Annotated in this window: 48 protein-coding genes, 4 tRNA genes and 1 pseudogene (1 of these 53 cut by a window edge); 27 read left to right on the top strand and 26 right to left on the bottom strand. The window is 70.9% G+C overall.

Annotation, left to right across the window (positions count from 1 at the left end; all coding sequences use genetic code 11):
* The first annotated feature begins 775 nt into the window (after window positions 1-775).
* Both ABZ374_RS18050 and dnaE read left to right on the top strand, forming a co-directional pair.
* Window positions 776-1,072 (top strand): DUF2277 domain-containing protein, encoded by a 297-nt coding sequence (locus ABZ374_RS18050; RefSeq protein WP_360312028.1) that lies wholly within the window; start codon window positions 776-778, stop codon window positions 1,070-1,072.
* Between the two features lie 277 nt (window positions 1,073-1,349).
* Complete coding sequence (dnaE, locus tag ABZ374_RS18055) at window positions 1,350-4,898, top strand: DNA polymerase III subunit alpha (protein ID WP_360312030.1); 3,549 nt, start codon at window positions 1,350-1,352, stop codon at window positions 4,896-4,898.
* 132 nt (window positions 4,899-5,030) lie between these two features.
* Here dnaE and ABZ374_RS18060 read toward each other — a convergent pair whose 3' ends face one another.
* Window positions 5,031-5,432, bottom strand: a complete 402-nt coding sequence (locus tag ABZ374_RS18060) for a helix-turn-helix domain-containing protein (RefSeq protein WP_360312032.1) — start codon at window positions 5,430-5,432, stop codon at window positions 5,031-5,033.
* Window positions 5,433-5,626: 194 nt separating this feature from the next.
* Between ABZ374_RS18060 and ABZ374_RS18065 the strand changes: the two genes are divergently transcribed.
* Window positions 5,627-6,487 (top strand): SDR family oxidoreductase, encoded by an 861-nt coding sequence (locus tag ABZ374_RS18065; RefSeq protein WP_360312034.1) that lies wholly within the window; start codon window positions 5,627-5,629, stop codon window positions 6,485-6,487.
* Window positions 6,488-6,610: 123 nt separating this feature from the next.
* Here ABZ374_RS18065 and ABZ374_RS18070 read toward each other — a convergent pair whose 3' ends face one another.
* A complete protein-coding gene (locus ABZ374_RS18070) occupies window positions 6,611-7,447 on the bottom strand; it encodes a helix-turn-helix domain-containing protein (RefSeq protein WP_360312036.1) in 837 nt (278 codons plus the stop codon).
* A gap of 189 nt (window positions 7,448-7,636) precedes the next feature.
* On the opposite strand from ABZ374_RS18070, the gene ABZ374_RS18075 reads away from it, so the two are divergent.
* Window positions 7,637-8,065: an SRPBCC family protein gene (locus tag ABZ374_RS18075; protein WP_360312038.1), complete on the top strand. Its 429-nt coding sequence runs from the start codon at window positions 7,637-7,639 to the stop codon at window positions 8,063-8,065.
* A gap of 21 nt (window positions 8,066-8,086) precedes the next feature.
* Here the strand turns inward: ABZ374_RS18075 and ABZ374_RS18080 are convergent, their stop codons facing one another.
* On the bottom strand, window positions 8,087-9,265 hold the full coding sequence (locus ABZ374_RS18080) for a macrolide family glycosyltransferase (protein WP_360312040.1): 1,179 nt from the start codon (window positions 9,263-9,265) through the stop codon (window positions 8,087-8,089).
* Between the two features lie 225 nt (window positions 9,266-9,490).
* Window positions 9,491-9,988 (bottom strand): NUDIX domain-containing protein, encoded by a 498-nt coding sequence (locus tag ABZ374_RS18085; protein WP_360312042.1) that lies wholly within the window; start codon window positions 9,986-9,988, stop codon window positions 9,491-9,493.
* Between the two features lie 609 nt (window positions 9,989-10,597).
* Here ABZ374_RS18085 and ABZ374_RS18090 point away from each other — a divergent pair.
* Window positions 10,598-11,977 carry a UDP-glucose/GDP-mannose dehydrogenase family protein gene (locus ABZ374_RS18090; RefSeq protein WP_360312044.1) on the top strand — a complete coding sequence of 460 codons (1,380 nt, stop codon included), beginning with the start codon at window positions 10,598-10,600 and terminating at the stop codon, window positions 11,975-11,977.
* A gap of 221 nt (window positions 11,978-12,198) precedes the next feature.
* A complete protein-coding gene (locus ABZ374_RS18095; protein ID WP_360312046.1) occupies window positions 12,199-13,365 on the top strand; it encodes a damage-control phosphatase ARMT1 family protein in 1,167 nt (388 codons plus the stop codon).
* Window positions 13,366-13,515: 150 nt separating this feature from the next.
* Here ABZ374_RS18095 and ABZ374_RS18100 read toward each other — a convergent pair.
* Window positions 13,516-14,146 (bottom strand): annotated as a pseudogene (locus ABZ374_RS18100) (class IV adenylate cyclase).
* Between the two features lie 284 nt (window positions 14,147-14,430).
* Here ABZ374_RS18100 and ABZ374_RS18105 point away from each other — a divergent pair.
* Window positions 14,431-15,936, top strand: coding sequence for an ATP-binding protein (locus ABZ374_RS18105; RefSeq protein ID WP_360312195.1), 1,506 nt, complete (start codon window positions 14,431-14,433; stop codon window positions 15,934-15,936).
* 531 nt (window positions 15,937-16,467) lie between these two features.
* Here the strand turns inward: ABZ374_RS18105 and ABZ374_RS18110 are convergent.
* From ABZ374_RS18110 to ABZ374_RS18135, 6 genes are all read right to left on the bottom strand, one after another.
* A complete protein-coding gene (locus ABZ374_RS18110; RefSeq protein ID WP_360312048.1) occupies window positions 16,468-17,319 on the bottom strand; it encodes an NAD(P)H-binding protein in 852 nt (283 codons plus the stop codon).
* Between the two features lie 668 nt (window positions 17,320-17,987).
* Window positions 17,988-18,060, bottom strand: a tRNA-Lys gene (locus ABZ374_RS18115).
* Window positions 18,061-18,693: 633 nt separating this feature from the next.
* On the bottom strand, window positions 18,694-19,896 hold the full coding sequence (locus tag ABZ374_RS18120) for an ABC transporter permease (RefSeq protein WP_360312050.1): 1,203 nt from the start codon (window positions 19,894-19,896) through the stop codon (window positions 18,694-18,696).
* Window positions 19,893-20,657, bottom strand: coding sequence for an ABC transporter ATP-binding protein (locus ABZ374_RS18125; RefSeq protein WP_360312052.1), 765 nt, complete (start codon window positions 20,655-20,657; stop codon window positions 19,893-19,895). The genes ABZ374_RS18120 and ABZ374_RS18125 overlap by 4 nt, the downstream gene beginning before the upstream one ends.
* Window positions 20,654-21,739 carry a peptidoglycan-binding protein gene (locus ABZ374_RS18130; protein ID WP_360312054.1) on the bottom strand — a complete coding sequence of 362 codons (1,086 nt, stop codon included), beginning with the start codon at window positions 21,737-21,739 and terminating at the stop codon, window positions 20,654-20,656. Before ABZ374_RS18130 ends, ABZ374_RS18125 begins: the two co-directional genes overlap by 4 nt.
* Window positions 21,739-22,302: a hypothetical protein gene (locus ABZ374_RS18135; protein WP_360312056.1), complete on the bottom strand. Its 564-nt coding sequence runs from the start codon at window positions 22,300-22,302 to the stop codon at window positions 21,739-21,741. The genes ABZ374_RS18130 and ABZ374_RS18135 overlap by 1 nt, the downstream gene beginning before the upstream one ends.
* A gap of 117 nt (window positions 22,303-22,419) precedes the next feature.
* On the opposite strand from ABZ374_RS18135, the gene ABZ374_RS18140 reads away from it, so the two are divergent.
* Both ABZ374_RS18140 and ABZ374_RS18145 read left to right on the top strand, forming a co-directional pair.
* Window positions 22,420-23,094 (top strand): response regulator transcription factor, encoded by a 675-nt coding sequence (locus ABZ374_RS18140; RefSeq protein WP_360312058.1) that lies wholly within the window; start codon window positions 22,420-22,422, stop codon window positions 23,092-23,094.
* Window positions 23,091-24,299, top strand: coding sequence for an ATP-binding protein (locus ABZ374_RS18145; RefSeq protein ID WP_360312060.1), 1,209 nt, complete (start codon window positions 23,091-23,093; stop codon window positions 24,297-24,299). The genes ABZ374_RS18140 and ABZ374_RS18145 overlap by 4 nt, the downstream gene beginning before the upstream one ends.
* A 200-nt stretch (window positions 24,300-24,499) precedes the next feature.
* On the opposite strand, the gene ABZ374_RS18150 is transcribed toward ABZ374_RS18145, so the two are convergent.
* Both ABZ374_RS18150 and ABZ374_RS18155 read right to left on the bottom strand, forming a co-directional pair.
* The gene (locus tag ABZ374_RS18150) at window positions 24,500-24,928 is read right to left on the bottom strand and encodes a hypothetical protein (RefSeq protein ID WP_360312062.1); all 429 of its coding nucleotides are present in this window, start codon (window positions 24,926-24,928) and stop codon (window positions 24,500-24,502) included.
* Between the two features lie 357 nt (window positions 24,929-25,285).
* On the bottom strand, window positions 25,286-25,462 hold the full coding sequence (locus ABZ374_RS18155; protein WP_360312064.1) for a hypothetical protein: 177 nt from the start codon (window positions 25,460-25,462) through the stop codon (window positions 25,286-25,288).
* Between the two features lie 322 nt (window positions 25,463-25,784).
* Here ABZ374_RS18155 and ABZ374_RS18160 point away from each other — a divergent pair, with 322 nt between their 5' ends.
* Both ABZ374_RS18160 and ABZ374_RS18165 read left to right on the top strand, forming a co-directional pair.
* The gene (locus tag ABZ374_RS18160) at window positions 25,785-27,374 is read left to right on the top strand and encodes an MFS transporter (protein WP_360312066.1); all 1,590 of its coding nucleotides are present in this window, start codon (window positions 25,785-25,787) and stop codon (window positions 27,372-27,374) included.
* Window positions 27,371-27,997, top strand: coding sequence for a TetR family transcriptional regulator (locus ABZ374_RS18165; RefSeq protein ID WP_360312068.1), 627 nt, complete (start codon window positions 27,371-27,373; stop codon window positions 27,995-27,997). Before ABZ374_RS18160 ends, ABZ374_RS18165 begins: the two co-directional genes overlap by 4 nt.
* Window positions 27,998-28,251: 254 nt before the next feature.
* Here ABZ374_RS18165 and ABZ374_RS18170 read toward each other — a convergent pair whose 3' ends face one another.
* Complete coding sequence (locus tag ABZ374_RS18170; protein WP_360312070.1) at window positions 28,252-28,695, bottom strand: helix-turn-helix domain-containing protein; 444 nt, start codon at window positions 28,693-28,695, stop codon at window positions 28,252-28,254.
* 238 nt (window positions 28,696-28,933) lie between these two features.
* On the opposite strand from ABZ374_RS18170, the gene ABZ374_RS18175 reads away from it, so the two are divergent.
* Window positions 28,934-30,301 (top strand): MFS transporter, encoded by a 1,368-nt coding sequence (locus tag ABZ374_RS18175; RefSeq protein ID WP_360312197.1) that lies wholly within the window; start codon window positions 28,934-28,936, stop codon window positions 30,299-30,301.
* Window positions 30,302-30,371: 70 nt separating this feature from the next.
* Here ABZ374_RS18175 and ABZ374_RS18180 read toward each other — a convergent pair whose 3' ends face one another.
* Window positions 30,372-32,015 carry an MFS transporter gene (locus ABZ374_RS18180; RefSeq protein WP_360312072.1) on the bottom strand — a complete coding sequence of 548 codons (1,644 nt, stop codon included), beginning with the start codon at window positions 32,013-32,015 and terminating at the stop codon, window positions 30,372-30,374.
* A 193-nt stretch (window positions 32,016-32,208) separates the two neighbouring features.
* Here ABZ374_RS18180 and ABZ374_RS18185 point away from each other — a divergent pair, with 193 nt between their 5' ends.
* Window positions 32,209-32,700 (top strand): MarR family transcriptional regulator, encoded by a 492-nt coding sequence (locus ABZ374_RS18185; RefSeq protein ID WP_360312074.1) that lies wholly within the window; start codon window positions 32,209-32,211, stop codon window positions 32,698-32,700.
* A gap of 7 nt (window positions 32,701-32,707) precedes the next feature.
* Here ABZ374_RS18185 and ABZ374_RS18190 read toward each other — a convergent pair whose 3' ends face one another.
* Window positions 32,708-34,009, bottom strand: a complete 1,302-nt coding sequence (locus ABZ374_RS18190) for an MFS transporter (protein WP_360312076.1) — start codon at window positions 34,007-34,009, stop codon at window positions 32,708-32,710.
* 184 nt (window positions 34,010-34,193) lie between these two features.
* Between ABZ374_RS18190 and ABZ374_RS18195 the strand changes: the two genes are divergently transcribed.
* Entirely contained in the window at window positions 34,194-34,787 is a 594-nt protein-coding gene (locus ABZ374_RS18195; protein WP_360312078.1) for a CGNR zinc finger domain-containing protein, read from the top strand.
* A 106-nt stretch (window positions 34,788-34,893) separates the two neighbouring features.
* On the opposite strand, the gene ABZ374_RS18200 is transcribed toward ABZ374_RS18195, so the two are convergent.
* The gene (locus tag ABZ374_RS18200) at window positions 34,894-36,423 is read right to left on the bottom strand and encodes an MFS transporter (protein WP_360312080.1); all 1,530 of its coding nucleotides are present in this window, start codon (window positions 36,421-36,423) and stop codon (window positions 34,894-34,896) included.
* A 169-nt stretch (window positions 36,424-36,592) separates the two neighbouring features.
* Window positions 36,593-36,970: a nuclear transport factor 2 family protein gene (locus ABZ374_RS18205; RefSeq protein WP_360312082.1), complete on the bottom strand. Its 378-nt coding sequence runs from the start codon at window positions 36,968-36,970 to the stop codon at window positions 36,593-36,595.
* A 263-nt stretch (window positions 36,971-37,233) separates the two neighbouring features.
* On the opposite strand from ABZ374_RS18205, the gene ABZ374_RS18210 reads away from it, so the two are divergent.
* Window positions 37,234-39,996 carry an AAA family ATPase gene (locus ABZ374_RS18210; protein ID WP_360312084.1) on the top strand — a complete coding sequence of 921 codons (2,763 nt, stop codon included), beginning with the start codon at window positions 37,234-37,236 and terminating at the stop codon, window positions 39,994-39,996.
* A gap of 60 nt (window positions 39,997-40,056) precedes the next feature.
* Here ABZ374_RS18210 and ABZ374_RS18215 read toward each other — a convergent pair whose 3' ends face one another.
* Both ABZ374_RS18215 and ABZ374_RS18220 read right to left on the bottom strand, forming a co-directional pair.
* On the bottom strand, window positions 40,057-40,842 hold the full coding sequence (locus ABZ374_RS18215; protein ID WP_360312086.1) for a hypothetical protein: 786 nt from the start codon (window positions 40,840-40,842) through the stop codon (window positions 40,057-40,059).
* Window positions 40,843-40,914: 72 nt separating this feature from the next.
* Window positions 40,915-41,493 (bottom strand): TIGR03086 family metal-binding protein, encoded by a 579-nt coding sequence (locus ABZ374_RS18220; RefSeq protein WP_360312088.1) that lies wholly within the window; start codon window positions 41,491-41,493, stop codon window positions 40,915-40,917.
* 115 nt (window positions 41,494-41,608) lie between these two features.
* Here ABZ374_RS18220 and ABZ374_RS18225 point away from each other — a divergent pair, with 115 nt between their 5' ends.
* A complete protein-coding gene (locus tag ABZ374_RS18225) occupies window positions 41,609-42,421 on the top strand; it encodes a helix-turn-helix domain-containing protein (protein ID WP_360312090.1) in 813 nt (270 codons plus the stop codon).
* A 65-nt stretch (window positions 42,422-42,486) separates the two neighbouring features.
* Complete coding sequence (locus tag ABZ374_RS18230; protein WP_360312092.1) at window positions 42,487-43,713, top strand: DUF2786 domain-containing protein; 1,227 nt, start codon at window positions 42,487-42,489, stop codon at window positions 43,711-43,713.
* Between the two features lie 26 nt (window positions 43,714-43,739).
* Here ABZ374_RS18230 and ABZ374_RS18235 read toward each other — a convergent pair whose 3' ends face one another.
* The 3 genes from ABZ374_RS18235 to ABZ374_RS18245 all read right to left on the bottom strand — a co-directional run bounded on the left by ABZ374_RS18235 (window position 43,740) and on the right by ABZ374_RS18245 (window position 48,399).
* Entirely contained in the window at window positions 43,740-44,288 is a 549-nt protein-coding gene (locus ABZ374_RS18235; RefSeq protein WP_360312094.1) for a helix-turn-helix domain-containing protein, read from the bottom strand.
* Window positions 44,289-44,387: 99 nt separating this feature from the next.
* A complete protein-coding gene (locus ABZ374_RS18240; protein ID WP_360312096.1) occupies window positions 44,388-46,712 on the bottom strand; it encodes a DEAD/DEAH box helicase in 2,325 nt (774 codons plus the stop codon).
* A 208-nt stretch (window positions 46,713-46,920) separates the two neighbouring features.
* Entirely contained in the window at window positions 46,921-48,399 is a 1,479-nt protein-coding gene (locus tag ABZ374_RS18245) for a hypothetical protein (protein WP_360312098.1), read from the bottom strand.
* A gap of 135 nt (window positions 48,400-48,534) precedes the next feature.
* Here ABZ374_RS18245 and ABZ374_RS18250 point away from each other — a divergent pair, with 135 nt between their 5' ends.
* Both ABZ374_RS18250 and crcB read left to right on the top strand, forming a co-directional pair.
* On the top strand, window positions 48,535-48,918 hold the full coding sequence (locus tag ABZ374_RS18250; RefSeq protein WP_360312100.1) for a CrcB family protein: 384 nt from the start codon (window positions 48,535-48,537) through the stop codon (window positions 48,916-48,918).
* A complete protein-coding gene (crcB, locus tag ABZ374_RS18255; RefSeq protein WP_360312102.1) occupies window positions 48,915-49,265 on the top strand; it encodes a fluoride efflux transporter CrcB in 351 nt (116 codons plus the stop codon). Before ABZ374_RS18250 ends, crcB begins: the two co-directional genes overlap by 4 nt.
* 4 nt (window positions 49,266-49,269) lie before the next feature.
* Here crcB and ABZ374_RS18260 read toward each other — a convergent pair whose 3' ends face one another.
* Complete coding sequence (locus ABZ374_RS18260; RefSeq protein ID WP_360312104.1) at window positions 49,270-49,629, bottom strand: metallopeptidase family protein; 360 nt, start codon at window positions 49,627-49,629, stop codon at window positions 49,270-49,272.
* 149 nt (window positions 49,630-49,778) lie between these two features.
* Here ABZ374_RS18260 and ABZ374_RS18265 point away from each other — a divergent pair.
* The 6 genes from ABZ374_RS18265 (at window position 49,779) to ABZ374_RS18290 (ending at window position 52,985) form a co-directional block, all read left to right on the top strand.
* Window positions 49,779-49,851: transfer RNA gene (locus ABZ374_RS18265), tRNA-Glu, on the top strand.
* A gap of 90 nt (window positions 49,852-49,941) precedes the next feature.
* Window positions 49,942-50,016: transfer RNA gene (locus ABZ374_RS18270), tRNA-Asp, on the top strand.
* Between the two features lie 46 nt (window positions 50,017-50,062).
* Window positions 50,063-50,136: transfer RNA gene (locus ABZ374_RS18275), tRNA-Phe, on the top strand.
* Window positions 50,137-50,297: 161 nt separating this feature from the next.
* Window positions 50,298-51,026: a VIT family protein gene (locus tag ABZ374_RS18280; RefSeq protein WP_360312106.1), complete on the top strand. Its 729-nt coding sequence runs from the start codon at window positions 50,298-50,300 to the stop codon at window positions 51,024-51,026.
* A 347-nt stretch (window positions 51,027-51,373) separates the two neighbouring features.
* Window positions 51,374-51,742: a hypothetical protein gene (locus tag ABZ374_RS18285; RefSeq protein ID WP_360312108.1), complete on the top strand. Its 369-nt coding sequence runs from the start codon at window positions 51,374-51,376 to the stop codon at window positions 51,740-51,742.
* A 31-nt stretch (window positions 51,743-51,773) separates the two neighbouring features.
* A complete protein-coding gene (locus tag ABZ374_RS18290) occupies window positions 51,774-52,985 on the top strand; it encodes a glutathionylspermidine synthase family protein (RefSeq protein ID WP_360312110.1) in 1,212 nt (403 codons plus the stop codon).
* 752 nt (window positions 52,986-53,737) lie between these two features.
* On the opposite strand, the gene bldC is transcribed toward ABZ374_RS18290, so the two are convergent.
* Window positions 53,738-53,944, bottom strand: a complete 207-nt coding sequence (gene bldC / locus ABZ374_RS18295; RefSeq protein WP_020555617.1) for a developmental transcriptional regulator BldC — start codon at window positions 53,942-53,944, stop codon at window positions 53,738-53,740.
* 534 nt (window positions 53,945-54,478) lie between these two features.
* Complete coding sequence (locus ABZ374_RS18300; RefSeq protein ID WP_360312113.1) at window positions 54,479-55,360, bottom strand: hypothetical protein; 882 nt, start codon at window positions 55,358-55,360, stop codon at window positions 54,479-54,481.
* A 147-nt stretch (window positions 55,361-55,507) separates the two neighbouring features.
* Between ABZ374_RS18300 and ABZ374_RS18305 the strand changes: the two genes are divergently transcribed.
* Complete coding sequence (locus tag ABZ374_RS18305) at window positions 55,508-56,608, top strand: Glu/Leu/Phe/Val dehydrogenase dimerization domain-containing protein (protein ID WP_360312199.1); 1,101 nt, start codon at window positions 55,508-55,510, stop codon at window positions 56,606-56,608.
* Between the two features lie 239 nt (window positions 56,609-56,847).
* Window positions 56,848-56,937 carry the 5' portion of a DUF3073 domain-containing protein gene (locus tag ABZ374_RS18310; RefSeq protein ID WP_020555620.1) on the top strand. Its footprint extends 162 nt past the window's final position, so the window shows 90 of its 252 coding nt (coding positions 1-90); it begins with the start codon at window positions 56,848-56,850; its stop codon lies off the right edge, out of view.

Here is a 56,937-nt window from a genome sequence, read left to right on the forward strand (position 1 = left end):
CAAGGCAACGGCCACTACGCCGAACACCCACCCACCACACCCCGAACCGCCGACTCCACCCCGCCCGACACCAAAAACCAGCACCCCAACCAAGCCCCGTCCACCAACCGCAACCCAACCCACCAGCCCACCCACCTCCAGCCCGTCCGGCGCTTGAGGACAAGCAGGCCGCAGACCGGCCAACCCCGACGGACCGACCCGACACCCCACCCACCCCAACCCGCCGGCCCACCTCCAGCCCGTCCGGCGCTTGAGGACAAGCAGGCCGCAGGCCGGCCAACCCCCGACGGGCCCGACCCAGCAACCCACCACAACCCGAACCGCCAAAGCAGCCACCTCCAGCCCGTCCGGCGCTTGAGGACAAACAGGCCGCAGACCGGCCAACCCCCGACGGGCCCGACCCAGCAACCCACCACAACCCGAACCGCCAAAGCAGCCACCTCCAGCCCGTCCGGCGCTTGAGGACAAGCGGGCCACAGGCCGGCCTCCCGACGGGCCCGACCCGGCAACTCACCCCAACCCAACCCGCGAACCCACCCAAACCCAGCCCGTCCGGCGCTTGAGGACAGGCAGGCCGGCCAACCCCCGACGGGCCCGCACGGCAACCCACCGCAACCCAACCCACCAACCCGAATCCAGCCCGTCCGGCGTTTGAGGACAAGCGCCGCAGGCCAGGCCATCCACTCGGCCCGTCCGGCGCGAGGACCGGCAGGGCGGCCAACCCCGCCACCGCCGCCCCCGGCGAATGTCACCGGCCCCGCCTAGCCTGAAAGGTATGTGCCGCAACATCACGACGCTCCGCGGACTCGACCCCGCCGCCACCGACGTGGAGATCGAAGCCGCCGCCCGCCAATACGTCCGCAAAGTAGGTGGCGTGCAGACCACGTCACCCCGCACCGAGGAGGCCGTCGAACGCGCCGTGGCCGCCATCGCCGAGGCCACGAAAACCCTGCTCGCCGAACTCCCCGAGCGCCGCCAACCACCCCCCACCCTCCCCCCGCTGCGCCGCCGCGAAGCCGCCGCCCGAGCCGCCGCCGAGACCCCTGCCGAGGCCCCCGCCCACACGCACTGACGGCCCCGCGACCGGCCCGACGCGACGCCCCGCCCCGCACCCCTCACAACCCGCGCGGCGCTCCGCAAAAGCCGCGCAACAGCCCCACCAAACCCTGCCGAACCCCCACGAAAACCCCGTCGCAGGCCACTGTGGGGCCACTCGGATACAGCTCGGAAACGACTCGGAAAAGCCTTCGCCGGCGGCTGCGGACACCTGCCTCGGACACCCGGTTGCCGGCCTCCGCCGCGTTATGGTGGATGGTCCCCGCCGCCCCCTCCGAGGAGCCTCACACACCGTGTCTGACTCGTTCGTTCACCTGCATGTCCACACCGAATACTCGATGCTGGACGGAGCGGCGAAGAACGACAAGCTGTTCGCCGAGGTGGCCCGTCAGGGCATGCCCGCGGTGGCGATGAGCGACCACGGCAACATGTTCGGCGCCTACGAGTTCCAGGGCACGTCCAAGAAACACGGCGTCAAGCCGATCATCGGCATCGAGGCGTACGTCGCCCCCAGCACCCGGCACGCCCGCCGCCCCGAGTTCTGGGCCCCCGGCGGCAAGCGCGCGCCGAGCGAGGACGGCGAGGGCGGCAAGGACGTCTCCGGTGGCGGCCGGTACACCCACATGACGATGTGGGCGGAGAACGCGCAGGGCCTGCGCAACCTGTTCCGCCTCTCCAGCCTCGCGTCCATCGAGGGCTACTACATGAAGCCCCGGATGGACCGTGAGCTGATCGCCCTGCACCACGAGGGCATCATCGCCACCACCGGCTGCCCCTCCGGCGAGGTGCAGACCCGGCTGCGCCTGGGTCAGTACGACGAGGCGATCAAGGCCGCCTCCGCGTACCAGGACATCTTCGGCAAGGAGAACTACTTCCTGGAACTGATGGACCACGGCCTCGACATCGAGCGCACGGTGCGTCAGGACCTGCTGCGGATCGCCAAGGAGCTGAGCATCCCGCTCCTGGCCACCAACGACTCGCACTACGTCACCGAGGACCAGGCCGACGCGCACGACTCGCTGCTGTGCGTGGGCGTGGGCAAGAACAAGGCCGACCCGAACCGGTTCAAGTTCGCCGGCACCGGCTACTACATCAAGACCTCGGACGAGATGCGCCGGCTGTTCGGCGAACTGCCCGAGTCGTGCGACAACACCCTCGCGATCGCCGAACGCATCCAGCCCTACGACGAGGTGTTCGCCGAGGTCAACCGGATGCCGCAGTTCGACGTCCCGGAAGGCGAGACGCAGGCGACGTACCTGCGCAAGAAGATCGCCACGGGCCTGAAGCACCGCTTCGGCGACGACCCGAGCCAGGAGGTACTGGACCGGATCGAGTTGGAGATGGGCGTGATCACGCCCATGGGCTTCGACTCCTACTTCCTCGTGGTCGCCGACATCTGCCAGTACGCCCGGGACAACGGCATCCCGGTCGGACCCGGTCGAGGCTCGGCGGCCGGTTCGATGGTGGCCTACCTCACCGGCATCACCGGCCTGAATCCGCTCGACTACGACCTGCTGTTCGAGCGCTTCCTCAACCCCGAGCGGATCAACCCGCCGGACGTCGACATCGACTTCGACGACCGCCAGCGCGACCAGATGGTGCGCTACGTCACCGAGAAGTACGGCTCGGCCTACACCGCCCAGGTCAACACCTTCGGCACGATCAAGGCCAAGGCCGCGATCAAGGACTCCAGCCGGATCCTGGGCTTCCCGTTCGCCACCGGCGACCGGATCACCAAGGCGTACCCGCCGGACATCATGGGCAAGTCGATGCCGCTGGCGGGCATGTTCGACAAGGATCACGCGCGCTACACCGAGGCCGGCGAGATCCGCGCGCTGTACGAGTCCGACCCCGAAGTGAAGATGGTGATCGACACCGCGCGCGGTATCGAGGGCCTGACCCGCGGCACCGGCGTGCACGCCGCCGCGGTGATCCTGTCCTCGACCCCGCTGATCGACCTGATCCCGCTGCACCGGCGGGACAAGGACGGCGTGATCATCACCGGCTTCGACTACCCGTCGTGTGAATCGATGGGCCTGGTCAAGATGGACTTCCTGGGTCTGCGAAACCTGGGCATCATCGATCACGCCATCAAGATCATCAAGGCCAACCGCGGCGTCGACGTCGACATCGAGAAGATTCCGCTCGACGACCCGACCACGTTCGAACTGCTCTCCCGCGGCGACACGTTGGGCGTGTTCCAGCTCGATGGCGGCCCGATGCGCGCACTGCTCAAGCTGATGAAGCCGACCGAGTTCGAGGACATCTCCGCCGTCTCCGCGCTGTACCGGCCCGGCCCGATGGGCATGAACTCGCACATCAACTACGCGCTCCGCAAGAACGGCCAGCAGGAGATCACGCCGATCCACCCGGAGTTGGAGAAGCCGCTCACCGAAGTCCTGGGCCCCACCTACGGCCTGATCGTGTATCAGGAGCAGGTGCAGCGTGCCGCGCAGGTGTTGGCCGGCTACAGCCTGGGCCAGGCCGACCTGCTCCGCCGCGCGATGGGCAAGAAGAAGAAGGAAGTCCTGGAGAAGGAGTTCATCCCGTTCCAGGAGGGTTGCCGCGAACGCGGCTACGGCGACGAGGCGATCCAGGCGGTGTGGGACGTGCTGGTCCCCTTCGCCGGCTACGCGTTCAACAAGTCGCACTCCGCCGCATACGGCCTGGTCTCCTACCAGACGGCCTATCTCAAGGCGAACTTCCCCGCCGAGTACATGGCCGCCCTGCTCACCTCGGTGGGCGACGAAAAAGACAAGATGGGCATGTACCTGGCCGACGCCAGGTCGGCCGGCATCCGGGTGCTCTCGCCCGACGTCAACGAATCCGTCGCCGACTTCACCGCCGTCGGCTCCGACGTACGGTTCGGCCTGCGGGCGATCCGCAACGTGGGCGACAACGTCATCAACGACATCGTCGAAGCACGCACCGGCAAGGGCAAGTTCAGCTCCTTCGCCGACTTCCTGACCAAGATCGGTCTGCCCGCCTGCAACAAGCGCGCGGTCGAATCGCTGGTCAAGGCCGGGTCGTTCGACGCCCTCGGGCACACCCGCCGCGCCCTGGTCGACGTGCACGAGCAGGCCCTGGACGCGGTGGTGGGCCTGAAGAAGCAGGAGGCGGCGGGTCAGTACGACCTGTTCGGCGGCGGCGACGAAACCGCTGCGGAACCGGCCGTCGGCCTCGACTTCACCCTCACCGACCAGGAGTGGCCGCGCAAGCTCAAGCTGGCCACCGAGCGCGAGATGCTCGGCCTGTACGTCTCCGCGCACCCGCTCGACGGCGCCGAGCACATCCTGTCCCGGCATCGCGACACCTCGATCACCGAGCTGAAGAACTCCGGCCGCACCGAGGGCCAGGTGCAGTTGGCGGGCCTGATCACCGGCATCCAGCGCAAGGTCAACAAGAGCGGTTCGCCGTGGGCGATGATCAATCTCGCCGACCACGACGGCGAGATCGAGGTGTTGTTCTTCCCGCAGTCCTACACGCTGGTCGCACACGCGCTGGAGGAGGACGTCGCGGTCAGCATCAAGGGCCGGCTCAACGAACGCGACGGCGCGCTGAGCGTGTTCGGTTCGGAGTTGGTACCGCTGGACATCGGCTCGGCCGAACACGGCGGCAAGGCTCCGGTGTGCCTGCGGCTGCCCACCACCAAGGTCAACGAGAAGCTGGTGAAGGACATCAAGCGGGTGCTCTCCTCGCACCCCGGGGACAACCCGGTGCACCTGATCCTGGAGAGCGCCCGCATGCGCACCCGCTACAACCTCGACTTCCGGGTCAACCCGGAGGGTGGTCTCGCGGGCGAGATCAAGTCGATGCTGGGCGCGGGGGTCTGGAGCATCTGAGCCGGGAGCGGACCCGCCGGATCGGCGGGAACGGCCGAGGGGCCGGGACCACGAGAGTGCATCTCGTGGTCCCGGCCCCTTCGTCGTGCGCCCGGCGGTCGGCCACGCGGCCGTCGGCCGGGCGCGCGGCGCTCAGGCGTGTGTCCGGTCGTACTCCTCGCGCGCGGCCAGTACCTGTGGCATGTGGCTCTCCAGGTGCTTGATCAGATCGAGCAGCTTGGCCGCCGTCGCGTGGCCCGGTTCGGTGAGCGTGTACTCGACCCGGGGCGGGATCGCGCTGTGCACCTCGCGGAGCACGAAGCCGTCCCGCTCCAGCGCCTGGAGGGTCTGCGCCAGCATCTTCTCGCTGACCCCGTCGACCCGACGGCGCAGCGCGTTGAAACGCATCGGGCCGTCGTACAGCCCGCCCAGGACCAGCACGCCCCAGCGGCCGGTGATGTGCTCCATGGCCGCCCGCGAGACGCACTCCTTGGCGAACACGTCGAACTCGAACTCCGGGGTGGGATCCGGCCCGGTCTCGGTCACGGTTTCCATCGTTGCCCCCTTCGTTCTCCGCGGCTGCGGCTGGCTGCTGCGGCTGCTTCCGCGTCTGTATGGATCGAGGCTACCCCCGGGCGGGCACTTTCGAAAGTACTGCACCTTCTCACAGCTTGCACTTTCGAAAAGTTAGTGCAATCGTTTGGGCAGCGGCCGAACGACGGGTTCGGCACGGAAGAGAGGAACTCGTCATGATCGTCGTCACCGGAGCCACCGGGCAGTTCGGCCGCCTCGTCATCGACGCCCTGCTGGACCGCGGCACGCCGGCCTCGGAGATCGTCGCCGCGGTACGGACGCCGGCCAAGGCCGCCGACCTCGCCGCCCGGGGAGTCCAGGTGCGCGAGGCGGACTACACGCGGCCCGAAACCCTGGTACCGGCCTTCACCGGCGCGGACAAGCTGCTGTTCGTGTCCTCCAACGGCCCCGAGGCGGACCGGATCGCCCAGCACACCGCCGCGGTCGCCGCCGCCGCCGAGGCCCGGGTCGGGCAACTGATCTACACCTCGATCTACGCCGCGAGCGAGAGCCCGCTCGGCCTGTCCCGGGTGCACCGCGACACCGAGGCCCGGATCGCCGCCACCGGCCTGCCCGCCGTACTGCTGCGCAACGGCTGGTACACCGAGAACTACACCGGCTCGCTGGCCGGTGCCGTCGAGCGCGGTGCGGTCGCGGGCTCCGCCGGCGAGGGCCGGATCGCCTCCGCCTCGCGCGCCGACTTCGCCGAGGCCGCGGCCATCGTGCTGCTGAGCGACGACCAGGCCGGGAAGGTGTACGAACTCACCGGCGACAACAACTGGAGCCTGCCCGAGCTGGCCGCCGAGGCGGCGAAGCAGACCGGCAAGAAGGTCGCGTACGCGAACCTGCCGGCCGAGCAGTACACCGGCATCCTCAACGGCGTCGGCCTCCCCTCGTTCCTGGTCGAGCTGCTCGTGGACGCCGACCTCCGGATCGCCGAAGGCGCGCTCGAAGGCATCACCGGCGACCTGTCCACCCTGCTCGGCCGCCCGACCACGCCGCTCGCGGACACCGTCGCGGCAGCGCTGAAGGGCTGAGCCGGACACCGGCGACGAGGAAGCGCCCCCGGTCGCGGCATCGAGCCGCGGCGGAGGCGCTTCGGGTGTGGCGGGGTCGGCCGGTCCCGGTGCCCGCCGACGAAGCGCGTCGGCCGCGCCGCTTCACCGCGGGTGCGGCTCCCCCGGTACCGGCCCGAGCAGTCGTCGCAGCGCCGTGGGGGTGTACCCGAGCTCGGTCCGCACGGTCCGGGAAAGGTGCGCCTGATCGGCGAAGCCGAGGTCGACCGCCAGCGCGGCCAGGTCGCCCTCGCCCGCCGCCAGACGATCCAGCACCCGGCCGAGCCGGACCCGGTTCCGGTATCGGGTGATCGAGACGCCCATCTCCCGGGAGAAGACCCGGCTCAGCCGATACGGCGACGCCCCGATCGACTCGGCCAACGAGAACAACGCGCCGGAGGCGGCGTCTCCACTCGTGATCGCCTCACGCGCCGCCGCGACCAGGCGCCGGTCGTCGGACTCCGACGCGAGCGAACGCGGTCGCGGTCGCACGACCACCCGATCGACCGCATGCCGAACCAGGGTCAACATCTGCTCGGCGAGCGCGTAGTCGACATCTCCGCCCTCGGCGGCCGACAGGCAACGTCGATGCGCCAGATCGAGCGCCGCGTCGACGTAGAGCGCCGAACACCTCGGACGCCGGCCCGGGTCGCCCGCCACATCCGCCCACACCTGCGGCGCGACCCGCACCGACGTACACACGTCGCCGCCGGCGGGGTGGGCAAAACACTCCTCCTGGCCCGGGACTCCGACGTAGCCGACGGTCCGATCCAGCTCGGCGTCCACACCGTCGACCCGACGCCGGAACCGACCACTGCGCACGAGCACGATGCGGTGACCGTCGTGTTCCTCGGGTGGTGTCCAGTGTCGATGGTCGCTCAGGCACCGCACCGCGCTCACCACGAACGCCGGCCGGGCGACGAGATCGACGGACGACAACACGCTTCCACGCTACGCGCGCGAACCGACAGCGGCGGCGCAGGCCGCACGCCCCACGCCCCTCGGCGCCGCATCCGCTTCGCGTCCGCGTCCGCTACGCGCAAGGATGTTCAAGACCCGGGCGGGTCCGGCCGGCAGGCTCGAAATGAGCGCACATCGCGCCGAAGCCCCCGTCCGAACCGGAGAATTCCCATGACGTACATCCACGAAGAACGCATCGTCGAGGCCGACGCCGACGACGTCTGGGCGATCGTCGGCGAATTCGAGACGGGGCCGGTCCGGATGGCTCCGGGCTTCGTGGTGGAGAGTCGATTGGAGGAGCCCGGCATTCGATTCGTCACCTTCGCCAACGGCACGACCGCCCGCGAACGCCTGATCGAGGTCGATCCCGAAGAACGCAGCTTCACCTACGCGGTGATCGGCGGCAGCGCCACACCCACCCACGACCGGGCAACCATGCGGGTACGACCGGCCACCACCGGTCACTGCACCTTCTCCTGGACCCGCGACGTGCAGCCCGACACTCTCGCGGAGTCGATGCGGCAGGCGATGGCACACGGCGCCGACCTGATCAAGAGCACGATGGAAGACCGAGCCCGAGCGGCCGGCCCAGCGAAGTAGGCCCGGCCGGCCGCCCCGGGATCAGCCCAGTTCGGCCTCGATCAGGTCGGCCGCGCGGACCGCTCCGCCCTCGGCACGTGCCTGGTCCCGCAGCCGGGCCGAGCGGGCGGCCACCTCCGGGTCCGAGGTCAGGGCGAGGAGGGCCCGGCGCAGGGCCTCCGGCGTGGCGTCCTCCGTGTCCAGGCGCTCGGCCACGCCCAGTTCGACCAGGCGATCCGCGTTGGCGAACTGCTCGGCACCCTGCGGTACGGCGATCATCGGCACACCGGTCGTCAGTCCCTCGCCGCAACCACCCATGCCGGCGTGCGTGACGAACGCGTCGGCCTGCCGCAGGATGGCCAACTGCGGGACCCAGGTGTGCAGTTCCACATTGTCCGGAATCACCCCGAGGCCCGCCGGGTCGGTATGCCGGCCGATCTGAAGCACCACATGCCACCCCGGCAGGTCGCCGAAGGCCGCGAGGCACCGCCGATAGAACTCCGGCTGCCGGGTGAACGCCGAACCCAGCGAGATCAACAACACCCGCTCGGCGCCCGCCGGGCGGGTCCACTCCCCCTGATCGGCACGCCGACCCGGACACGGACCGACGAAGTCGACCACGTCCGGGTCCACCCGCTCCGCATTCGGCTGCATCGCGCGCGCCACCGTGGCCACGACCCGGCGGGGCCGGCCGCCGAACAGGTCCACGTCCGTGGTGGTCGCGCCGGAGTCCGCGAGCCAGGCGGCGAATCGCGCCCAATACGCGTCCGCGCCCGGCAGTTGCTTCATCCCGGGCAGCACCTCTTCCTCGTAGCCCTGCCAGGCCACATACGTCGGCGAGAGCTGTACGATCGGCCGCCCCTGGCTCTCGGCCAGTGCCCGGGCGGCATACGCGCCGATGTCGTAGAGGTACAGATCCGCGGGGTCGTGGTCGTACGCCGCACGCAACTGCGGCAGCGCCTTGATCGCATCGTCCAGGAACACGCCCATCGCGCCGATCGCATCGGCCGGCCAGTCGTTGTCGGCGACCGGAAGTGTGGAGCGGTACGGCACGAACTCGGCCCCGGTCGGCGCGATCAGGTCGGCGACGGCGGGGTCGTTGGCGTAGCTGACGCGATGGCCTCGATCGGCCAGTTCGCGGATGACTTCGAGGCTGGGCAGGACATGGCTGACGGCGGGGATGCCGATCATCGCGATGTGGGCACGGTGACGCTGAGACATGAGCATTCTCGTTTCGGATCTACGGCGGATGGACACGACAGTCCGACGCCCCGGGTGTCGGCACGCACGTCACGCGCCGCCCGGTGCGGGCGGATCGAGGGCACAGCCCTCGCCGATGTCAGCCGTAGATCTGTACGAAAAGCATGTGATCGACGCTACCCCGAGCTCCGGTCGTGAACCAACCGATTTTTGGGGCCGATCGTGGCACCGGCCGAACCGGGGGCATCATCGTGGGCCCGGGGCGCCGTTTCGGACGTAGCCGAGGTCGATCGGCGGTACCGGCGGGCCGGCGTTCGTCACGGCCGCGAGCAACTCCGGCAGTTGCGGCGGCCACAGCGGCTCGGTGTCGCCGGCCAACTCCTCGGGCGTCCACCAGCGCCACCACAGAATCCGGTCCGCCGCGTGTGCCGCGACGAGATCGCCGATCGGGTCTCGGCGCGGGCCCCGGGCCAGGAAGATCCGTTCGCGCTGCCGGACGGGGATCCCGGCGCGGGTGAAGTCGTGCTCCCAGAGGCAGAACACGGCGCCGACCTCGACGTCGGTCCAGCCGGTCTCCTCGCGCAGTTCGCGCTCGGCCGCCCGGATCGGTGCCTCGCCCGGCTCCAGTCCCCCGCCCGGCATCGCCCAGTGCACGCCGACTTCCTCGTTGTCGTACCGGAACATGAAGACCGCTCCGCCCGAGTCCAGCACCGCAACACGAGCCGCCTGCCTCGGTATTCGCATCGGGACACCCTGCCGGCGCCGTTCGGCCGTGTCGACGCCCGGCCCGCCCTGTCCCGCCCCGGATGCGCGGCTCCGGGGCGGGGCAGAGCGAGCCGGGGGGTGGCCAGGTCGGAGGGAACTCGGTGGCCGGCTCCCGGCGTTCGCCTCGAACCACCGCCTGGACGCGGTGGCTCGGCACGGCCTGGCCGGCCGAGCGGGACGAACGGGTCGGGGTGCCGTGGGGCAACTTCGGGTCACCGCCGCCGGGCCGGGCCGCGACGACGCGGAACCGGCCGGGCAGCCCACCCGACTGCCCACACAGCGAGCCGACTTCCCAGGTCCCGGGGCGCGATCCGGGGTCCGCCACCCGGCTCCGCGCCCGACAGCCAGTCAGTCAGGACTTGAGCCGGGTAAACCGGATCCGATTGCCGAAGGGATCACGCAGCCCGCTCCAACGCCCGCGCATACTCCCGATCCATCACATCCCGAGCCCGAAGCATCCGCCGATTGCTCTCCGCCACCCCACGCCTCACCCGCCCATCCCATCGCGCCACACCGAACCGCGCCGATGCCCCGGGCCGAGAGGTCGGCCGGTCCGTCCCGCAACATCCCCCATCGAAAGGGATCACGATGCGCGTCTCCGTCATCGGCTGCGGTCACCTCGGCGTTCCGCACGCCACGGCAATGGCCGAACTCGGCCACGAGGTGGTCGGCGTCGACATCGACCCCGCTCGCGTCGGGCACCTGAACCTGGGCGAGTCCCCGATCCACGAACCGGGCCTGCCGCAACTCCTGGCCTCGCACACGGCGTCGGGGCGGTTGCGGTTCACCACGGACTTCGCCGAGGCCGCGTGGTTCGCCGACGTGCACTTCCTCGCCGTGGACACGCCGCTCGACGCCGACGGCCGCACGTACGACACCGGCCGACTCTTCGCCGCTGCGAGCGCTCTCGCGAGCCACCTGTCCCGGCCTTGCACGATCATCGGCAAATCCACGGTCGCCGTCGGCACCACCGCGCGCCTCACCGCGCTCGTCGAACACATCGCCCCCGACGTCGACATCCGGGTGGTCTGGAATCCCGAATTCCTGCGCGAGGGCGAGGCCCTCGAAAACAGCCTGTACCCCGACCGCATCATCGCCGGCGTCACCGATGCCGGGGCGGAAAAGGTCATCCGCGAGGTGTACGCACCACTCCTCGACGCCGGCGTCCCGCTCCTCGTCACCGACCCCGCCACGGCCGAACTCGCCAAAGGCGCCGCGAACGCCTTCCTCGGTCTCAAGATCTCCTTCATCAACGCCATCGCCGACATGTGCGCCGCAGCGGACGCCGACGCCATGACCCTCGCGGCAGCACTCGTCCACGACTCCCGGATCGGTACGGCCGGCCTGCGCCCGGGCCTCGGTTACGGCGGGGGCTGCCTCCCCAAGGACATCCGCGCCTTCACCACGGACGCCGAACGACTCGGCGTGCCCGAGATGGCGACTCTCCTACGCGCCGCAGAGCAGATCAACAACGCCCGCACCGCCCGCGCCCTCGACCTGATCGTGTACGCCCTGCACGGCAAACCCGTGCGCGATGCCGCCATCACCATCTGGGGCGCCGCCTTCAAACCCGGCACCGACGACGTCCGCAAATCCCCTGCCCTCGAACTCGCCGTCCGACTCGCGAGCGCAGGCGCCCACGTACGCGTCCACGACCCGCAGGCCAACACCACTGCAGCCGCCCGCCACCCCGAACTCGACTACGCCACCGACCTCGAAGCCTCCTGCCACGGCGCCGACGTCATCGTCCTGGCCACCGCCTGGCCCCAATTCCGCCACGCCGACCCACGCGCCCTACACCCCCTGCCCACCGAACCGATCCTGGTCGACCTCCCCAACGACCTGGACCCCCACCCATGGCGCACCGCCCACTGGACCGTCCACCAACCGGGTCGCCCGGAAGCCGCCTTGCCGACTCCCCCGACGGCCCGTCCGAACGACATTCCCGACACGAGCGCGGCACCGTAACGACCCGCCTCCGGCCCCTGCGCGGGCAGCGTGCCCAAGTTCCGTGTCGATGCAACGCCGGACCGCGCAGCCACCGATCCTGGTACCGGTCGGGTGCTTGTCGGCAGCCCGGCCGGCCCGGCGTCGCCGCCGAGCCACCCCATGCCCGCCGTCGACCGAGCCGGCGCCGGTCCGCTCGCGGGTCCCGGTGACGGCCGACGAGGAGAAGGACGAGCCCGAACGTGTCCACTGCGCCCACGATCCTGAGTGATGTCCCCGGCTCCTTCGCCTGGGGCGTTTTCCACGAGCGGCACCCGAAACTCATTCGCCGGGTACTCGATGCTCTGCCATACGGACCGACCGAGCGGGCTGCGGTCGAGGAACTCCTGTCCGAGAGCACCGGCGGCGTGCTGGAGCCGCTCGGCGAGAGCGCCCACGATCATCGGCAGTGGCTGGAGTGGGGCGAGGGCCTGTTCGGACGGCCGTGGGGCGAGGCGCCGTTCCTGTGGGCCGAGAGCTACTTCTACCGCAGGCTGCTCGAAGCCACCGGCTACTTCCGACCCGGGACCTGGCAGGGCATCGACCCGTTCGCGCCGTTGAAGAACGCCGAGTTGGCCGGCCCGGCCGTCGACGCCGAGTCGGCGGCTCTCGACGACCTGCCATCCTTGTCCGCCGACCAGCGGGCAAAGGTGCTGCTCTCGTCGGCTCTCTGGGGCAACCGGGCGGACCTCGGCTTCCGAATCACCGCCTCGGCGCCGGACACCCGATCCCCCGCCCTGATCGCGGACGACAGTCCGCTCCTGTGGTCCGCGCTCGCTGCCGCGAACAACCCGAGGGTCTGTGTCATCGCGGACAACGCGGGACGGGAACTGCTGCCCGACCTCGTTCTGATCGACCATCTCCTCACGAGCGGACCGGCCGCCGAGGTCGTCCTCTACGTCAAGCCCGCCCCCTACTACGTGTCGGACGCGACCACCGCCGACGTCCTCGCGACCCTCGACCGCCTCCGCTTCGCACCGGGGCAGGAGGCACGACTGATCGGCCGTCGACTCCACCGGGCAATGAAGGACGGCATCCTCATGGTCCGCACCCACCGGTTCTTCTGCGCGCCGCTGCCGTTCCACGACATGCCCGCCGACCTCAGGGCAGAGCTGTCCGGGGCCACGATGACGATCGGCAAGGGCGACCTCAACTACCGCCGCCTCGTCGGAGATCGACTCTGGGATGCGACAACCCCGTTCGCCGAGCGGGTCGACCACTTCCCGTCCCCGGTGGCTGCCCTGCGTACGTTGAAGTCGGACGTCGTCGTCGGCCTCACCGCACCGATGGTCGCCGAGCTGGACGCCACCGGGGAGCCGTGGCGCACCAGCGGCAAATACGGTCTCATCCAGGCCCACGCGGGAACGTAATCCCGCCCGAACCCGATGGAACCGGCACAGGACGCCGGCGGCGGTCGATCCTGTACCCGATCGAGGAAACCGACAGCCTGAACCTCTCGTCTCGTCGGTCCGAGGGTGCCCGGGACTCGGGCTTCCTTCCCTGGCGGCAGCAGGAAGTCCTCAGGCAGGCTCGGGAGTTACGCGGCCCACCTCCGGCATGGCTTCGTCGTCCGCCTCACCTTCGCATTCGGCGTCGGCGTCGGCGTCGGCGTCGGCGAAGAGCAGAGTGGGCTCGGTGAGAATGTCCCGTCCGGCCTCGATGCGATAGATCTCGTCCACGCTGCCGAATCTCGCCGTGGTGTAGTCGAGTTCGAGCAGAGCGGCGGCCTGCCGGACCGAGGGTGCGTCGGGGCCCTCGATCTCCAGGAAGGTGGGCAGGTCGGGCCAGGTGTCGAGGTCGAGTGACCCCTCCGAGGACCCACTCCTCGCGGTAGTTCTCCTGATAGCGGACCTCCCGAAGCCCGAGGCTGCGCAGGATCTCGGCCATGGCGGGCAGATCGGTGACCCCGGTCTCGATCTCGGTCGTGCCGTCGATGGTGGTGGCGTCGGTGACCTGCTTGAGGGTCAGGGTCGAGCGGGTCCCCTCGCTGCGCAACCGCAGCCATCGGCCGCCGGTCAGGGTGTCGTGCTCGAAAATCTTGCGGGTGAGCAGCGTGCGGGGGAACGCTCGCACGGCGCCGAGTTCGATCAGCCGCGCCCGGACATCGGCAACGTCGACAGCGAGGAATTTGGCTTCGTACTCGTGCTTCATCGACCTGTCTTCTTCCCGGTCGTCGTCCGGGGGCCTCCGTCGCGGCGAGGCGCGCGGCCTGCCCCGGCCGAGGCCGCCGGTGATGCCCCGGCCACTCCGGTGGGACCTGATGCCGGGATATCCACTCACGCCGCACTCACACAGACGGCCCCGAACCAAAGGTTGGGACCGGCCTCTGCTCTCCGGGCTCTGCTGCTGCAGCAGTCATGGCGAAGCCCAGCAATACGGATTATGTCGAAGTAGACTTAGACGTAATATGTCGCAGTCAATCTGTGGGGGATTCGATGGAGAACGGTCTGCCGGCCAAGCCGGGCGACGTGGTCGACCGGGACCGAGAGTGGAACCTTCTCGCGGAGTTCCTCGCTGATCCGGATCCCGCGATGCGGCTCGGCATCGTGTCCGGCCGACGGCGGCACGGGAAGTCGTACCTTCTGCAGGCCTTGTCCGAGCAGGTCGGCGGCCTGTATGTCACGGCGGTCCGGGAAGAGGGGCGGCTGCCTGCGATCCAGCGGTTCAGCGATGCGGTCGCCGCCCATGCCGGTCTGCGGTCCGGCAGTCTGCGCCTGACGGATTGGCGTGATGTGCTGTCCAATGCCCTGGATGTGACCGCCCGTTCACCGCACCCGCTGTTGGTGATCGACGAACTGCCGTACCTGCTGCAGCACTCACCTGAGATCCCGGGCCTGCTCCAGCAGCTTTACGACGAGCGCCAGCGTGGCGCGCGGCCCGGGGACGGGCCGGGCCCGCGGTTGATCCTGTGCGGTTCCGCGATGAGTGTCATGCATGAGCTGTTGTCGGGGACGAAGCCGCTGCGGGGCCGGGCCGTGGTCGACCTGCGCCTGGGGCCGTTCGACTACCGGGACAGCCGCGCCTTCTGGCAGATCAAGGATCCGCTGACCGCGTTGAAGGTGCACGCGGTTCTCGGCGGTGCACCCGGCTACCGGCCGGTGGCTGCCCGCCCGCATCCGGATGACGGCTTCGACGCCTGGCTCACCCGCACCCTCCTCGACCCGGGCCGCGCGGTGTACTCGCGCACCGAGACCGAGTACCTCCTGCGGGAGGACCCGCGGATCACGCAGCACACGCTGTACTACGACATCCTCACCGCCATCGCCCAGGGCGCCACCACCCCCACCAAGATCGGCGCGGCCCTTGAGCGTCCGCGCAACGCCGTTGCCCACCCTCTCGGGGTGCTGGAGTCGACCGGGTATATCCGGCGTGAGCAGGACATCCTGCGTACCCGGCACCCGGTCATCACGCTCGCGGATCCGGTCATCCGCTTCAACCAGTTGATCACGCTGCCGCAGGCGGCCGCAGTGGAGCAGGGCTTCGCCGAGCAGGTGTGGCAGCAGGCCGCTCCGACCTTCAACTCCAAGATCCTCGGACCGCACTTCGAGGACCTGGCCCGCGACTTCACCCGTCGCTACGCCTACAGCCTGCTGCCCACAAGTCTGCCCGGCCCGGTCGGCACCACCGAGGTCGTTGATTCGGCCGCCCGAACCAAGCACGAGGTCGACGTCATCGCCCTGGCGGCCGGCGAACGACCGCAGTCCCCCCGCGCGAAGATCGCCCTCATCGGGGAGGCCAAGGCGACCGCCGCCCGCCGCGGCACGGGAGACCTGCAACGTCTGGAGCACATTCGCACTCTGCTGGCCGACCAAGGGTACGACACCGCCGGCACCACGCTGGCCTTGTACTCCCTACACGGCTTCTACCCCGACCTGATCGAACTGGTGGGCCGACGGAACGACATCCTCCTAGTCGACCTGCCCACCCTCTACGGGGAGTAATTCGGTGTGGTGAAAGTGGCTCCGGACCGGCCCGGAGTCCCTGGGCGATCCGGCGACCGGCTTCCCTGCGGAAGCGCCGTATCCGCCGCGACTCCATTGCCGCGACCACCCGCCGCTGCAGAACCTCCTGCACAGCAGGCTCGGCCACCGCCTGTCCCCCTCGATCGGCACTCGACGAGCAGGAACGAACCATCGCCGCCTCGTCGGGATCAACTCTGGGACGCCACAACCCCGTTCGCCGAGAGTCAGCCACTTCCCGTCCCCGGTGGCTGCCCTGCGTACGTTGAAGTCGGACGTCGTCGTCGGCCTCGACGGACCGGTGGTCGCCGGGCTGGACACCACAGGGGAGCGATGGCGCACCAGCGGCAAGTCCGGCACGCCATGGTCGCGAGATGGCCTCCCGACCTGCACGGTTCAACCGCTCGGGGCTTGCCTGAGCGGGGAGCCCGACCACGAGGCGTCAAGCGTGTGGGACACGGAGTCGAGATCCGATGCTTCGGTCGTCTGTGTCAACGGGTATCGACGTCCCTCTCAGCGGAAGTCCGCCGCGTGGTCCACCGCCCACTCCAGGAAGGATCGGGCCGGGGTGCCCGTGATGCGCTCCACCTCATCGTTGACCGGCTCCGGATTGTCGAGCATCTCCGCCTGGGCCGGCAGCACGGCCTCCACCAGCTCCGCCGGCCAGCCCGCCGCCTTCATCTGCTCGGCGGCCTCGTCCAGTGTGATCTCCTCGAACCGCACCGGCCGCCCGATCGCCTCGCCGATCAGCGCCACCTGCCGTTCCTGAGTGATCGGTTCGAGGCCGGTGATCAGGGGGCGGGCGCCGAGCAGGGCGTCGGTCGTCAGCGCCTGAACGGCGACTGCGGCGATGTCCGCCTCGTGGATCAGCGGGCGGGCCAACCTTGCCAGCGCCGCCCGTACCGCACCGGTGGTGCGGACCTCCTCCGCCCAGCCCAGTGTGTTGCTCGCGAACCCGGTGGGCCGCAGCGCCGTCGACTCCAGGCCCGATGCCTCGATCAGCCGCTCCAACTCCGTGTGGAACATGGTGATCGCCTCGCCCGGCTTCTCCTCCTGGCTCCCGACGCCGGCGGATGACAGGTACACCACCCGTCGGGCGTGCTTCCCGATCGCGTCGATCACCTCCGACGCGCCCTCGGCGCTCAGGAACGGCCACACCAGGAAGACCGAATCGACGCCCTCCAGAGCCGTGTCCAGCGACGCGGGATCACCGAGATCGCCGCGTACCGCCTGCACACCTTCCGGGAAGTCCGCCTCCCCTCTCACCAGCGCCCGCACGGGCACGCCCGCCGCGTGCAGTCGGGTCACCACCGCGCCGCCGACCTTTCCGGTCGCGCCGGTCACCAGGATCCTGGGCTGTGTCATCGGAATCTCCTCGTCTCGCCGTTCGATGACACGACCCTCGTACCTCAACGAAGGTTGAGGTCAAGCAGCACGTCACCACGCCCTTGCCGTCGACCCGGAGGACCAGGGTTCGAGGGTGCAGGCCAGGGACGCGATGCACCATGTGTTGCAGGCCCGGGGCGCGGTCGGACCGTCCGGAGGCCGATGCCTTTGCGCAGGCGATTCCCGTGATCCGGTCATCTGCACGACTGGATCGTGCTCGTCGACGCCGCGGCTTGCACCGGCCGTGCGCAGGCGCGACGCGATCCTCGACAGCAGGCGCCTGGTCAGCGGGAACTCGGGCCCGAGACGCGTGTCAGCACGCGACGCCGGGCCGGCGCCATACTGCCGGGACGTCGTCGAACACTGCCCGCGCTTCGGCCCGGCTTCCGCGTTGAGCACGAGACGGGCTCCCAGCCTGCGGACGGCGAACGGGTCGAGACCGACACCGCGACGACTCCCCCTCTGGAGCGTCGATCAGACCGCGTGGATCAGTGCCGTGGACGCCGTCGAGGTAGTGCTACAGCAGGCTGACCAGGCGCGCAACCGCTCACGCAGACGGCCCCGGACCAGAGGTCCAGGGCGGCAAAAAAGACTGCGGTTCGCAGTGTTTCTGCTGGTCAGCAGCCCAAACCTGGCCCTGACGCGAGTGGGCCGTCAGGGGATCGAACCCTGAACCCGCGGATTAAAAGTCCGCTGCTCTGCCAATTGAGCTAACGGCCCCGTTGGGCGTCCGGCGGTGATCCGCTTTTTGCCCACCGGCAGAGTACCGGTATCGGATCGAACATGCTGCGAGTATCCCCGGACACGCCGTGACCTGCGTAGATGTAGATCCGGACGGTTGAGACCCGCAGGCACCATGAACACCCGAGGTGTACAAATCCGACCTGTCTGGGCGCCCCTTGAGGGGCCGCGCCCGATTCGACCGAGGACCGGAAATCCGCGCGAGGGGTCGAAAACACGCGCGAGTCGAGCTCATCCGTGGGCGTCCGTGCTCACCTGCGTGCTCACTTGCATCCTCTGACCGGGCACGCCATGGAGGGAGTTTGGTCACTACCCGTGGCCGGTGAAGTCGCTCCGACGCCGACATGGCGAGCACGACGGTTGGTCCGAGTCGTCATCCGAAGCCGGCGTCTTCATGTCGAGCCGACGCCGGCCGGGCGTCCCACTTACGCGATCCCGCTCGTGCCGTCGAGCGCGAATCCAGGGCCCGACTATCCGGCCATCGGTTCTCCCTCGCACGTGCCGTCGATCCCGAATCGACGAAGGTGAGCCCGGTCGCGCCCCTGGGCGGCTCGGGCTCACCTTCGTTCCACGTGGTGGCCGGGGAAGAGCCGCACGCCGTGTCGCAGTCGGTTATACGGCGTGGAGGGCGAGGGTCGGGGACAGGCGGGCGGCTCGGATGGCGGGGTAGAGCCCGGCGATGATGCCGATGAGCAGGGTGGCGGCGAATCCGCCCGCTGCGGCAGTCGGGGCTACGACCCAGGGCATGCCGCGGGAAGTGGCGTAGATCCACGTACCCAGGGAGCCCAGGGCGATGCCGGCGAGGCCGCCGAGGCTGGAGAGCACCAACGACTCGGTGACGAACTGGATGCGGATCTGGCCGCGGGTGGCGCCGAGGGAGCGGCGCAGGCCGATCTCGTGGCGGCGTTCGAGCACGGAGATGATCATGGTGTTGGCGACACCGACTCCGCCGACGAGGAGGGAGACGGCGCCGAGGCCGAGGAGCAGGCCGTTGAAGGCTCCCTCGGAGGCGGCTTTGGCTTCCAGCGCGTCGGACGGATTGGAGACCTCGACTTCGTGCGGGGCCTGGGGGTTGGCGGTGCGGGCCAGCAGGTCGCGTACGTCTGCCACGGCCTCGTCCGCGGAGCGTGCGTAGACGGCGCTGGGGTGACCCTCGAAACCGAGCAAGTCTTTGGCTGCCTGCCAGCCGACCAGGGCCGAGGTGCGGATGTCCTCCGCGAGTGGGAGCGGGAGCAGGATGCCAACGACGGTGAAATACCCGCCGCCGATGAGGACTTGCTGCCCGGGTTGGGTGACGCCGAGTCGGGCGGCGGCCTGGTCGCCGAGGACCACGGCCGGGAACTGGCCGTTGGCCGCGTTGAGCCAGGTGCCGGCTGCCATGGAGCCGCGCAGGACGGCCAAGAGATCTTCGGTGGCGGCTTGAACGGACAGGCCGCCGGTCTGGGTGACCGGGATGTGTTCGGAGCGGTAGATGTGCGCGTCGGTCAGGCCGGTGGCGCCGGTGTTCCGGACGCCGTCGATCTTCCCGATCATCTGTGGTGCCTTCTGGGGGAGTACGGCGCTTTGCCCGGTGAGCATCGACTGCCCGGGGGTGACCACGAGCATGTTGGTGCCGAGCTTGTCGAGGTCGTCCATGAGCTTGGCCTTGGACGAGGAGGAGATGCCGACCACGGCGATCATGGTGGCGATGCCGAGCGCGATCCCGAGCGCCGAGAGGATCACCCGCATCGGTCTGCCGCGCAGCCCGGCGGAGCCGACCTGGGCGATGTCGCGGGCGGTGAGGGCGGCCGGGGTCAGTCGGGTGCCATGGTTCATCGCGTCTCTTTCGGCCGGACCGTGCGGGTGTCGTCGACGACTTCGCCGTCGCGGATGCTCACGCAGCGCGGCAGCGCCGCCGCGAGTTCCCGGTCGTGGGTGATCACCGCGATGGTGGCGCCGTCCGCGTTCAGTTCGTGCAGAAGCGCCAGCACCGCGTCGCCGGACGCGGAGTCCAGTGCACCGGTCGGCTCGTCCGCGAGCAGGATGTCCGGTGCGCCGGCGACCGCGCGGGCGATCGCGACGCGCTGCTTCTGGCCGCCGGACAGCTCGTGCGGCCGGTGATGTACGCGGTCGCCGAGCCCGACGCGGTCAAGCGCCTCGACGGACCGCCGCCGCCGCTCATTGCGCGGCAACCCCGAGTAGCGCAGCCCTTCGGCGACGTTGGCCAGCGCGCTGGCACCGGGCACGAGGTGGAACGCCTGGAAAACGAACCCCACGTGCTGGGCGCGCAACGCGGACAGGCGTCGGTCCGCCATGCGGGTCACCTCGTGCCCGGCCACCGTAACCGTGCCCGCAGTGGGCCTGTCCAGCGTGCCGATGATGTGCAGCAGGGTGGACTTCCCCGACCCGGACGGCCCGACGATCGCCATCAGCTCGCCCGCGCCGACCACCAGGTCCACCCCCCGCAGCGCGGCAACCCCGCCGGGGTACTCCTTGGTCACCCCGCTGAGCGTGACGACCGGCCGGCCCTCCCACGGCTCGCCACCACGCACCGGGCCCGCATGGCCCCGCGTGTCGGCGGTGGTGTGGGCGGTCATGTCGGTACCACCACGTCGAGGCCCTCGGCCAGGCCGTCCCCGGACACCTCGACGCGACCGTCGGCGAACAGGCCGAGAGTGACCGGCAGGTCGCGCACCCGCCCGTTCTCGACGACCTGGACGCCGAAGCCCCGGCCGGGCAGGGCCACCAGCGCCTCGACGGGCACCGACAGGACACCGGTCCGCGACCGGCCCGCGAACAGCACGGTGACCGGTGCCTGGTCCACGCCCCGCACCTGCGCGGGGTCGTCGAACTCCACGGTCACCTTGATCTTCGGATCGCTGCCGCCCCCGCTGCCCTGGCCGCCTCCCTGGCCGCCTTGGGGCGCCTCGGCCGACGCGCCGACCGAGGAGACGCGGCCCGGGACGCTCACCCCGCCCGGAAGCTGGACGGTGACCTTGTCGGCGGGCTTGCGCTGCCCAGCCTCGGACACCTTCAGATCGACCTCGACAAGCCGCGCCGCCCCGGACGCGGAATACACCGTCTTGCCCGGCGCCAGCCGGTCGCCGACCTGGGCCTCCGACGTGTCCACCCGCAGCGGGCCGGGCGCGAACACCACCTCCCCGGGACCGACGGTCCCGGTCTGCTCCAGACCGACCGCCTTCTGCCAGGCCTTGACCGCCTTGACGGTGCCCGGGGTGAACTCATCGTCCGCAGCCAGTTGCGGGCCGAACCCCAGAGCCTTCAGGTTCTGCTTCAGCTGGCCGACGTCCTCCCCCTCGTCGCCCGCCTTCATCTCCCGATACACCGGCGTGGCGCCGAACATCAGGTGGACCGGTTCGGCGTCCAGCGCGAACAGCTTCCCACCCCGGCCGACCTCCGCGCCGGCCTCCGGAAGCCAGGTCAGCACGCCGTCGCCGCCCGAGCCGACCTTCTGCCCGCGCGCGAAGCCGAGCCTGCCCGGCGCCTGCACCGCGGCGTTCATGTCGCCCCGGGTGACATCGGCCACCGCCTGCGGCAGCGGGCCCGCCTGCTCGTGCCCGCGATCACCCTTGCCGTCCTCGAGCGAGTACGCGGCGACCGCGCCGCCGGACACGGCGACCACGGCCGCCACCACGGCGGACGCCACACGCCGCCGCATCAGAACCCCGCCTTCTGCGCGCACACCTTGTCCGCCGCCGCGTACTTCGCCGGATCCGCTTGCGCCCCGGTGACCTCCGACTTGACCGAGCCGTCGACGAACTGCGGGTCGGGCATGTCGATGCCCTCCTCACGCATGCACTTCGCATACGCCAGGTACTTGTCCTTCGCCTGCCGGTCCAGCCCACCCCCGCCCGTATCGCCGGCGCCGCCGCGACCGGAGCTGTCCCGGATGCCGCAGTCCGCCAGCGCCTGCGCCATCTGCTCCGGTGTCAGATCCCCCCGCGAGATCGCGCCCTTCCGACCGGGCTTGGCGTCCTCGATCTTCATGCCCTTGCCGCGCAGACAGTCCATCTGCTTGGCCTGCTCCGCCCCGGCGTCCTGCCCGGCCGACCCGCCGTTCCCGCCGCCGGATCCGCCGCCGGACTCGCCGTCGCTGCCGCATGCAGTGGCCAACAGGACCAGCGCGGACAGGCCGCCCGCCGCCGCCAGGCGTACCCGGTACCTCTTCGTGACCCTCTCGGTCTTCTCCCCCATGGTCGTGGTGATCTGCGTGGTCCGCATGGCCGTCGCCTCCTGTGGTCGGTGTCGTGGCACCACAGGCTGGGCGACAGCGCGCTCTCGCTTCCCTAACGGCGGCTGTTACACCGGTGCAACGCCCACGTCCGGTAGACAGGACCCATGCGCGTGCTCGTAGTCGAAGACGACGCCTTCCTGGCCAAGATGATCTCCGAGGGGCTGCGCCGGGAGGCCCTGGCCGTCGACGTGAGCGCGGACGGGCTCGACGCGATGGAAAAACTGCGGTTCGGCGCCTACGACGTGATGGTCCTGGACCGCGACCTGCCCGGCCTGAACGGCGACGAGGTATGCCGACGCGTCGTCGCCCAAAGACTCCTCACCCGTGTCCTGATGCTCACCGCCTCCGACACCGTCCACGACAAGGTCGCCGGTCTGGGCCTGGGCGCGGACGACTACATGGGCAAGCCGTTCGCCTACCAGGAACTCCTCGCCCGCGTCCTGGCCCTGGGCCGCCGCACCCATCCCGCACTGCCCCCGGTGCTGGAGCGCGCCGGGATCCGCCTCGACACGGGCAGCCGCAGAGCCGCCCGCGACGGTCGCCCCCTGACGCTGTCCCTCAAAGAGTTCGCCGTCCTGGAGACCGTGATGCGCGCGGCCGGCGGCGTCGTCGGCCACGACGACTTGGTCGAGGCCGTCTGGGGCACAGACGCCGGCTACCAGAGCAACGTCGTCCGCGTCACCCTCAGCCGCCTGCGCACCAGACTCGGCGACCCCCCGGTGATCGAAACCGTGCCCGGGGCCGGCTACCGCCTCGCCGACGACGAGGACCCCCGGTGACGACCCGGCCCACAGCGCAGCCCTGGCGGTGGTGGCCGCACGCCGACGAGAGGCTGCGCCTGACGCTCCCGTACGCCGGGCTGCTGCTCCTTGCCGGGGGCGGGCTCATCGCGGTGATGTACACACTGCTGCGGCACGGCCTCTACGCGAGCATCACCGACGTCATCATCCGAGGTTCCATGACCGGCGGCGAGGAGCCGGCGCCCAACACCCCCGAACCCGCGTCCCGCGTCCCGCGCGAGGGCGGCGGAACCCTCGACCTGGCCGGCACCATCGAACAGGCCTTCCTCAACCGCCTCCTCACCGCCTCGCTCGTCGCCCTCGCGATCTTCGCCGCCCTTTCCGTGCTGCCGGCCTGGTGGATGGCAGGCCGGGTCCTGCGGCCCGTCGGCGCGATCACCCGCACCGCCCAACGGCTCTCGGCGACCACGCTGCACCAACGCATCGATCTCGACGCCCCGCCCGGGGAGCTGAAGCAACTCGCCGACACCTTCGACGACATGCTCGATCGCATCGAACACCTCGTCGACTCCCAGCGCCGCTTCGCCGCCCACGCCGCCCACGAACTGCGCACCCCGCTCGCACAACAACGCGCCGCCGCCGAGATCGGCCTCGCCGGCCGCCCCGACCACGACCAGGTCGCCTACATCCGCCGCGAACTCGTCGACATCAGCGAACACAGCCAACACCTGATCGCCGGGCTCCTGCTCCTCGCCACCTCAGAACGCGGACTCGACCGACGCACCCCCTGTCGAATCGACGAGATCGCCCGCACCGTTGCCGCCACCCTCGCCCCCGAGGCCGACCGGCTCCGTATCACCCTCACCCTCGACGCGAAACCCCTGCGGGCCGAAGGTGATCCGGTGCTCCTCGAACGCCTCACCCACAACCTCGTCAGCAACGCCATCCACTACAACCACCCCGGCGGACACGTCACCGTCCGCACCGGCCACGGCGCACTCACCATCACCAACACCGGGGCGACCATCGCCCCCGACGCCGTGCCACGCCTCTTCGAACCGTTCCACCGCAGCACACAGCGCCGCCAAGCCCCCGACGAAGGGGTCGGCCTCGGCCTGGCCATCGTCGCGGCCATCGCCCGCGCCCACGGCGCCCAGGTCGCCGCCGACGCAAACCCTCACGGCGGCCTGACCGTGCAAGTGGCCTTCGGCCCCACCGACGCCGCGCACGGCTCACTGTGCTAGGCCCGATTCGCCCCGTCGCCGGCCGGTCATCGGGACCGACGATCGGCCCCGTACCTGTCGAAAATCCGCGCGGATCGAGCTCATCCAGGGCCGCCCGCGCCAACGCGGACGCCAACACGGGCCGGCGCTCCGGGAGGCAAGGTCTCAGGCCGCAGCAGAACGCTGCCCGCGCCCGCCGACACGATCATGGCCCGGCGGGCTCACGCCCACACGATGGCGCGGTCGATGCTTGCGCGCTGGGCTCGGCCGAGGGTCGCGTACAGCGTCAGGAGTTCCTCGGTGGCTTGCGGGGGCAGCCCGTTCTCGGTGCACCAGAGTCGGGCGGTGGCGTAGCCTCGGCGCAATTCTTCGAGGTCTGCGGCGAGTTGGATGCGGACCACGTGGGCGGCAACGGCGGGGTGATCGAAGAGCACCCCGTGTCGCCGGTAGTGGGGGATGCCGGCGTCGTCGAGCAGACCTGGCAGCGTGCGCTCCGTCCATACCGGGTCGACGGCCGGCCAAGGGTCGTCGTCGGTGGGCGGCAGTGATCGTTTCGCGGTGACGACCGGACGCGTGCCCGCGTCCCCTCGCGTCCAGGAATGCCGCCGGACGGTGCCGATCCGGCGCGTGACATTCGCTCTGGCCCGCATTTGCGCATCGCGAGCACGCCGGTCGGCGGTGATTCTCTCCGCTGCCGGCGCACCCGACTCGCTCTCCTTGCCCACACCGATATCGTACGCACGTTCGAATAGCGGTGAAGAGCTCGAACGTCACGACTACCCCGCCCGCGTGTGGAGGGTCTGCTCGTACCACGGAATCGCCCGCCGGCCCGCTCTCGCTCGTCCCCCGCGCCGCCTGTGTTCGATCCCGCCCCGCGCCGCGCCACCCCGTGCCGCGGTGCGCCGGTGGGGGCGGGGTTTCGGCGAAGACGCCGGAGACCGCCCTCCTCGCCGCGTCACCACGCCCGAACAACCCCGCCACCCGGGCGCGCACCGTGTTCCACCGCGTCAGGCCGACGGCGTGTGTGCGGGCCCTGTCGGGTCGGGTTCGAGGGTGGCCCCGGCGTGGTGGGGCGATTGCGGGACCAGGGCTTCGAGTTCGGTGACTGCGCGGTCGGGGGTCGTTTCGGCGGCGACCGCGGCGGCCAGGACGTTGCCGGGCGGGCGGATCGTCGCCGGGTCCACGGCCGGGCAATCGGCTCCGCACCGACGGCGGCGACCTGGTCGTGCAGCGACTTGTCGGCCGACACCCGCACGTCGTGGCCGCGTTCGCGCAGCGCGCGGGCGACCGAGAGGGCGGGCGGCACGGCGCCGCCGGACCAGGTGGCGGACGGGAATTTGCTACTCATCGTTCCTCTTTCGCGGGTCGATCGAGGTCGACAGGTCGCGCATGGCCCGTTCTGCGTCCGCACGCGACAGGCCCAGGTCGCGCCACCACAACTTAAAAGTGAAACTCAGGTTCTATTGATACCAAGGTTCTGTTGTGACCTAATGTCGAGTGTCACCCATGGAATCGGAGATGGACATGACCCCGCCACCGCCCGTGCCCCTCTCCCCCCGCCGCTGGTGGGCCCTCGCGGCCTTGGTGTCGAGCGCGCTGATCATTGGTCTCGACGGCACGATCATCAACGTGGCGCTGCCCACCCTCGCCGGCGAACTGGGCGCGGACAGTGCGCAGTTGCAGTGGATCGGCGGCGGCTACCTGCTCGCCTTGTCGGCCGCGATGTTGCCGATCGGGCTGTTGGGCGACCGGTACGGGTTGAAGCGCGTGCTGCTTGCCGGGATGACGGTTTTCGGGCTTGCCTCGGCTGCCGGGGCCTGGGCAGGTTCGGCGGGACAGGTGATCGCCGTGCGGGCCGTGCTCGGGCTCGGGGCGGCGATGATCATGCCGCTGTCGTTGGCGATCCTGCCCAGGATCTTCGGGCCGGCGGAGGTGCCGAAGGCGGTGGCGACCTGGACCGCGGCCACCGCGCTGGGCATGCCGATCGGGCCGGTCGTCGGCGGCTGGCTGTTGAATCACTTCCGGTGGGGGTCGATCTTCCTGTTCAACATCCCGGTCGTCGCCCTCGCCCTGGTACTGAGCGCGGTGTTCCTGCCCGCCGACCCGAAGCGGGTACGGGTGGCGGCAGGCGGGCGGGCGCCGGTCGATGTACTCGGCATGGTGACGAGTGCGTCGGGCATCACCGCGCTGGTCTACGGGACGATCCTGGTGCCGCGGGACGGCTGGGGCAGTCCGCCGGTGCTCGGCACGTTGCTCGGCGGGGCGCTGCTGCTGGGCGGATTCGTGCTGCGGCAGCGGCGCTTCGCACGTCCGCTGGTCGATCTCGGGCTGTTCACGAATGCCCGGTTCCGGTGGGGCACGCTGATCGCGGTGTTCGTGAACTTCGCGGTGATGGGCATCCTGTTCGTGGTGCCGCAGTACCTGGAGGGTGTGCTCGGCAACGACGCGCTCGGCACCGGGCTGCGAATGTTGCCGCTGATCGGCGGGTTGCTGGTGTCCGCCACGCTGAGCGAGACGCTGGTGCCCAGGTTCGGCGGCCGTCCGGTGATCTCGGTCGGCCTGGCACTGCTCGGCGCGGGTGCGCTGCTCGGCGCCGGCACCGACGGCGGAGACGGGTACGGGTTCACCGCCGGCTGGCTGGGCCTCGCCGGGCTCGGTTTCGGGATGGCCGTGGTGCCCGCGACCAGCATGGTGATGGGGTCGCTGCCCGCCGACGACACCGGCTCGGGCGCAAGCCTCCTGGAGACCGTGCAACAGGTCGGCGGGGTGCTGGGGGTGGCCGTGTTGGGCAGCGTGCTGAGCGCCGGTTACCTGGACCGACTCGCGGTGGGCGGATTGCCGGAGCCGGCGGGCGACGCGGCCCGGGACTCGTTGTCCGGCGCGAACGCGGTGGCGGTACAGACGCACGATCCCGCGCTCCTGGCGTCCGCGCACGACGCGTTCGTCCACGGCATGGACCTGGTTCTGGTGGTCTGCGGCGCGATCGCACTGGTCGTCGCCGCCCTCGCGGCCGTCCGCCTGCCCGGCGAGAGCACGGACACGCCCGCCCCCACGCCGCCGGCCCTCGCTTCCCGCCACGGAGAATTGCTCGCATGAGCCCCAGGGAGACCCCGACCGAGCCCGCGCACCGCCCCGCCGCCCCCGGTCTGCGCGAACGCAAGAAGCTCAAGACCCGCCAAAGCATTCGCCACCAGGCGTACCGGCTGTTCGCCGAACACGGCTACGACGCGACCACCGTCGACGAGATCGCCGCCGCCGCCGACGTCTCCCGCAGCACGTTCTTCCGCTACTTCCCGACCAAGGAGGACGTGGTCCTCACCGACGAGTACGACTCGGTGTTCGGCGACGCGCTGGCCGCCAGGCCGGCGGACGAACCGATCGTGGCCGCCATCCGGCACGCGATGACCGAGTCGCTGGCCCACATCTTCACCGCCGACCGGGACGAACTCCTGTACCGGAACCGGATGATCTTCACCATCCCGGCCCTCCGCGCCCGAGCGATGGACGAACTGCTGCGCACCCAGGACGGGATCACCGCGCTGCTGGCCGAGCGCACCGGCCGCGACCCGGGCGACCTGGAACTCAGGTGCGCCTCCGCCGCGATCATCGGCGTCTCGACCGCGGTGATGCGGTACTGGGTGGACCACGAGGGCATCGAGGACCTGGTCGAGCTGTACGACCGCCAGTTGCGGATCCTCACCGACGGCCTCCGCTTCTGACCGCCCACGATCGACGGCGCACGGTCACGATGCGCCCACGTCGGCGGCGGCTGGTCGGCCGGGGTGATCGAACTCGCCGCCCCGGTCGTCGTCTCGTCCGTCGGTCGCAGGACCGGCCGTCGGGATCCGGTGGATCGGGGTGCGCCGCCCGATCCGGCCCGTGGTCATCGGCGCGAAGAACGGGCCGCCCCCGTTCGCCACTTGCCGACCCGCCCTGGTGGCCCCCTCCCGATCGCCCGCGCGGCCGGCCCGACTCAGCGACCGGCGGGTGCCGGCTCCGCGTCGACGCTTGCGTCGTACCGGGCCCGGGCCTCCGCGATGCGTTCCTGGTGCTCCTCGGTCCAGGTGACCAGGGACCGGATCGTGGTGTGCAGCGTCGTGCCCATCGGGGTGAGCGCGTAGTCCACCCTCGGCGGCACCACCGGGTAGACGGTGCGTCGGACCAGGCCGTCGCGTTCGAGCTGGCGCAGCGTCACGGTGAGCATGCGCTGGCTGATCCCGTCGATCTCCCGACGCAGCTCGGTGAAGCGCAGCGTGCGGCTCTCCAGGATCGCGATCACCAGGAGCGACCACTTGTCCGCGACCCGGTCGAGGATCTGCCGCACCTCGCACCCTTCGCGGACGTCCCACTGGAGCGCGTCGTAGTCGTCCTGGTTACTCACGCAGGGGGTCGGTTCCTTTGAAGTGCCTTCTTCCATGGACGTCGATGCTGCCGAAGGATGGGGGTGGTTACAAGAGGGAACCGGGTTCGGTCGGATAACCGACCCCGCGCCTCGACGCCACCATCCACCCGCATCCAGCGTCCCGAGGGGCTGCCGCATGTCCGCATCCACGTCCTCGTCCACCACCACCGCCTCGCCCGCCTCCGCTTCCGGAGCGGGCGCGGCGCAAGCGCCCAGAACGCCGCACACGCCGCCGGAGAACGACGCCGGAGGGATGGGCGCCCGCGCGTGGGGCATGTTGATCGTGCTGTGCGGCGCGATCTTCCTGGAGGGCATCGACGTCGCGATGCTCAATGTCGCGCTGCCGACGATCCGCGAGGACCTGGGCATGTCCACCGGCGCGGTGAGCTGGGTGATGAGCGCGTACGTACTCGCCTACGCCGGTCTCATGCTCCTGGGCGGGCGTACCGCCGATCTGCTCGGCCGGCGGCGGATGTTCCTGTTCTGGCTGACCGTCTTCCTGCTGTTCTCCGGCCTGGGCGGATTCGCCGACGAGGGCTGGATGTTGATCGTCGCGCGTTTCGTGACCGGCGCCTCGGCCGCCTTCATGACGCCCGCCGGGCTGGCCATCATCACCACGAGCTTCCCCGAGGGACCCCGACGCAACCGGGCGCTGCTGTTCTACGCGGGCACCGCCGCGGGCGGCTTCTCGCTGGGGCTGGTGATCGGTGGCCTGCTGACCGCGATCGACTGGCGGCTGGTGTTCTTTGTACCGGTGGCCCTGGCCGCGGTGATCCTGGTGCCGGCCCTGGCGCTGATCCCCGAGGACGAGCGTCCCGATCGCGCCGGTCAGGGCTTCGACGTGGCGGGCGCGATCAGCGTGACCGGCTCGATGTTGCTGCTGGTGTACGGCGTGGTTCGGCTGGAGCACCCGGCGCGGGGCTGGGGCTGGACGATCGCGGTCTTCACGGGCGGGATCGCGTTGCTGCTCGCCTTCGTCGCCGCCGAACGTCGCGCCGGCACCCCGCTGGTGCGGCTGGGCATCCTGCGCTCGGGGGCGCTGGTGCGGGCGAACCTGGGGGCGATGTTGTTCGCGGGCTCGTTCTTCGGCTTCCAGTTCATCGCGGTGTTCTACCTCCAGGAGGTACGCGGCTGGTCGACCCTGGAGACCAGTCTCGCGCTGCTGGCGGTCGGCGCGGACACGGTGCTCGCGCCGACGGTGACGCCGCGCCTGGTCGAGCGGTTCGGCAACCTGCGGGTGATCCTGGGCGGGATGTTGCTGGCCGCGGTGGCGTACGCGCTGTTCCTGTCCATCGACGCGGACACCTCCTACGCGGCGATGTTCCCGACGATGTTGTTGCTCGGGCTCGCCTTCGCGCTGGCCTACGGGCCGCTCACGATCGCCGCCACGGACGGCATCGACGAGGACGAGCAGGGTCTGGCCGGCGGACTGCTGTACACCGCCTTCCAGTTCGGCGCGGCGCTGGGACTGTCGAGTGTGACCGCGGTGCTGGCCGGGGCGGGCGGTTCGGAACTGGACGGCTTCCGGGTGGCGTTGACCGTGCCGCTGGCGGGCGCGCTGCTGGGCGCGGCGGTGACCGTCGTGGGGTTGCGCGGGCGGGTGCGGGTGCCGGTCGAGTAGTTCGCGGTGCCGCTGCACGAAGGGCTTGGCGCCGCTCGCCGATCGACCCGGATCGGCGAGCGGCGCCGGCTCAGGCTCGGGTGGAGTCGGCCACGGGGGCCGACGCCGACGCCGACGCCGGGACCCGCGAGGCCGTCGCGCCGATGGGCGTCCTCGGCCGGCGGACGCCGATCGTCAGCACGGCGACCGCGGCGGCGACGAACATGCCGAGCCCCGCGATGGTCATGCACAGGTGCAGCGCGTCGGCGAAGCTGTCGCCGACGGCGGACAGGGCCTTGCCGGTGGCCTCGGGCGCCAGCCCCAGATGGCCGGCCGCCGACAGGCCCTCGTCCGAGACGGCCGAGGTGACGTGCTCGCGGTCGGCGGGGGCCAGACCGGAGGCGGTCAGGTGCTCCGGCAGGGCGGCGGTGATGCGGTTGGTCAGCACCACGCCCAGGACGGCCGGACCGAGCGCGCCGCCGAGTTGGCGCAGGGTGTTGTTGCCCGCACTGGCCATGCCGGCCAGGTGGTGCGGGACGCTGCTCACCGCGACCGAGGTGATCGGCGTCATCACGAACGCGAAGCCCACACCGATCACCACGAGCGGGCCGATCAGCGCGGCGAATCCGGTGTCCGGCTCCAGGGTGTTCAGGGTCAACATGCCGATCCCGGTGCACACCAGGCCGAAGGTGAGCAGCGCGCCCGAGGGGATCCGGCCCATCAGCCGGCCGACGATCGGGCCGAGCACGACGGTGAGCCCGTTGATGAGCAGGAACCGGTAGGCGACGTCGAGCGCGCTCAGGTGCTGGACGTTGCCGAAGAACAGGCTGAGCGAGAAGACGATGCCGACCAGGCCGAACATGGTGATCATGGTGACCACGCCGGCGCCGGTGAACGAGGGCGAGGAGAACAGCTTGAGCGACAACATCGGGGTCGCCGAGCGGTGTTCGATCACGATGAACGCGGCCAGGCCGAGGATCGCCAGCGCGAAGGCGACCAGGACCGGGCCGTCGGTCCAGCCGACGGTGCCGCCCTCGATCACGCCGTAGATCAGGCTGGTGATCGCGATGATCGCGGCGATCTGGCCGGGGACGTCGATCGCCCGGCCGTGCGGCGAGCGGGAGTCCTCCAGGAGTACCGCCGCGACCACCGCGCCGACCAGGCAGACCACCACGATGGGCGCGAAGATCCAGCGCCAGGAGGCGTGTTCGAGGATCGTCCCGCTCAGCAGCGGGCCCAGCGACATGCCCAGGCCCAGGGAGGCGGCCCAGGCGGAGATGGCCTTGGCGCGGGCCCGGAAGTCCGGGTAGGCGTGGCTGATCAGGGCCAGGCTGGAGGTGAGCAGGGCGGCGCCGCCCGCGCCGGAGAGCGCCTGGCCCACCCAGACCTGGGCAACGCTGTGCGCGGTGAGGTTGGTGGTGGCGCCGGCCGCGAGCAGGACCAGGCCGGCCAGGAATGCCTTCTTGCGCCCGTACAGGTCGCCGATCAGGCCGAAGGTCAGGATCAGCGCCGCCATCGGCAGGATGAAGAAGTCGCTGATCCACTGGAGATCGCTCGTGGACGCCTGCAACCCGCGCTGGATGGTCGGCAGGGACACCGCCACGCCGCCGATCGGCACGTACGAGGCGAAGACCCCCAGACACGCGAGCACGACGGTGAGCGCGGGGCGGGTCGCGGTGGAGGTCGGCGGCGCGTGCGCGGCCGGCGAAGCAGCGGACTGGGGGTTCGTGGGCATGGTGCGACAGCCTTCCAAGTTATCCGTAGGCTGTTAAGTTATCAGAAGACTTAGAACATGTATGAGGACTGCCATCTTGTTCGGCGTCTGCCAAGGTGTCGAGTGCCGAGCCGCCCGTCGGCGTGCCCTACGGTGACGGGGTGAGGCGCCCGTGCGGCGCAGGCCCCGGCCAGTCGGAGAAGGGAAGCGCGCGATGCCCGCCCACCACGAAATCGTCGAACCCGCGTGGAGCGAGCAGCTACCGCATCTGCTCTGGCGTGCGCAGCAGTCCATGCACCGGCTGCTCAACGAGGGACTGGAAGGCATCGGCGTCTCGATCAACCAACTGGGCCTGGCCGGCCGACTCGACGAGAACGGCGCGATGTCCGCGGCCGACCTCGCCCGCGCCCACCACATCACCCCGCAGAGCGTGAACACCGCGGTGGCCGCGCTGGAGCGGGCCGGCTGGATCGTCCGCCGCCCGCACCCGGTACACCGACGGGTGGTCCTGCTCGAACTGACCGCACTGGGCAACGCGGGCGTCGCCGAGGGACGACGGGTGATCAAGGAGGCCGACAGCCTGATCAGCCGAGCGATCGGCACCGAGCAGGCCGAGGTGTTCGCGGCGAACCTGCGGATGATCACCGCGGTGGTCGACGGCCCGGACACGCCGGCGGGGCGCATGTGGCCGGAGCCGCCCGGGTAGGCCCGGTTCAGCCGACATCCGCCGCCCCCGGCACCCGCAACGCGGGCGCCAGGCGCTCCTCGGTGACGACCCGCAGATACACCGGAATCGTGGCCGCCACGGCAACCGCGAACACCACGAACGCGGCGCGCACCCCGAAGCACTGCGCAAGCCCGCCGATCAGGCCCGCACCGAGCGGCATCGCCCCCCAGCCGAGCAGCCGGGCGGCCCCGCTGTAGCGGCCCATCATGTGTTCGGGCACCAGGTTCTGACCGATCAGCCGGGCGTCGACCGACCACAACGTGCCACCCAGACCGCCGACGAAGGCCGCCCCCGCGACCGCCCACAGGTCGGTGGTCACCGCGGGCACCGCCATCATCGCGAAGGTGCCGACCAGATCGGCGAGCATCACCCGCCGGTGGCCGATCAGGCGATTGAGCCACCCGACCAACAACGCGCCGAGCAGGCCGCCGACACCCAGCGCGCTCAACACCACCCCGTACTCGCGGGCCGACAGCCGCATCACGTCGTGCGCGACCAACGGCATCAGCGCCAACCAGCCGCCCCAGCTCGCGCACAGCACGGTGAGGATGAGCGACATCGTGCGGAGCAGCCGATCCCGCCACAGGAAGCGCAGCCCGGCGCCGATCTGCCGGGCAACCGAGTCGGGGTCGGTCGAGGTGCCGGCGCCCGGGTCGTCCCGGCCCGCCGCCCGGAAGCGGCCGGTGAGCAAAAGCAACAGCAGGCTCGCGGCGAGATACGCGACCCAGGTCGCCCCGAGCGCCAGACCGGTACCGGCGGCCAGCAACAGCCCGCCCACGAACGGGCCGGCGAACTCGTTCGCGGCCGTCTCGGCCCCGGTGATCAGCGCATTGGCACGCTCCCGACCGGCGCGCGGAACGATCGCCGGAATCAACGCCGAGGTGGCCGTCAGCGCGATCACCTCGGCCACGCCCAGGACCAGCCCGCCGAGCGCGAGCGCGACGAGGGTGACCCGGCCACCGAGCACGATCGCGATCAACACCCCGATGGCGAGCAGCCGCAGCCCGTCGGCCAGCCACAACAACCGGCGCCGGTCGGCACGATCCACCAGCACCCCCACGGGCAGCGCGACCAGGAGCCACGGCAGCGTCAGGGCGAGCGAGACCAGCGAGATCAACCCGGGGGAATCGGTGCTGCGGGCGGCCAGCACCGGCAGCGCGATCTTGGTGATCCCGTCGGCCAGGTTGGTGACGAGAGTGAAGGCCAAGAGCACGGAGGTGTTCCGGGCAGCGGCGGGCTTCACCCTCCGCCCGCTCGGGACGTCGACACCGACGCTCTGCAAGACCATCGCCCCTCCAAACCACCAAAGCCTTTTACCGGTTGGCTCGCCGACCCGATCGTGGCATCGCCCCGCACACAACGTCAACCGGTAAAGTCGTTAGCCGGTTACCGAGGCGATAGACTGGATCGGGCCGGACCGGACGAAGACCGAGACGACACCCGACCGACAACACGCACCACGGAGGCCCCCGATGCTCGAAGCACCCGCCTCCGCCGTGCTGATCGAGGCGTTCGTGAACACCATCGACGTCGAACTCGGTACGGACGACCTGACCACGCCATCCGAACTCGGCGCGTGGCTGGCCGCCCGGAGCCTGCTCACCCCCGACACCCGAGTCGACCCCACGGACCTCGACGCGGCCCGGCGACTACGCGCCGGCCTGCGCGAGAAACTGGGCGTACCCGTCGGCACCACCCCCGCCCCGGAGCCGCTCCGGCAGGCCGACGACGTGCTGCGCACCCTGCCCGTGGTCTTCGTCCTCGGCCCCGACGGCCGGCCCGGCGGCTTCACGCCGAGCCCCGAACTCCCTCCGGTACAGCGAGCATTGGCCCAACTGGTGATCGCCTGGGGCGAGTTGGTCGGCTCCGGCGAATCGACCCGGCTCAAGCGCTGCGCGGAACACGGCTGCGCCTGGGTCTTCTGGGACGTCTCCAAAAACCGCAGCCGCCGCTGGTGCTCGATGCGCGTATGCGGCAACCGCACCAAGGCCCGCCGCTACGCCGCCAAACACGGTGCGCCGCCCCGGCCCGAAACGACCACCGCAGACGACCCGACGGACCGATGACCCACCGGCCCCGATCAACCCTCCCACCCACGGCGCAACACCAACAAATGGGCCCCGACCACCCGGCCGGGGCCCATCGCCACACACACGCTCGTGCTGCTCCGACTCACACCGGAACGTCCACCTTCACCGCCGAGCCATCCGACTCCTCCGACTCCTCCGAGGCCGCCAAGGCCCCCGGGTCCCCCACGACCTCCGCCCCGTCCCCCCGCCGCCGCCCCGGCAACATCTGCACCAGCGCCGCCACCGCCACGCAGAAGACCGTCAGCAACCACAGACCATTCACGAACGCATCCCCGAAAGTGTCCGTCGTCGGCGCGTCACCCAGCGTGTCGTAGAAGACGATGCCCACCAGGGCCACCCCGAGCGCGCCGCCCACCTGCTGAGCCGTGGAGAGCAGGCCCGCCGCCGCACCGGCGTGCCCGGCCTTGATCCCGGCCAGTACCGTCGCCGCCATCGGCCCCATCACCAGGCCCATCCCGAACCCGGTCAACGCGAGCCCCGGAATCAGCGCCAACGTCGCGTGGGTCCCGGACAGCGTCTCCACCAGTACCACGTGCCCCAGGCCCTGGACGAGCGCGCCCACCGTCAGCACCTGTCGACCCAGCTTCTCCGCGACGCGGCCCGAGATCGCCGAGGACAGGAAGTAGCCGACCCCCAGCGCGATGAACAGCAGCCCCGAGTCGAGCGCCGACATCCCGTGTCCGAGCTGGAGATAGAGCGCCAGGATCAGGAAGAAGGCCGCATTCACCAGGCCGTACACCAGCGCCATCGTGATGCCGACCGAGAACGGCCGCTCGCGGAAGAGCACCGGGTCCACCAGCGGCGCGCCGCCGCCGTCGGCCAGCCCGCGCTGGTACAGCGTGAACGCGCCGAGCAGCAGCGGAGCGATGCCCAGGGACAGCCACGTCCACAGCGGCCAGCCCTGCTCGCGGCCCTGGACCAGCGGCAACACCACGGCGACCAGGCCGAGCGTGATCAACGCGGTGCCGACCGGGTCGAGCCGGGTACCGCCCACGCCCCGGCGTTCCGGCACCAACCTCGGGGTCAGGGCCAGCGCGATCAGGCCCACCGGGACGTTGATCCAGTAGATGCTGCGCCAGCCGAGTCCGAACAGGTCGACCTGGATCAGCGCACCGCCGATGAGCTGACCGAACACTCCCGCGAAGCCCATCGCGAGCCCGTACGCGGTGAACGCCTTGATCCGCTGCTCGCCGACGTACAGCACGTTGATGATCCCGAGCACCTGCGGCATCAACAGCGCCGCCGCCGCACCCTGGAGCACCCGGGCGGCGATCAGCATCTCCGCGTTCCCGGCCAACCCACAGGCCGCCGAGGCGGCGGTGAACAAGCCCAGGCCGATCGCGAACATCCGGCGTCTGCCGTAGATGTCACCGAGCCGACCGGCCGTGATCAGCCCGGCGGCGACCGCGAGGCCGAAGCCCGCGACCACCCATTGGGTCGCGGCCGGCGTCGCGTGCAGATCCGCCTGGGTGGCCGGGATCGCGACGTTGACGATGAAGAAGTCCAGCGTGGTGATGAAGATTCCGGTGAGCAGGACCAGCAGCGCACCCCACGACTGCCGGGGCGTCGATGCCGGTGCTGCGGAAGCCGTGGCCGTCGTGGTGGCGGACATGGGTGATTCCTTTCCGTTCCGGGCGAAGGCGCCGAGCAGCGCGAGAGGAAAGCGCGGAATTCGCGCGGAATATGCGAGGAGGACGCGAAACGCGTCACCGCGAGGACACCGGGGGGCCGGGCGCTACCGTGCCCCGGCCCCGGATCCGTCCAGCGGGGACCTCAGCGGATCACAGACCGGCCGGGACCTTGTCCAGGAAGCCGCTCACCAGGGCGATCCGGCCGTCCGCGGCGACCTGGATCACGTCGAACCCGACCACCACGGCCTCCGCACCCGCCGGGCCGAGGTTCCACGTGAAACGGGCCAGGTCGTGGTGACCGTCCACCGCACCGCCGAGCGTGAACACCAGGCCCCCGAACTGCCCCTGCACCGCGCCGAGCGTGGCGTCGATCGCGTCGTGGCCCTCGGCCACCACCAGCGGATCGACGTAGCGGGCGTCCTCGGTGTAGACCTCCTCGACCAGCTTGCGGCGGGCGGCCGGGTCCGCCTCGTTCCAGGTGGCGATGTAGCGCTCGGCCAGGGCGGTGAAGTCGATGTTCGTGGTCATGGCGACCGTCCTTGTGCTTCCTCCGGGCTCCCGGCCGTTCCGGCGAGCTCCGTTGCCATGAACCTACGGAGCCGCGTACCGACCGGAATCAGTCCCGCATAGGTACTTTGGCGCAGGAGGGATCAGTACGGGGGTCGGTATCGGGGTCGATATCGAAGCCGGTACCGACATCGCACCCGAGCACCGAAGAAGTCGGTATCGGCACCGCGACCAAGGCACCGAGATCGGCACGAAAGCTCGAAGGACACGGGGGACGCCAAGGCATGTTGTACGGACGAGATTCCGAGCTGCGGACCATCGAGCGCCTGCTCGCCGACGCCCGGGAAGGCCGCAGCGGCGTGCTCGTCGTGCGCGGCGAACCCGGCATCGGCAAGACCGCGCTCCTGGATCACGTGCTCGCCGACACGAGCCTGCGCACGATCCGGGGCACCGGGGTCGAGTACGAGGCGGAACTCCCCTACGCCGGGCTGAGCCTGCTGCTCCGCCCGGCCCTGGACCACCTGGACCGGCTGCCCGACCCGCAACGACAGGCCCTGGCGGCCGCCTTCGGCCTCGCCGCGGGCGAGCGTTCCGAGCCGATGTTCGTCGGCCTGGCGGTGTTGTCGTTGTTGTCCGAGTACGCCGGCGACGACCCGCTCCTGTGCGTCGTGGACGACGCGCAGTGGCTGGACCGGGCCTCCCGTGACGCCCTCGTGTTCGCCGCCCGTCGGCTGTACGCCGAGGGCATCGCGCTGATCTTCGCCGCCCGCGAGGACGCACACGCCTTCCCGGTCCAGGGCCTGCCCGAACTGGCCTTGGCCGCGCTGGAGCCCGAGCACGCGGGCGCGCTCCTGGACGAGCACGCCCGGGACATCTCCGCGACCACCCGCTCCCGCGTACTCGCCGAGTCCCGGGGCAACCCGCTCGCGCTGATCGAACTGCCGGTCTCGCTGACCGGCGAACGGGCCGGCGACACCCTGCGCCCGGGCGCCCTGCCACTCACCAGCCGACTTCGGATCGCCTTCCACGGCCGGGTCACCCGGCTCGACGAGGGGACCGGGATGTTGTTGCTGCTGGCCGCGATCGACGACTCCGGCGACCTGGGCATCCTGCTCCGAGCCGGTGCCGGATTCGGCGCGGGACCCCCCGAACTGGCCGCCGCGGAGGAGGCGTCGCTGATCGTCGTCGACGACGACCGGCTGCGCTTTCGGCACCCGCTGATCCGGGCCGCGGTCCAGCAGCGCGCGCCGATCGACCGCCGGCTGACCGCACACCGCGCACTGGCCGACGCGTTCGACGCGCCCGACCACGCGGATCGCCGCGCCTGGCACCTGGCCGCCGCCGCGACCGGCGTCGACGAGCCGGCCGCGAGCGCCCTGGAGCGCACCGGCGAACGGGCCCGCGAGCGCAGCGGCCACCTCGCCGCCGCGCTGGCCTACGAGAAGGCCGCGCGGCTGAGCGAGGACGTGCCGGCGCGCACCCGCCGCCTGGTACTCGCCGCCGAAGCCGCCTCCGAGGCGGGCGAGTTGGACCAGGCCCGCGCGTTCGCCGAACGCGCCGGGTCGGCCGCGACCGACGACGCGATCCGGGCGCGGCTGCTGCACGTGCGCGCGCTGTCCGACTTCTGGCAGGGCGCGTTCACCAACGCACACGAGCTGTTGCTTCAGGGCGCCGCGCTCACCGCCGGGAGTCGACCCGAGCGCGCGGCGCGCCTGCTGCTTCAGTCCATCCACACCGCGTGGTACCTGGGCGAAACCGAACTCGGCGCCACTCTCCTGGAGTTGGCTGCCCTGGAGCTGCCCCCGACGGCCTCGGTGACCCCGGTGGTCGAATTCATGATCGCCGCCTTCCCCCCGAAGCAGGACGGCCCGTGCCCGGACACCGATCCGTTGCACACCGAACGCCCGAGCCTGGGCGACCTGATCCGGGTCGCCCCGCGCACCGACACCGAAGAGCAACGCGACCTACTGCTCGCCTGCGGTGTCGGCCTGGCCCTGGGTCAGGACGCGGACGCGCACCACATCGCCTCGCTGTTCGCCCGGGAGAGCCGACTGCGCGGCGGCATCGGCCGGTTGCCCACCATCCTGTTCTTCGTGGCCGAGGCCGAGATCTTCGAGAGCCGACACACCGACGCGCTGGCCACCGCGTCCGAGGGCCTGCGGATCGCGCAGGACAGCGGACAACAGCAGTGGATCAGCCAGTTCGAGAGCGTGCTGGCCTACCTGGCGGGCATCTCGGGCAACGCGGAGGCCGCCCACCGGCACGCCGACGCGGCCCTGGCCGGCGGCGTGGGCAGCGCGATGCCGGCGGGCGCGCCGTGGTCCGCATGGGCGCTGGGGTTGCTGGATCTGGGCCTGGGCCGCCCCGAGTCGGCGCTGAACCGGCTGGAGCGGCTCGCCCGGGAACCGCTGCGGCATCACATCAGCGCGACCCGATCGATTCCCGACCTGGTCGAGGCGGCCGTGCGGTCCGGCGCCCCCGAGCGGGCCCGCGAGCCGTTGGCCCGCTTCGAGCAGTGGGCCGGTCGCGCCGACCAACGCTGGGCCGACGCACTGGTGTTGCGCTGCCACGCGCTGTTGGCGAGCGACGAGACGGCCGAGGAGTCGTGGGCGGCCGCGCTGGCCCGACACGAGAGCGAGCGCCGACCGCTGGAGCGGGCCCGGACCGGGCTGCTGTACGGCGAGTGGCTGCGTCGAATGCGCCGCAAGACCGACGCGCGCGACCGGCTGCGTACCGCACTGGAGGAGTTCGAACGCCTCGACGCCCGGTCCTGGGCGGATCGGGCACGCACCGAACTGGGCGCGATCGGCGGCAGCGCGACCCCCCGGGGCGCACGGCCCGCCGGTGTGCTCGCACTGCTCACCCCGCAGGAGTTGCAGATCACCCGGCTCGCCGCGCAGGGGTTGTCCAACCGGGACATCGCGGCCCAACTCTTCCTCAGCCCGCGCACCGTCGGTCATCACCTCTACAAGGCGTATCCCAAACTCGGCATCGTCTCGCGCACCGAACTGAGCACGATCCCCGAACTGGCCGCACTCAGCGGCTGACCCGAGGCCCCCGACCCACCGGCCCGGACCACCGATCGCCACCCCCGCAAACCGCGGCGATCAGCCCCCGGCCCCGATCCGCGCAGGCCGATTCCACTCCGCCGCAACCCCGCGCAGCACCGGATGCTCGGCGTTGCCACCGGCGCGGATGTGCTCGTACAACGCACGCAGCCCCTCCGCGCCGGCCGCCGCCCACAACCGTTCCGCGACCCGGGTCAGGGAGAAGTGATACCACCCGAAGTTGATCGCGCCCCGCTCGAACGAGCGCTCCATGTCCACGAGTTCGCGAATCGGCGTGACCTCGACCGGCAACTCGTCCACGGTCGCGGTGAAGGCCCGCAGGGCGGGCAACAGTTCCGGCTCCACCTCGTGCGCGTAGCCGACCATCGCGAGATTCGCGTGCAGCTCGGCGATCCACATGCCCGGGTAGGCGGGCCAGACCTGGTCCTGGAAGAGATGGGTGAGTTCGTGCACGGCCACCAGGTCGAAGTACGGGCGCAGCGCCGGCGGTTCCCCGTACTCGGCGCGCAGCGCCGCGATACTGCCCGCCCCCAGGTGCGGCCGGATCGCCGCGAACAGCTCGGCGCCGAACCAACCGTCGTCGGCGGCCACCCGCAGGTGGTCCTCCGCGCCCTGCGGCGTGCCGTACAGCGGCACCGTCGCCACCGCCTCCCAGTCCGCGGCATCCGCCACGGACAACCGGATGCGCGGCGCGAAGCCCAGCCGTTCGGTCAGCCAGCCGGCGGCACGATCCACCCGCTCCGCGACGACCACGGCCCGCTCCCGCGCGCCCGGGCTGTACCGGACCGTACAACCGAAACCGCCGAGTGTCGCCAACGCCGTCACGCCTACCTCCGAATGGGCTCGGCCGCCACCCTAGATCGTGTCGAAGACACGCCATGGGGCGCCCGATCCGGTTCAGGGCTTCCAGAGCGCGTCCCGGCCGGACGCGCCGAGCGCCCGCTCGAACGCGCTCGCGTCCTCGGGCACGACCACCGGCACGGCGAAGCCGGCGTACTCGCGGTACATCTCCGCGTACCTCGCCACGATGCCCTCGACCGCCTCGCCCAGCTCCGCCGACGCCCGGTAGTCCTGCCCGGTCGCCCGCGCCACGTCCCACCCGTGCAGCACCAGCTCCAGGAGCAACATCGCGGCGATCTCCGTCGCGGGCATCGTCTGGCCGCCCCCGAAGTCGATCTCGCCCTCCCACACGGCCGGCTCCGCCCACGCCGCCACCGCGCGGCGCAGTTGTGCGCCGTACGCGTCGGCCCAGTCCGGCTCGGCGACGAAGTCGCGCGCGGTCGTCTCCTCGGGCAGCGTCGTCCGCAGGGCCCGGTGCTCCATGCCGTGCGAGGTGTAGACGATCCAGTGGTTGAGCAGCGCCCGGGTGTCGAATTCGGGGCACGGCGTCGGCCCGGCGATGCGCTCGGGAGCGACGCCGTGGGCCAGCCGATCGGCTTCGGCGGAGGCTTCGACGAAAAGGTGGTGAATGTTCATGGACCGCACGCTATGCCGCCCCCCGGAAGCCGGTCTTGAACAAACGCGACACCCCCCGCCCGCCGCCCCGCGGCCACACCGGGCCCCTGTCACACCCACCCCCTACCGTGGCGGGATGAGGCTTCCCTACCGCCCTCGCGGAGTGTTGCGCGCGGGCGTCGCACCCGGCGCCTGGGACCTGAGCCTGTACGAGCCGGCCGCCGACCTGGCGCCCTTCGTCGAATACCACTGGATCGTGCGCTGGGACCTGCGCGAGCGGGCGCCCCACCGGCAGAAGGTGCTCTCCCACCCCAACGTGCACGTGGTCTTCGAACACCCGCGCCCGGCGGTCTACGGCGTGGTGCGGCACGTGTTCGAGCGCGAGCTGAGCGGCGCGGGCCACGTGTTCGGGGTCCGGTTCCGCGCGGGCGGCTTCCGGCCGTTCCTGACCGGTCCGGTAGCCGAGCTGACCGATCGGGTGCCGCCCGCGGCCGACCTGTTCGGCCCGGACGTGTCGGCCGTGTGCGACCGGGTGCTCGGCACCGTCGAGGAGTGCGATCGGGTCACCATCGTGGAGTCCTGGCTGCGCGGCCTGCTGTCCGCACCCGCCGCCGGCCCGACCGACGTCGACCCGACGATCGCCGAGGTCGCCACGATCGTCGAGCGCATCACCACGAACCCGAACCTGTTCCGCGTCGACGACCTGGCCGACGAGGTCGGCGTCCCGGTCCGCCGACTCCAGCGGTTGTTCGCCGAATACGTGGGCGTCGGCCCCAAGTGGGTGCTTCGCCGGGCCCGCCTCCAGGAGGTCGCCGAGCGGGCCGAGCACGGCGCCGGCATCGACTGGGCGGCGCTGGCCGCCGACCTGGGCTACGCCGACCAGGCCCACCTGACCCGCGATTTCACCGCCGCGGTGGGCACCGCACCGGGCCGCTACGCCAGGATCTGAGCGCTCGCCATCCCACCCCGCGCAGGCCCGAATCGTCCGCGCGCCGAAAATGCAATCCTTGACGGGTGCCCACCACGCTCGTCGAAACCCAATTCCATGCCGTCCTGAGCGCGTCCGACGACGCCCTGGAGGACACGATCGACCTCGGCGCGTCCCTGCTCGCGGCCTCCGCCCGCGACTGGCCGCAGATCTCGCGTGCGGTGCTCGCGCTGTACGAGCGCACTGCGGACGGCTGCTGGCGGCGCGGCTGGCAACCCGCCGACGTGGTCCGCGCGGTCACCCGCGAGCTGGGCGAACGGCACGCCCCGATCGCCGCCGACCTGGTCGCCGCACAGGCCCGCAGCCACCCGGGCACCGGCCGCCGGTGGACCGCGCAACTGCGCGACCTGGACGCGAGCACCCCGTGGTGGAGTTCGGACGACGCCTACCTGACCGAGCTGGGCGCCCGGGACAACCTGGACCGCTTCGGCACCGCCGCGCGCGTGCTCGAACTGCTCCGCTCGATCGCCCGGCTGCCCTCGATCGAGCCGCTCACCGCCGCCTCCTTCCAGGAGCCGGTCCACAGCCGACCCGCGACCGGCGAACCCCGCCAACTCGGCCGGGTGCGTGCCCTGCTCGCCAAGGCCGAGTCGAGCGAGTTCCCGGAGGAGGCCGAGGCGTTCACCGCCAAGGCGCAGGAGCTGATGACCCGGCACCGGATCGACGAGGCGCTGCTGGGCGCGCAGGAGGGCTCGCGACACGCGCCCGCCGCCTGCCGAATCGGCGTGGACAACCCGTACGAGGGCGCGAAGGCACTGCTGTTGGACGCGGTCGCCGACGCCAACGGCTGCCAGGCGATCTGGTCGAGCGAACTGGGCTTTTCCACCGTGGTCGGCTTCGACTCCGAGCTGGACGCGGTCGAGTTGCTCTACACCTCGCTGCTGGTGCAGGCCACCGCCGCGATGAACCGGGCCGGCTCGCGCTACCACGAGTCCGGCCGCTCGCGCCGGACCAAGACCTTCCGCCAGTCGTTCCTGATCGCCTACGCCGACCGGATCCGCGAGCGGCTCACCGCCGCCAGGGAGGAAGCCGAGGCGAGCGCGAACGAGGCCGCCGAGAACCGCCTGCTGCCGGTCCTGGCCGCACGCGACGTCGCCGTTCGCGAGACCACCGAGCGGATGTTCCCGACCAAGACCACCCACCGCCTGCGCGGCCGGGACGCGGACGGTTGGCGACACGGCCAGGCCGCCGCCGACCGGGCCGAACTGGGCCTGCGGGACAAGCTGAACCGCGGCGAGCCGGCCCGCCCGTAGGCCGCGCATCCCCTCCCGCAAGGGCCTCAGATCCGCGGCAACCAGTTCCCACGCTGCGCCGGCACCGCCGGGGCACGCGATCCACAGCGCCCCTCGGCAACCGCCCGATGCGCCTGACGCGGCGTCATACCCGGTCCCGCCAACGGCTCGACGTCCTCCAGGTGAAGCGGATCGCCGCACACCGAACAGACCACGGCCGGTTCCGCCTCGTGCCCCTCGGACCCGCCGTGCCGGTAGACCACCGGCGGTCCGGTCTCGTCCGCGAGCCAGGTGTCCCCCCACTGCCCGATCGCGACGAGCACCGGAAAGAAGTCGCGGCCCTTCGCGGTCAGCACGTACTCGTGCCGGGGGCGCCGCTCCTCGTACGGGACCCGATCGAGCAGGCCCTCCTCGACCAGCCGATTCAGGCGCTGCGCCAGCACGTTGCGACCGATGCCCAGGTTCTCCTGAAGGTCCTCGAACCGCCGGACGCCGTAGGACGCCTCCCGCAGCACGAGCGGCGTCCAGCCGTCGCCGAACAACTCGAGGACACGCGCGATGGAACACGGCCAGGTTCCGAACGAGGTCCGCTTCATGTCGCCACATTACTGAGCGGGGCGGGATCGATACGCGATCGATCCCGCCCCGCCCAATGTTTTTGACTACACGTCAGTTATAGCCCGGTCACCCGACGCTTACGCGTCGCGCTTCCACCGCGGCTTGCGGTCGCCCGCCGGGCCACCGGCCGGACGGTCGTAGTGACCCTCCCGACGCGGGGCGCGGTCGTGCGAACGGTCGCGGTCGCCGTAGGACGGACGGTCGTTGTTGTACGTCGGACGGTCACCACGCGGAGCGCGGTCGCTGCCGTAGCCGGGACGGTCGCCGGTACGCGGCGCGCGGTCCCCGTACGACGGACGGTCGCCGCGGTAGCCACCCTCACGACGGTCGCCGCCGCCGTAGGACGGACGGTCGCCCGAACGCGGCGCCCGGTCCCCGTACGCGGGACGGTCGCCGGTGCGCGGCGCCCGATCGCCATAGGCCGGCCGGTCACCCGTGCGCGGAGCGCGGTCGCCGCTGTTGTACGCCGGACGGTCGTTGTACGCGGGACGCTCGGCACGCGGGCCGCGGTCGCCCGAAGGACGGTCGCCGCGGTAGCCGCCCTCACGACGGTCGCCGCCGCCGTAGGACGGACGGTCGCCCGAACGCGGCGCCCGGTCCCGGTCGCCGTAGGACGGACGGTCGCCACGCGGCGCACCACCACGACGGTCGCCGCCGCGGTCGCCGCCGTACGGCGGACGGTCGCTGCCGCGGTCCCGGTCGCCCCGGTAGCCGCCCTCACGACGGTCGCCGCCGCGGTCGCCGCGGTCCGAACGCTCGTAGCGCTCGGTCCGCACCGGCACGTCGCCGTTCTTCGCCGCCTCGGCCAACTCGGCCGCCTTGCGGCGCAGTTCGGCCGCCTCGGCCTTGAGCTCGATGATCCGACCGGCGAGCCGCTCGGCCTCGGCCTCGGCCTCGACCGCGGCGTCCGCCACGGACTGCGCCTTGACCTCGGACAGCGTGCGCGCGCCGGTCAGCTTGCGCATCTCCGGGTCGTTGGAGCCCTGCACCCGAAGGCGGGTCGGCTCGACGCCGGCGTCCTCCATCAGGCGGTCCACCGTGCGGCGCTGGTGCGGCAGCGCGAGGGTGACCACCGCACCGGCCTCGCCGGCCCGCGCGGTACGACCCGCGCGGTGCAGGTAGTCCTTCGAGTCCGCCGCCGGGTCCACGTGCAGGACCAGGTCGATGCCGTCGACGTGGATGCCGCGGGCGGCGACGTCGGTGGCGACCAGGACCGGCGTGCGGCCCTCCTTGTACTCGGCCAGGGTGCGGGTACGCGCGCCCTGGGTCATCCCGCCGTGCAGCGCCTCGGCGCGGACACCGGCCTCACGCAGTTGCTGCGCGACGCGGTCGGCGCCGAACTTGGTCCGCACGAAGATCATCGTGCGCCCGCGACGGGCCGCGATGGCCGCCGTGACGTACGTCTTGTCCTTGGGCTGCACGACCAGCACGTGGTGCGACATGGTCGTGACCGACGACGCGTGCGGGTCCACCGAGTGGGTGACCGGGTTGTCCAGGTACTTGCGGACGATCGCGTCCACACCCTTGTCCAGCGTCGCGGAGAACAACATCCGCTGACCGCCGGCCGGGATCAGGTCGAGCAGCGCGGTGACCTCGGGCAGGAAGCCCATGTCCGCCATCTGGTCGGCCTCGTCGAGGATGGTGATCTCGACGTTGTCCAGCACGGCCGAACCGCGGTCCACCAGGTCCTGGAGCCGACCGGGGGTGGCGACCAGGATCTCCACGCCGCGCTCCAGCGCGAAGATCTGCTTCGGCATCGACATGCCGCCGGTGACGGTCTTCATCCGCAGGTCGAGAATGCGACCGTAGGGCTCCAGCGCGTCGTGCACCTGCATCGCGAGTTCACGCGTCGGCGTGAGGATCAGCGCGAGCGGACGACGGGCGCGCGCCTTGCGACCCGACAGCCGGGTCAACATCGGCAGCCCGAAGCCCAGCGTCTTGCCGGAACCGGTACGACCGCGGCCCAGGATGTCCTTGCCGGCCATCGCGTCCGGCAGCGTCGCCGCCTGGATCGGGAACGGGTGGGTCACGCCGCGGCGCGCGAGCGCGTCCACGACGTCCTTGTGCAGACCGAACTCGGCGAAGCTGGGGCCGGTCGGTTCGGGAGCGGATTCGGCCTCGACCTCGTCCGAGGCGTCGTCCGCCTCGTCGAGCCCGGCCTCGTCGGCTGCGTCGTCCTCGACACTCGCGTCGACATCCGTGTCGGAGTCGGTGTCGGTGTCCACATCGGCGTCCGCCGCGGCCTCGTCCTGCGCCGCGAGCTCGGTGTCGCCGTCATTGGTGTCGTCGTTCTCGACGACCTCGGGAGCGATCTCGGTAATCTCCGCGGCGACCTCGGTCACCTCGGCTGCCTGCGCACCCGCCACACCCTCCTGCACCTCGGCACCTTCGGTACCGGGCATGGGCGTAGCAGTGTCATTGGCATAGGGGGGCATGCAAAACCTTCCGGATGCGGCCCGTCTCGAAGGTCCGCAGCCGAAATGTGGTCGCACGAGAAAGCGACACTTCTGCGGAGCACCAGAACGAGCCTACGAGGCGCCGCGACTCATGGCGGCGCCTGGATATGGGCAAAGCGATTCACCAGCGTACCCGATCACTACTCGTTTACGCCTATCGGGTGCGTTCGTACTCCACCCTCAGGCGTGCGTCCTCGTGTACGACGAGCAGCCTCGGACGCTGCCACGACCAGTGCTCGGGGAGCAGGAACAGCCTCCCCGGGGCATGCCGCAACAGGCGCAGTCCGGTGTACCGGTAACGGTAGGAGGCCCCGATTTCTTCCTCGACCGCGATCCCGTCCCCCGAGCGCATCCGCAGATCCTGCACCGAGTACAGAACGACACCGGTCCGCCCGGGCAGTTGCCGCGCGACGGCCTTGCCCGCGTCCCGCCCGGACACCTTCGCGTACGCCCCCGACGCCCAGAACAGACACAGCACCACGGCCGCGCCGGTCAGCAACACCGACGGCGACCACGGCCGCGAACCGCTCGCCGAACCGCGCCGACGCGACCCGATCCGACGCGAGAGCAACACTCCGTAGGCACTGAGCAACAGCCCCGCCGCGAGCGCGCACGGCAACAGCAGCGGCCACCACTGGGCGCCCCGGGCAGGCCACCGGTACACCGCGCTCCAGATCGCGCCCGGCAGCACGAACCACGCACAACGCAGCGACCACGCGCACCACGCGCCGATCCGGCGGTGCCGGCGCAGCCACGCCGGCAGCCGAGAGTGCACCGCCCGGACCGCGAGCAGCCCGGCGACGAGCACCAGCAGCGGCCGGTACAGCGCACGCAGGCCGGCCGCCACATACTCCGCCGGCGACGTGTCCAGCACGCTCTCGTCGAAGCCGAGGTAGTTCGCCCGAGCCGAGGCACGGGCCCAGCCGAAGTGGCAGAGCAACCCCGCCGCCACGAGCGCGATCACCACGAAGACGATCGCGAACTCGCCGCCGAGGCTTGCCGATCGCCGTTCCGCGGCGCCGCCCTCGACAACCTCGGTGCGGACCGTCTCGACAACCCGATGGGCCCGATGGGCCCGATGCGCGGACTTGCGCCGCCTGGTCGCCCGTCGATCCGGCAGCGGGGATCCGTGCTCCACCGCGGGCGCGGGCCCGGTGCCGGCCGGTTCGCCGAACCACCGGGTGAGCATCGAGACCGGCGCGCCGCAGGACACCTCGGCAAGCTCCGGCGCGAGGTTGCCGGTCGCCCGGAACGGCGTGAACTCGGCCGGCGACCCGACGACTTGCCCGTGCCGCTCGGCGGACTCGGCGAACACGTCGAGTTCGGCGAACAGGTCGGACTCGGCGACTGTGTCGGGCTCGGCGAACCGATCCGACTCGCCGCCGGGACCGTCCGGCGGCGCCGACGCCCGATCGGTCTCCCGGGTCCGCGCCGGCGGATCCCCCCACGCCTGACCGGGAACCGGTTCGTACGCCTGCGGTGCCGGCGAACACCGCCACCCGCTGCGAGCACGCGGCACGGCCGACTCGGCCGACGCGAGTTCGCCCACCCGGGTGGTCGATCCGGTCCCGGGAAACTCGGGCTCGTCGTCGGCGAAGTCCGGCATCGGCCCGATGTCCCCCTGCGTGGTCACCGCCTCAGCATGGGCACGGGCGAACACCGGCTCCAATTTCGCACCTCCGCACGTCACCCGTTCGGCCGCGGCGCGTGAAGGCGCGACGGGAGCGCGCGCGATTTTCGAACCCGACCCCGGCACTAGCGTGTTCGGGTGTCACAGACCGGAGTACTCACCGCCGTCTCGATCGGCGGCGCCATCGGAGCACTGGGCCGCTGGGGGCTCGCGGAGGCGCTCCCGCACAGCGGCACGGCCTTCCCGTGGGCGACCCTGCTCACCAACGTCACGGGTTGTCTGCTGATGGGGATCCTGATGGGCCTGCCCCTGCCCGGCGTGCTGACCCGCCCCTTCCTGGGCACCGGCGTGCTCGGCGGCTTCACCACGTTCTCCACGTTCGCCGTCGAGACCCGCACCCTGGCGGCCGGCCACGCGTGGGCCTCGGCCTGCCTCTACGTCGTGGGCAGCGTCGCCCTGGGACTGGCGGCCGTGCGGCTCGGCCTGGTCCTGGCCCACCGGCCGCGCGGAGCCGCCGGATGATCCCGCTGATGGTGATCCTGGGCGCGCTGATCGGCGCCCCGCTGCGCTACCTGACCGACCTGCACGTGTCCGCGCGGATCGAATCGGCCTTCCCCTGGGGTGTGCTCACCGTCAACGTGGCCGGTTCGCTGATCCTGGGCGTGCTCACCGGCCTGGCCCCCGACGAGCGAATCGCCGCGCTGATCGGCACCGGCTTCTGCGGCGCCCTGACCACCTTCAGCACCTTCGGCTACGCGACCGTGGAGATGTACATCCACGACCGCCGCCCCGTCGCCGTCGCCTACGTCCTGCTCAGCGCCGTCCTGGGCCTGGCCGCGGCCGCGCTCGGATACGCCGCGGCCCACTGACCGATCAGCCGTACCCGTGCTCGTGCAACCACTCGTCCCCGATCCCGAAGTGATGCGCCACCTCGTGCACGACGGTCACCTCGACCTCCTCGACGACGTGTTCGTACGTCTCGCAGATCCGCAGGATGGGGTTGCGGTAGATGGTGATCCGGTCCGGCAGGACGCCCGCATACCAGTCCCCGCGTTCGGTGAGCGGGATGCCTTCGTACAGGCCGAGCAGGTTGGTCCCGTGTTCGCCGTCGGGGGCGGGTTCGTCCTCGACGAAGATCGCCACGTTGTTCATGATCCCGGTCAGCTCGGGCGGGATCCGGTCCAGGGCCTCGGCCACCAGTTCCTCGAACTCTTCGCGCGACATCTCCAACACCCACCCATTCTGCGGCTTCGCACCCCGGTTCGCGGGGTCTGCCGCAGGCCCGTGACGGCCCCCGGTTATCCGCTTTGCAAGCGCCGCCGGAAACCCCGTATAGTTCGGGACGTCCCCGACGGCAACAAGACGCCGGACACGGCCAACAAGCCCCCATCGTCTAGTGGCCTAGGACGTCGCCCTTTCAAGGCGGTAGCACGGGTTCGAATCCCGTTGGGGGCACGCAACAAACCCCCTCCGGGGGCCGCAACAAGCCGGACAGCCAGTACGGTAGGGTTCAACACGAAGGAAGCCCAAGGAAACGCGGGTAGAGGTCCTGTGGAGCAGTTTGGAGTGCTCGTCACCCTGTCAAGGTGAAGGCCGCGGGTTCAAATCCCGTCAGGACCGCAAGATGGTAAAGATCGGGGCGCCGAAAGGCGCCCTGATCCATCGAGGCCAGGTAGCTCAGTTGGTACGAGCGTCCGACTGAAAATCGGAAGGTCGGCGGTTCGACCCCGCCCCTGGCCACCGCAGCCGGATAACCCGACGCCCCAGACGATTCATCGTCCGGGGCGTTCTTGCGTGGTCGGGCCGGCGACGCGGTGCAGCGACTCACCCGGTCGGGTTCGGCTCGGGCCCGCGCTCGTGTCCGCGCCGCCCGAACCGGACTTCGTCGTGATACTTCGGTCATGAGCGCCGCGGACACCCCCGACCGGATGCCCACCCATCCCCCGCACGACGAGGCGATGGGGACCCGGCTGAACTGGCTCCGGGCGGCCGTGCTGGGCGCCAACGACGGCATCGTCTCCACCGCGGGTCTCGTGGTCGGTGTCGCCGGAGCCACCGACGAGCGCGCCCAGTTGCTCACCGCCGGGCTGGCCGGGCTGCTCGCCGGATCGTTGTCGATGGCCGCGGGCGAGTACGTCTCGGTAAGCACCCAGCGCGACGCGGAGAAGGCCGCGCTGATCCAGGAGCGGCGCGAGTTGACCGACGAACCGGAGGCCGAACTCGACGAGTTGACCGGTCTGTTGGAGAAGCAGGGGATCACCGGGCCGGTCGCCCGCGAGGTGGCGGAGCAACTCACCGCCCACGACGCGCTCGCCGCACACGCCCGGGTCGAGCTCAAGATCGACCCGAACGAACTGACCAACCCGTGGCACGCGGCCGGCGCCAGCTTCCTGGCCTTCACCGTCGGCGCGTTGTTGCCGCTGCTCGCGATGGTGTTGCCGGCCGCCTCGACCCGGCTCCCGATCACGGTCGCCGCCGTGCTGGTCGCCCTGGTGTTGTGCGGCTGGAGCGGGGCCCGATTGGGTGGTGCGCCGCCGGCCCGCGCGATCGTGCGCACCACCGCGGGCGGGGCCCTGGCGATGGCGGTCACCTACGGAGTGGGCAGCCTGCTCGACGCGAGCGGGGTCTGAGCCGCGGCGGCGCCCGGAACAGGTCGCCCGATTCATCGCGAATCAATGTGATCACGCGCTTTCCTTCCAGTGGTAACGCCGCGTATTCACGCCCGCACGTGGAGCACCGCCCTCCCGCGCCACGGTGATGGCCGGGTCGGCCCCGGCCGGGCGACCGGGATCGGGCATCCCCGCCACCGTCGAACAAATCGACCCGGCCTCGTCGCGAGTTCCGTGTTTTCCCACTCACCGGGCCACCGCGGGCCCGCAGGTCTCGATACCGTCCTCGGAGTCGGTTCGCATCGGACCGTCGTCGACATCCCCCGGACGGAGGACTCGTGGCCGGCCCCACTCGTATCGTCAGGCTCGTGTCGTCGGGTTCGCGCCCGCAGCGCAAGGGCGGCATGAAGTCGACCGCGGTCGCGGCGACCCTGACCCTGACCCTCGCCGGCGCGCTCACCGCGTGCGGGAGCGGCGGCGGCAAGAACTCGGCCCGCAGCGGTTACGCCGAGGTCTGCGCGGATCGCACGCACAACGTGCGCGTCGACGACTTCCGCTGCCTGGGCCGCACCGACCCGACCCTGTCCTGGTACTACGTCCCGCATTCGTGCGGACAGACCCTCACCCCGGCCAGGGGTACGACTCTCCTCGCCGGGCAGGGATCCTTCGATCGCCCGCGCAAGGGCAAAGTGGAACGCGGCGGCTTCGGCTCGTGCCCGTCGAAGAGTTCAAGCTGACGCGGTGTCACATCCGGGGAGGGCTTGAGCCATGCGCCGTATACCCAGCACGCCTCGACCGGGCTGGAAACCGCTCGTCGAGTCGCAGGGGCTGCTCTATGCGACCTGGGAAGAGGACGACGGCACCGAGGTGCCGTACTGGCACGAAGAGGCGTACTACGAGCTGACCCTCGACGAGGTGGACCGGCTCGAGGACGTCACCGAGGAACTGCACGAGATGTCGCTCGCCGCCGCCCGGCACGTGATCGAGCGCGGCGACCTGACCGCGTTCGGCCTGCCCGACGAGGCCCGCGGTTATCTGCGGATCACGCTCGAGGAGGAACACCCGAGCGTCTACGGGCGGTTCGACCTCGCCTGGGGCGGCGACGGCCGCGCGGCCAAGCTGCTCGAATACAACGCGGACACCCCCACCGCGCTGATCGAGGCATCCCTGGTCCAGTGGTACTGGTTGCGCGACTGCTTCCCGGAGCGCGACCAGTGGAACAGCCTGCACGAGCGGCTGGTCCGCACCTGGCGCCGGATCAAGCCCTATCTGCGCTCGGAGACCATGCACTTCGCGCACGTGGAGGGCACCGAGGACGAGGAGGAGTGGCTGCACACCGCCTACCTCCGCGACACCGCGACCGAGGCCGGCCTGACCACCATCGGCCTGGAGGTCGCCGAGATCGGCTGGGACAGCGAGCGGCTGCGCTTCGTCGACCTGGAAGAGCGGGGCATCGACACGATGTTCATGCTCTACCCGTGGGAGGACATGCTCGCCGAGCCGTTCGGGAAGCACCTGATGAGCCATCCCCGCTCGTGCCTGTTCGTCGAACCGGCCTGGAAGGCGATCCTGTCCAACAAGGCGCTGCTCGCGGTGCTGTGGGAGCTGTATCCCGGCCACCCGAACCTGCTGCCCGCCTTCCTGGACTCGCCGCGCGGCATGGAGTCGTATGTGGCCAAGCCGCTGCACGGGCGCGAGGGCGACGCGATCCGCATCGTCACGCCCGCCGGCGAGCACATCCAGCCCGCCGAGGCGTACGGCGACGAGGGCTGGTGCTTCCAGGAGTACGTGCCGCTCCCCGACTTCGACGGCAACAAGCCCGTACTCGGCGCGTGGGTGGTGGACGGGAAGTCCGCGGGCGTCGGCATCCGCGAGTCCAGCGGCCCGGTCACCGACGGGTACGCCCGCTTCCTGCCGCACCTGATCGACGGCCCGGCCCCGGACGAGGACACCCGGCTCGCCTGGCTCGACGAGGACTGACCGGGCACGGCACCGCGCGCACGGTCACCGTGCTTGCACACAGTGACGAACGCCGGCGAATCGGCGAGATCGAAATCGCGCCGCGAATCGTCCGATCATCACTCAGCGTGTTCGATCGGCGATTTCGGGCCGGGCCCGTCGAATCCACCCCGATGCCCGACCGCCGCGCCCGCTCGACGCGGACCGGGTCGGCCCCCGACCCGCCGAGCCCACCGCGTCGACACCCCTTGGCCGACTCTGGCCCGACAGCGGCCCCGACGGCCCCACACGGGCCCTGCGATGCCCTCGGTACCCGGGAATCGATCGGGGTCCTCCCCTGGGCGCCCGCCGGCCGCCGGCGACCTCACGGATCGGCCGGACCGGGGAAAGGTCCGAACCACTGCCGCGAGCGATCACGCGGACGGGCCGCGAACACCAGTGTGACCAAGGTCACTGTTTTGACCGGAGAAGGTTTTCGTCGGCGGCCGGAAATCGACTGTGCATTCTATGTGATATTTTACTGGACGCCGTCATGGATCCGCCGCGAAAGCGGCCGATCGGGCCCCATCGGCACCCCCGGCCCACCGCGTCGCACGCCGCCCCACCGCCGCCGAAAGCGCCGCCCGAACCCCGGGCCGACCGCAGCGCGACACCGACGCGACGCCGGGCCGAGCGGCCCGCGGATCGACACCCTCCGGGCACACAAAAGAGTGCTGCACCGGACCCGGCGGGATCCGGTGCAGCACTCAGGGGAAAAGCTTTCGACGCAGCCCTCAGGCTTCGCTGCGCTGCTGCGGAATGCCCGCGAGCAGGGCGCGGACCTCCACCTCGCGGTAGCGACGGTGTCCGCCGAGCGTGCGGATCGACGTGAGCTTGCCGGCCTTGGCCCAGCGCGTCACCGTCTTGGGGTCGACGCGGAACATGCTGGCAACCTCGGCCGGTGTCAGCAGCGGCTCGGCATCAGGCGTACGAGCGGTCATGAGCGGCCTCCTCGGGAGAACCGAACCAACACGGTTCTTTCTTCAAATTCTGCACCTTGACCCACGATGTCCTAAATAGTTCATGAGGGCCAAGTCGGTTATAGGACGAACGGCTTGTCCTTCACAGTACAAGTACACCATCCGCCGCACCCGGTTGGTCAAACCGCCGGAATTGGCATCCCAGGGTTCAAGCCACGCGATCCCGAAGGACCAGGCATAGCGGACAGTCACCCGACCGTGACGATGAGTCACTCGGGCACGATCGACCCCTCGTGTCCACCCCGTCCCACCAGCAACGAAGTATCCCCGATGACCCGACCCGGCCAGACCGACTACATCTGGTTTGTCCTTTTCATCATATACGAACCATTCGCTGGCGTATGCACCTTGTTGTGAGTCGATCTCCAACAACCTGGAGGGCTGGGAGTCCCACAACTCGAACCAGCAGGTTGAGAGGCTTTCAGATCGCAGGGCGACTGAACACGAAAGAGTGACGACGGTCACGCCGAAACTTCATGAAATGCGGACGCTTACTCAGCTCGCGTGCTCCAGGGCACGTACCGATTGCCAACGCTCCGTAATCCTTCGGTAGGCCGCCGATGCTCGCGCTCCGTCACCGGAACCCAGCGCGGCGATGCCCTCGGCGACGTCCGCGACCGAGTTCTCGGCCGCCGGATCACCCGATCCGAGCAGTCGCACCAGACCGCCGTAGTCCAACTCGACCAGCGCGCGTGGATGGAACTCCTCCAGCCAGCGGCCCACGCTCTCCAGGCCGGTGATCAGCGCCCCGTCCTCGACCGTCTCGCGGAGCACCTTGAGCGCCCTGGCGACCCGACGCCGGGCCTGCACCATCGGCGTGCGGTAGTAGAGCTCGCCGGGCCCCGCCGAGGCGTTCCCGGCCGCGGGCACCAGCACCCGCTCGTCGGGCGCGAACAACACGAACCAGCGCACCGGCACGTGCCACGTGCTGCTGTGGATGTGCGGATGCACGTCGGGGTGCGCGGACTTCCACCGCTCGTGCTCCACGTGCGCCTGGTCGAGCACCATTCGCGGCCAGAACACGTCCAGCACCGTCGCCGGATACTCCCGACGCAGTTCGGCCAGCGCGGTCCAGCAGCGCAGCCGGGTCTGCCGCGGGCAGATCACCGTGACGCCGTCCAGGACGTGTACGTAGGCGTCCTCGCTCTCGTGCGGCGGCGCGATCACCGGAGGGGTGGCCAGGAGGTTCTCCAGGCCGCTCCGGTGCTCCTGCGCGGTCAGCCCGGCGGGCGAGGACGCCTCGGGCGACGCGGAGGGGCCTGCCGGCCGTGTGGCGGCGTAGGCCGCCCACCGCCCGCGTTCCGGCTCGGGAAACGCGGCAAGCGGCTCGTACACCCGCAGGTACGCCGCGTAGGGGGCAACCACCGAAGTCCGCACGAACGCATCTTGGCACGTCGGATGGGCCCCGAGGTGAAGAAGGTCCAACCCGGTGATCCGGACGGGTTCTAGGCTTGAATCGCCGCGCGCACCCGCGCGGCGGAAAGCTCACCACGATCCCATGGAGTCACCACAGTGACCGACAGGATGGATGGCTCGGACGGCACGACGTCGGGCCTGGTGTTCGGCAGGTCGACCGGCCACGAACAGGTCGTCTTCTGCCAGGACCGCGCAAGCGGACTGCGCGCGATCATCGCGATCTACTCCAGTGTCCTGGGACCCGCCCTCGGCGGCACCAGGTTCCACCCCTACGAGACCGAGGAGGAGGCCGTCGCGGACGTCCTCAACCTCTCCCGCGGCATGGCCTACAAGAACGCCCTCGCCGGCCTCGACCACGGCGGCGGCAAGGCGGTGATCATCGGCGACCCGACCCGGGACAAGACCGAGGTGCTGCTGCGCGCCTACGGGCGGTTCGTGCAGTCGCTGGGCGGTCGCTACATCACCGCCTGCGACGTGGGCACCTACGTCGACGACATGGACGTGGTCGCCAAGGAGTGCGCCTACGTCACCGGCCGCTCCCCGGAGAACGGCGGTGCCGGCGACTCGTCCGTGCTGACCGCCTACGGGGTCTTCCAGGGCATGCTGGCCTCCGCCGAGCACCGGTGGGGCACCCCCACGCTGCGCGGGCGGCGGGTGGGCGTTGCGGGCGTCGGCAAGGTCGGCCGGCACCTGGTGGGACACCTGGTCGCGGACGGCGCCTCGGTGGTGATCACCGACGTGGACGAGCGTGCGGTGGCGCACGTACGCCACCAACACCCGGAGGTGGACTTCGCGGCCGACACGGACACCCTGATCCGACTCTCGGACCTGGACGTGTACGCACCGTGCGCGCTCGGTGGTGCGCTCAACGACGACACGGTCCCGGTGCTCACCGCCTCGGTGGTGTGCGGCGCGGCCAACAACCAGCTCGCCCATCCCGGCATCGAGAAGGCGCTCGCGGAGCGCGGCGTGCTCTACGCGCCGGACTACCTGGTGAACTCCGGCGGGGTGATCCAGGTCGCCGACGAGCGGCACGGATTCGACTTCGAGCGGGCCAAGCGCAAGGCCACGGGCATCCGCGCGACGACCGCGAAGATCTTCGCCCTGGCCGACGAGGAGGGGGTGCCACCGGCCCTCGCGGCGGACCGATTGGCCGAGCGACGCATGGCGGATGTGGGCCGCCTGCGTGACATCTACCTCCAAAGCTGACCGACACGGTATCGTCAGACTCGGCAAAGGACCCCAGACCAGGCCCCTGACCAGCCGGAACGGTACAGCCCGGTCGGGGTCCGAGCCCCGCTGTCACCCATGCGACGTACCGTCCGGCAGCGGAAGCAGGTACCGTTAATCCCCTACGGGCCGGTTCTCAAGTGCCATCGAACCGTCCCTGACTATGAACGCGTGTCAAGACCCGGGGCCGTGAGCCCCGTCGTTGAGGGGGTCGAGCCATGGGGCGCGGCCGGGCCAAGGCCAAGCAGACAAAGGTCGCCCGCCAGCTGAAGTACAACAGCGGCGGTACGGATCTGAGCCGTCTGGCT

The organism is Embleya sp. NPDC005971 (assembly GCF_040629175.1).
GTDB lineage: Bacteria > Actinomycetota > Actinomycetes > Streptomycetales > Streptomycetaceae > Embleya.

Excerpts from the sequence above, each read along its gene's own strand:
- ABZ374_RS18150 (WP_360312062.1), bottom strand. The coding sequence starts at position 24,928 with ATGCGGGCCAGAGCGAATGTCACGCGCCGGATCGGCACCGTCCGGCGG.
- ABZ374_RS18175 (WP_360312197.1), top strand. The coding sequence starts at position 28,934 with ATGGGCGCCCGCGCGTGGGGCATGTTGATCGTGCTGTGCGGCGCGATC.
- ABZ374_RS18280 (WP_360312106.1), top strand. The coding sequence starts at position 50,298 with ATGAGCGCCGCGGACACCCCCGACCGGATGCCCACCCATCCCCCGCAC.
- ABZ374_RS18110 (WP_360312048.1), bottom strand. The coding sequence starts at position 17,319 with ATGACACAGCCCAGGATCCTGGTGACCGGCGCGACCGGAAAGGTCGGC.
- ABZ374_RS18305 (WP_360312199.1), top strand. The coding sequence starts at position 55,508 with ATGGATGGCTCGGACGGCACGACGTCGGGCCTGGTGTTCGGCAGGTCG.
- ABZ374_RS18185 (WP_360312074.1), top strand. The coding sequence starts at position 32,209 with ATGCCCGCCCACCACGAAATCGTCGAACCCGCGTGGAGCGAGCAGCTA.
- ABZ374_RS18200 (WP_360312080.1), bottom strand. The coding sequence starts at position 36,423 with ATGTCCGCCACCACGACGGCCACGGCTTCCGCAGCACCGGCATCGACG.
- ABZ374_RS18105 (WP_360312195.1), top strand. The coding sequence starts at position 14,431 with ATGGAGAACGGTCTGCCGGCCAAGCCGGGCGACGTGGTCGACCGGGAC.
- ABZ374_RS18140 (WP_360312058.1), top strand. The coding sequence starts at position 22,420 with ATGCGCGTGCTCGTAGTCGAAGACGACGCCTTCCTGGCCAAGATGATC.
- ABZ374_RS18050 (WP_360312028.1), top strand. The coding sequence starts at position 776 with ATGTGCCGCAACATCACGACGCTCCGCGGACTCGACCCCGCCGCCACC.
- ABZ374_RS18085 (WP_360312042.1), bottom strand. The coding sequence starts at position 9,988 with ATGCGAATACCGAGGCAGGCGGCTCGTGTTGCGGTGCTGGACTCGGGC.
- ABZ374_RS18190 (WP_360312076.1), bottom strand. The coding sequence starts at position 34,009 with ATGGTCTTGCAGAGCGTCGGTGTCGACGTCCCGAGCGGGCGGAGGGTG.
- ABZ374_RS18075 (WP_360312038.1), top strand. The coding sequence starts at position 7,637 with ATGACGTACATCCACGAAGAACGCATCGTCGAGGCCGACGCCGACGAC.
- ABZ374_RS18180 (WP_360312072.1), bottom strand. The coding sequence starts at position 32,015 with ATGCCCACGAACCCCCAGTCCGCTGCTTCGCCGGCCGCGCACGCGCCG.
- crcB (WP_360312102.1), top strand. The coding sequence starts at position 48,915 with ATGATCCCGCTGATGGTGATCCTGGGCGCGCTGATCGGCGCCCCGCTG.
- ABZ374_RS18210 (WP_360312084.1), top strand. The coding sequence starts at position 37,234 with ATGTTGTACGGACGAGATTCCGAGCTGCGGACCATCGAGCGCCTGCTC.
- ABZ374_RS18120 (WP_360312050.1), bottom strand. The coding sequence starts at position 19,896 with ATGAACCATGGCACCCGACTGACCCCGGCCGCCCTCACCGCCCGCGAC.
- bldC (WP_020555617.1), bottom strand. The coding sequence starts at position 53,944 with ATGACCGCTCGTACGCCTGATGCCGAGCCGCTGCTGACACCGGCCGAG.
- ABZ374_RS18060 (WP_360312032.1), bottom strand. The coding sequence starts at position 5,432 with ATGGAAACCGTGACCGAGACCGGGCCGGATCCCACCCCGGAGTTCGAG.
- ABZ374_RS18290 (WP_360312110.1), top strand. The coding sequence starts at position 51,774 with ATGCGCCGTATACCCAGCACGCCTCGACCGGGCTGGAAACCGCTCGTC.
- ABZ374_RS18165 (WP_360312068.1), top strand. The coding sequence starts at position 27,371 with ATGAGCCCCAGGGAGACCCCGACCGAGCCCGCGCACCGCCCCGCCGCC.
- ABZ374_RS18130 (WP_360312054.1), bottom strand. The coding sequence starts at position 21,739 with ATGCGGCGGCGTGTGGCGTCCGCCGTGGTGGCGGCCGTGGTCGCCGTG.
- ABZ374_RS18080 (WP_360312040.1), bottom strand. The coding sequence starts at position 9,265 with ATGTCTCAGCGTCACCGTGCCCACATCGCGATGATCGGCATCCCCGCC.
- ABZ374_RS18135 (WP_360312056.1), bottom strand. The coding sequence starts at position 22,302 with ATGCGGACCACGCAGATCACCACGACCATGGGGGAGAAGACCGAGAGG.
- ABZ374_RS18205 (WP_360312082.1), bottom strand. The coding sequence starts at position 36,970 with ATGACCACGAACATCGACTTCACCGCCCTGGCCGAGCGCTACATCGCC.
- ABZ374_RS18160 (WP_360312066.1), top strand. The coding sequence starts at position 25,785 with ATGGAATCGGAGATGGACATGACCCCGCCACCGCCCGTGCCCCTCTCC.
- ABZ374_RS18195 (WP_360312078.1), top strand. The coding sequence starts at position 34,194 with ATGCTCGAAGCACCCGCCTCCGCCGTGCTGATCGAGGCGTTCGTGAAC.
- ABZ374_RS18125 (WP_360312052.1), bottom strand. The coding sequence starts at position 20,657 with ATGACCGCCCACACCACCGCCGACACGCGGGGCCATGCGGGCCCGGTG.
- ABZ374_RS18220 (WP_360312088.1), bottom strand. The coding sequence starts at position 41,493 with ATGAACATTCACCACCTTTTCGTCGAAGCCTCCGCCGAAGCCGATCGG.
- ABZ374_RS18235 (WP_360312094.1), bottom strand. The coding sequence starts at position 44,288 with ATGAAGCGGACCTCGTTCGGAACCTGGCCGTGTTCCATCGCGCGTGTC.
- ABZ374_RS18170 (WP_360312070.1), bottom strand. The coding sequence starts at position 28,695 with ATGGAAGAAGGCACTTCAAAGGAACCGACCCCCTGCGTGAGTAACCAG.
- ABZ374_RS18090 (WP_360312044.1), top strand. The coding sequence starts at position 10,598 with ATGCGCGTCTCCGTCATCGGCTGCGGTCACCTCGGCGTTCCGCACGCC.
- ABZ374_RS18065 (WP_360312034.1), top strand. The coding sequence starts at position 5,627 with ATGATCGTCGTCACCGGAGCCACCGGGCAGTTCGGCCGCCTCGTCATC.
- ABZ374_RS18240 (WP_360312096.1), bottom strand. The coding sequence starts at position 46,712 with ATGCCCGGTACCGAAGGTGCCGAGGTGCAGGAGGGTGTGGCGGGTGCG.
- ABZ374_RS18225 (WP_360312090.1), top strand. The coding sequence starts at position 41,609 with ATGAGGCTTCCCTACCGCCCTCGCGGAGTGTTGCGCGCGGGCGTCGCA.